Annotated in this window: 56 protein-coding genes and 1 pseudogene (1 of these 57 running past the window's edge); 12 read left to right on the top strand and 45 right to left on the bottom strand. The window is 56.7% G+C overall.

Annotated elements, in window-relative coordinates; all coding sequences use genetic code 11:
* The 26 genes from tolQ to sdhC all read right to left on the bottom strand — a co-directional run.
* On the bottom strand, positions 1–491 hold the 5' portion of the coding sequence (tolQ, locus tag BEI65_RS22375; protein WP_006324117.1) for a Tol-Pal system protein TolQ. Its footprint begins 193 nt before the window's first position; only the first 491 of its 684 coding nucleotides appear in the window; its start codon is at positions 489–491; its stop codon lies beyond the left edge, outside the window.
* On the bottom strand, positions 488–892 hold the full coding sequence (gene ybgC / locus BEI65_RS22370; protein ID WP_085115628.1) for a tol-pal system-associated acyl-CoA thioesterase: 405 nt from the start codon (positions 890–892) through the stop codon (positions 488–490). The genes tolQ and ybgC overlap by 4 nt, the downstream gene beginning before the upstream one ends.
* 130 nt (positions 893–1,022) lie before the next feature.
* Positions 1,023–1,319: a cyd operon protein YbgE gene (gene ybgE, locus BEI65_RS22365; RefSeq protein WP_012005709.1), complete on the bottom strand. Its 297-nt coding sequence runs from the start codon at positions 1,317–1,319 to the stop codon at positions 1,023–1,025.
* Complete coding sequence (cydX, locus tag BEI65_RS22360) at positions 1,319–1,432, bottom strand: cytochrome bd-I oxidase subunit CydX (protein WP_012005708.1); 114 nt, start codon at positions 1,430–1,432, stop codon at positions 1,319–1,321. The genes ybgE and cydX overlap by 1 nt, the downstream gene beginning before the upstream one ends.
* A gap of 17 nt (positions 1,433–1,449) precedes the next feature.
* The gene (gene cydB / locus BEI65_RS22355) at positions 1,450–2,589 is read right to left on the bottom strand and encodes a cytochrome d ubiquinol oxidase subunit II (protein WP_085115627.1); all 1,140 of its coding nucleotides are present in this window, start codon (positions 2,587–2,589) and stop codon (positions 1,450–1,452) included.
* Positions 2,590–2,603: 14 nt separating this feature from the next.
* Complete coding sequence (cydA, locus tag BEI65_RS22350; RefSeq protein WP_099065143.1) at positions 2,604–4,172, bottom strand: cytochrome ubiquinol oxidase subunit I; 1,569 nt, start codon at positions 4,170–4,172, stop codon at positions 2,604–2,606.
* Between the two features lie 666 nt (positions 4,173–4,838).
* Entirely contained in the window at positions 4,839–5,984 is a 1,146-nt protein-coding gene (locus BEI65_RS22345; protein ID WP_099065142.1) for an FKBP-type peptidyl-prolyl cis-trans isomerase N-terminal domain-containing protein, read from the bottom strand.
* Entirely contained in the window at positions 5,981–6,418 is a 438-nt protein-coding gene (locus BEI65_RS22340) for a hypothetical protein (RefSeq protein ID WP_232519143.1), read from the bottom strand. The genes BEI65_RS22345 and BEI65_RS22340 overlap by 4 nt, the downstream gene beginning before the upstream one ends.
* The gene (locus BEI65_RS22335) at positions 6,418–6,951 is read right to left on the bottom strand and encodes a helix-turn-helix transcriptional regulator (RefSeq protein ID WP_099065141.1); all 534 of its coding nucleotides are present in this window, start codon (positions 6,949–6,951) and stop codon (positions 6,418–6,420) included. Before BEI65_RS22335 ends, BEI65_RS22340 begins: the two co-directional genes overlap by 1 nt.
* A 19-nt stretch (positions 6,952–6,970) precedes the next feature.
* Positions 6,971–7,831 carry a hypothetical protein gene (locus tag BEI65_RS26905; RefSeq protein WP_157765476.1) on the bottom strand — a complete coding sequence of 287 codons (861 nt, stop codon included), beginning with the start codon at positions 7,829–7,831 and terminating at the stop codon, positions 6,971–6,973.
* Positions 7,832–7,871: 40 nt separating this feature from the next.
* Positions 7,872–8,399, bottom strand: coding sequence for a fimbrial protein (locus tag BEI65_RS22325; RefSeq protein ID WP_099065139.1), 528 nt, complete (start codon positions 8,397–8,399; stop codon positions 7,872–7,874).
* A gap of 10 nt (positions 8,400–8,409) precedes the next feature.
* A complete protein-coding gene (locus BEI65_RS22320) occupies positions 8,410–8,898 on the bottom strand; it encodes a fimbrial protein (RefSeq protein WP_099065138.1) in 489 nt (162 codons plus the stop codon).
* 11 nt (positions 8,899–8,909) lie between these two features.
* The gene (locus BEI65_RS22315; RefSeq protein WP_157765475.1) at positions 8,910–9,383 is read right to left on the bottom strand and encodes a fimbrial protein; all 474 of its coding nucleotides are present in this window, start codon (positions 9,381–9,383) and stop codon (positions 8,910–8,912) included.
* A gap of 8 nt (positions 9,384–9,391) precedes the next feature.
* The gene (locus tag BEI65_RS22310) at positions 9,392–9,988 is read right to left on the bottom strand and encodes a fimbrial protein (RefSeq protein WP_157765474.1); all 597 of its coding nucleotides are present in this window, start codon (positions 9,986–9,988) and stop codon (positions 9,392–9,394) included.
* 26 nt (positions 9,989–10,014) lie between these two features.
* Positions 10,015–10,743 carry a fimbria/pilus periplasmic chaperone gene (locus BEI65_RS22305; RefSeq protein ID WP_369804780.1) on the bottom strand — a complete coding sequence of 243 codons (729 nt, stop codon included), beginning with the start codon at positions 10,741–10,743 and terminating at the stop codon, positions 10,015–10,017.
* A gap of 43 nt (positions 10,744–10,786) precedes the next feature.
* The gene (locus tag BEI65_RS22300) at positions 10,787–13,327 is read right to left on the bottom strand and encodes an outer membrane usher protein (RefSeq protein ID WP_099065135.1); all 2,541 of its coding nucleotides are present in this window, start codon (positions 13,325–13,327) and stop codon (positions 10,787–10,789) included.
* Between the two features lie 95 nt (positions 13,328–13,422).
* Positions 13,423–13,962, bottom strand: a complete 540-nt coding sequence (locus BEI65_RS22295) for a fimbrial protein (RefSeq protein ID WP_157765473.1) — start codon at positions 13,960–13,962, stop codon at positions 13,423–13,425.
* A gap of 89 nt (positions 13,963–14,051) precedes the next feature.
* Positions 14,052–14,603: a fimbrial protein gene (locus tag BEI65_RS22290; protein ID WP_099065134.1), complete on the bottom strand. Its 552-nt coding sequence runs from the start codon at positions 14,601–14,603 to the stop codon at positions 14,052–14,054.
* A gap of 682 nt (positions 14,604–15,285) precedes the next feature.
* On the bottom strand, positions 15,286–16,158 hold the full coding sequence (sucD, locus tag BEI65_RS22285; protein ID WP_012005705.1) for a succinate--CoA ligase subunit alpha: 873 nt from the start codon (positions 16,156–16,158) through the stop codon (positions 15,286–15,288).
* A complete protein-coding gene (gene sucC / locus BEI65_RS22280) occupies positions 16,158–17,324 on the bottom strand; it encodes an ADP-forming succinate--CoA ligase subunit beta (protein ID WP_012005704.1) in 1,167 nt (388 codons plus the stop codon). The genes sucD and sucC overlap by 1 nt, the downstream gene beginning before the upstream one ends.
* Before the next feature lie 117 nt (positions 17,325–17,441).
* Entirely contained in the window at positions 17,442–18,662 is a 1,221-nt protein-coding gene (gene odhB, locus BEI65_RS22275) for a 2-oxoglutarate dehydrogenase complex dihydrolipoyllysine-residue succinyltransferase (RefSeq protein ID WP_099065133.1), read from the bottom strand.
* A gap of 11 nt (positions 18,663–18,673) precedes the next feature.
* Positions 18,674–21,487 (bottom strand): 2-oxoglutarate dehydrogenase E1 component, encoded by a 2,814-nt coding sequence (gene sucA, locus BEI65_RS22270; protein ID WP_085115613.1) that lies wholly within the window; start codon positions 21,485–21,487, stop codon positions 18,674–18,676.
* Positions 21,488–21,763: 276 nt separating this feature from the next.
* The gene (locus tag BEI65_RS22265) at positions 21,764–22,480 is read right to left on the bottom strand and encodes a succinate dehydrogenase iron-sulfur subunit (RefSeq protein ID WP_012005701.1); all 717 of its coding nucleotides are present in this window, start codon (positions 22,478–22,480) and stop codon (positions 21,764–21,766) included.
* Positions 22,481–22,496: 16 nt separating this feature from the next.
* On the bottom strand, positions 22,497–24,263 hold the full coding sequence (gene sdhA, locus BEI65_RS22260; RefSeq protein ID WP_085115612.1) for a succinate dehydrogenase flavoprotein subunit: 1,767 nt from the start codon (positions 24,261–24,263) through the stop codon (positions 22,497–22,499).
* A 1-nt stretch (position 24,264) separates the two neighbouring features.
* The gene (sdhD, locus tag BEI65_RS22255) at positions 24,265–24,612 is read right to left on the bottom strand and encodes a succinate dehydrogenase membrane anchor subunit (protein ID WP_012005699.1); all 348 of its coding nucleotides are present in this window, start codon (positions 24,610–24,612) and stop codon (positions 24,265–24,267) included.
* The gene (sdhC, locus tag BEI65_RS22250) at positions 24,606–24,995 is read right to left on the bottom strand and encodes a succinate dehydrogenase cytochrome b556 subunit (RefSeq protein ID WP_004949747.1); all 390 of its coding nucleotides are present in this window, start codon (positions 24,993–24,995) and stop codon (positions 24,606–24,608) included. The genes sdhD and sdhC overlap by 7 nt, the downstream gene beginning before the upstream one ends.
* Positions 24,996–25,728: 733 nt before the next feature.
* Between sdhC and BEI65_RS22245 the strand changes: the two genes are divergently transcribed.
* Positions 25,729–27,021, top strand: coding sequence for a citrate synthase (locus tag BEI65_RS22245; RefSeq protein WP_085115611.1), 1,293 nt, complete (start codon positions 25,729–25,731; stop codon positions 27,019–27,021).
* A gap of 105 nt (positions 27,022–27,126) precedes the next feature.
* Here BEI65_RS22245 and nei read toward each other — a convergent pair whose 3' ends face one another.
* The 11 genes from nei to BEI65_RS22190 all read right to left on the bottom strand — a co-directional run bounded on the left by nei (position 27,127) and on the right by BEI65_RS22190 (position 37,079).
* The gene (gene nei / locus BEI65_RS22240) at positions 27,127–27,918 is read right to left on the bottom strand and encodes an endonuclease VIII (protein ID WP_099065132.1); all 792 of its coding nucleotides are present in this window, start codon (positions 27,916–27,918) and stop codon (positions 27,127–27,129) included.
* Between the two features lie 57 nt (positions 27,919–27,975).
* Complete coding sequence (pcp, locus tag BEI65_RS22235; protein WP_099065131.1) at positions 27,976–28,620, bottom strand: pyroglutamyl-peptidase I; 645 nt, start codon at positions 28,618–28,620, stop codon at positions 27,976–27,978.
* A 9-nt stretch (positions 28,621–28,629) separates the two neighbouring features.
* Positions 28,630–29,649 carry a DUF979 domain-containing protein gene (locus BEI65_RS22230; RefSeq protein ID WP_099065130.1) on the bottom strand — a complete coding sequence of 340 codons (1,020 nt, stop codon included), beginning with the start codon at positions 29,647–29,649 and terminating at the stop codon, positions 28,630–28,632.
* Positions 29,646–30,377, bottom strand: coding sequence for a DUF969 domain-containing protein (locus BEI65_RS22225; RefSeq protein WP_099065129.1), 732 nt, complete (start codon positions 30,375–30,377; stop codon positions 29,646–29,648). Before BEI65_RS22225 ends, BEI65_RS22230 begins: the two co-directional genes overlap by 4 nt.
* 65 nt (positions 30,378–30,442) lie before the next feature.
* Positions 30,443–31,180 (bottom strand): 5-oxoprolinase subunit PxpA, encoded by a 738-nt coding sequence (gene pxpA / locus BEI65_RS22220; RefSeq protein ID WP_099065128.1) that lies wholly within the window; start codon positions 31,178–31,180, stop codon positions 30,443–30,445.
* Positions 31,170–32,102: a 5-oxoprolinase subunit PxpC gene (pxpC, locus tag BEI65_RS22215; protein ID WP_085115606.1), complete on the bottom strand. Its 933-nt coding sequence runs from the start codon at positions 32,100–32,102 to the stop codon at positions 31,170–31,172. The genes pxpA and pxpC overlap by 11 nt, the downstream gene beginning before the upstream one ends.
* Complete coding sequence (gene pxpB, locus BEI65_RS22210) at positions 32,096–32,752, bottom strand: 5-oxoprolinase subunit PxpB (protein WP_099065127.1); 657 nt, start codon at positions 32,750–32,752, stop codon at positions 32,096–32,098. The genes pxpC and pxpB overlap by 7 nt, the downstream gene beginning before the upstream one ends.
* Positions 32,753–32,915: 163 nt before the next feature.
* The gene (locus BEI65_RS22205; protein ID WP_099065126.1) at positions 32,916–33,659 is read right to left on the bottom strand and encodes a type 2 GTP cyclohydrolase I; all 744 of its coding nucleotides are present in this window, start codon (positions 33,657–33,659) and stop codon (positions 32,916–32,918) included.
* Between the two features lie 17 nt (positions 33,660–33,676).
* Complete coding sequence (locus BEI65_RS22200) at positions 33,677–34,657, bottom strand: MBL fold metallo-hydrolase (RefSeq protein ID WP_099065125.1); 981 nt, start codon at positions 34,655–34,657, stop codon at positions 33,677–33,679.
* Positions 34,658–34,679: 22 nt separating this feature from the next.
* Positions 34,680–36,110, bottom strand: coding sequence for a deoxyribodipyrimidine photo-lyase (phrB, locus tag BEI65_RS22195; RefSeq protein ID WP_099065124.1), 1,431 nt, complete (start codon positions 36,108–36,110; stop codon positions 34,680–34,682).
* Positions 36,111–36,125: 15 nt separating this feature from the next.
* Positions 36,126–37,079 (bottom strand): 2-thiouracil desulfurase family protein, encoded by a 954-nt coding sequence (locus tag BEI65_RS22190; protein WP_099065123.1) that lies wholly within the window; start codon positions 37,077–37,079, stop codon positions 36,126–36,128.
* 277 nt (positions 37,080–37,356) lie between these two features.
* On the opposite strand from BEI65_RS22190, the gene BEI65_RS22185 reads away from it, so the two are divergent.
* A complete protein-coding gene (locus tag BEI65_RS22185) occupies positions 37,357–38,277 on the top strand; it encodes a LysR family transcriptional regulator (RefSeq protein ID WP_099065122.1) in 921 nt (306 codons plus the stop codon).
* 62 nt (positions 38,278–38,339) lie between these two features.
* Here the strand turns inward: BEI65_RS22185 and BEI65_RS22180 are convergent, their stop codons facing one another.
* The 4 genes and pseudogenes from BEI65_RS22180 to BEI65_RS22160 form a co-directional block, all read right to left on the bottom strand.
* Entirely contained in the window at positions 38,340–39,179 is an 840-nt protein-coding gene (locus BEI65_RS22180) for a pirin family protein (protein ID WP_099065121.1), read from the bottom strand.
* 292 nt (positions 39,180–39,471) lie between these two features.
* Positions 39,472–40,971: an aldehyde dehydrogenase family protein gene (locus BEI65_RS22170; RefSeq protein ID WP_099065119.1), complete on the bottom strand. Its 1,500-nt coding sequence runs from the start codon at positions 40,969–40,971 to the stop codon at positions 39,472–39,474.
* 597 nt (positions 40,972–41,568) lie between these two features.
* A pseudogene (locus BEI65_RS22165) lies at positions 41,569–41,706 on the bottom strand (integrase); the annotation flags it as partial.
* Positions 41,707–41,875: 169 nt separating this feature from the next.
* On the bottom strand, positions 41,876–42,082 hold the full coding sequence (locus BEI65_RS22160) for a YbfA family protein (RefSeq protein WP_012005686.1): 207 nt from the start codon (positions 42,080–42,082) through the stop codon (positions 41,876–41,878).
* 445 nt (positions 42,083–42,527) lie between these two features.
* Here BEI65_RS22160 and BEI65_RS26900 point away from each other — a divergent pair, with 445 nt between their 5' ends.
* The 6 genes from BEI65_RS26900 (at position 42,528) to kdpE (ending at position 50,599) form a co-directional block, all read left to right on the top strand.
* Entirely contained in the window at positions 42,528–42,617 is a 90-nt protein-coding gene (locus BEI65_RS26900; protein WP_004949718.1) for a K(+)-transporting ATPase subunit F, read from the top strand.
* Entirely contained in the window at positions 42,617–44,305 is a 1,689-nt protein-coding gene (kdpA, locus tag BEI65_RS22150) for a potassium-transporting ATPase subunit KdpA (protein WP_099065117.1), read from the top strand. Before BEI65_RS26900 ends, kdpA begins: the two co-directional genes overlap by 1 nt.
* 155 nt (positions 44,306–44,460) lie before the next feature.
* Positions 44,461–46,530, top strand: a complete 2,070-nt coding sequence (kdpB, locus tag BEI65_RS22145; protein ID WP_099065116.1) for a potassium-transporting ATPase subunit KdpB — start codon at positions 44,461–44,463, stop codon at positions 46,528–46,530.
* 19 nt (positions 46,531–46,549) lie between these two features.
* Positions 46,550–47,119, top strand: coding sequence for a potassium-transporting ATPase subunit KdpC (kdpC, locus tag BEI65_RS22140; protein WP_099065115.1), 570 nt, complete (start codon positions 46,550–46,552; stop codon positions 47,117–47,119).
* A 78-nt stretch (positions 47,120–47,197) separates the two neighbouring features.
* A complete protein-coding gene (gene kdpD / locus BEI65_RS22135; protein WP_099065114.1) occupies positions 47,198–49,891 on the top strand; it encodes a two-component system sensor histidine kinase KdpD in 2,694 nt (897 codons plus the stop codon).
* 18 nt (positions 49,892–49,909) lie between these two features.
* On the top strand, positions 49,910–50,599 hold the full coding sequence (gene kdpE / locus BEI65_RS22130; protein WP_020825653.1) for a two-component system response regulator KdpE: 690 nt from the start codon (positions 49,910–49,912) through the stop codon (positions 50,597–50,599).
* A 69-nt stretch (positions 50,600–50,668) separates the two neighbouring features.
* Here the strand turns inward: kdpE and BEI65_RS22125 are convergent, their stop codons facing one another.
* From BEI65_RS22125 to seqA, 4 genes are all read right to left on the bottom strand, one after another.
* A complete protein-coding gene (locus BEI65_RS22125) occupies positions 50,669–50,968 on the bottom strand; it encodes a DUF3861 domain-containing protein (RefSeq protein WP_099065235.1) in 300 nt (99 codons plus the stop codon).
* Positions 50,968–51,624, bottom strand: a complete 657-nt coding sequence (locus tag BEI65_RS22120; RefSeq protein WP_099065113.1) for a PadR family transcriptional regulator — start codon at positions 51,622–51,624, stop codon at positions 50,968–50,970. The genes BEI65_RS22125 and BEI65_RS22120 overlap by 1 nt, the downstream gene beginning before the upstream one ends.
* 185 nt (positions 51,625–51,809) lie before the next feature.
* Entirely contained in the window at positions 51,810–53,453 is a 1,644-nt protein-coding gene (gene pgm / locus BEI65_RS22115) for a phosphoglucomutase (alpha-D-glucose-1,6-bisphosphate-dependent) (RefSeq protein WP_099065234.1), read from the bottom strand.
* Positions 53,454–53,530: 77 nt separating this feature from the next.
* Positions 53,531–54,070: a replication initiation negative regulator SeqA gene (gene seqA / locus BEI65_RS22110; RefSeq protein ID WP_099065112.1), complete on the bottom strand. Its 540-nt coding sequence runs from the start codon at positions 54,068–54,070 to the stop codon at positions 53,531–53,533.
* Between the two features lie 241 nt (positions 54,071–54,311).
* Here seqA and ybfF point away from each other — a divergent pair, with 241 nt between their 5' ends.
* From ybfF to fur, 4 genes are all read left to right on the top strand, one after another.
* Positions 54,312–55,085, top strand: a complete 774-nt coding sequence (gene ybfF / locus BEI65_RS22105; RefSeq protein ID WP_099065111.1) for an esterase — start codon at positions 54,312–54,314, stop codon at positions 55,083–55,085.
* A gap of 291 nt (positions 55,086–55,376) precedes the next feature.
* Positions 55,377–55,664, top strand: a complete 288-nt coding sequence (gene ybfE, locus BEI65_RS22100; RefSeq protein ID WP_012005675.1) for a LexA regulated protein — start codon at positions 55,377–55,379, stop codon at positions 55,662–55,664.
* A 229-nt stretch (positions 55,665–55,893) separates the two neighbouring features.
* Positions 55,894–56,433: a flavodoxin FldA gene (gene fldA, locus BEI65_RS22095; protein WP_012005674.1), complete on the top strand. Its 540-nt coding sequence runs from the start codon at positions 55,894–55,896 to the stop codon at positions 56,431–56,433.
* A gap of 320 nt (positions 56,434–56,753) precedes the next feature.
* Positions 56,754–57,200 (top strand): ferric iron uptake transcriptional regulator, encoded by a 447-nt coding sequence (gene fur, locus BEI65_RS22090; protein WP_085115541.1) that lies wholly within the window; start codon positions 56,754–56,756, stop codon positions 57,198–57,200.
* The last annotated feature ends 51 nt before the right edge of the window (positions 57,201–57,251 follow it).

Here is a 57,251-nt window from a genome sequence, read left to right as displayed (position 1 = left end):
AGCGTGGCCTGTTTCACCGCACCCAGTGCGATAAAGGCATGCATAATCCCCCACACGGTGCCGAACAGACCGATATACGGACTGATCGAACCCACGGTGCCGAGGAAAGGAATGTGGTTTTCCAGCGTTTCCAGCTCGCGGTTCATCGAGATACGCATAGCACGCGAAGCGCCTTCGATCACCGATTCAGGCGCATGGTTGTTAGCGCGGTGCAAACGAGCGAACTCTTTGAAACCAGAGTGGAAAATTTGTTCGGAGCCGGTCAGGCTATCGCGGCGCGCCTGGCTTTCCTGATACAAACGGGAAAGCTCAATACCAGACCAGAATTTGTCTTCAAAGGCCTCGGCGTCACGCGTGGCCGCATTAAGGATGCGGGTACGCTGAATGATGATCGCCCAGGAAGCCACTGAGAAGCATATCAAAATCAACATGATAAGCTTAACCAGCAGGCTGGCCTTCAAGAATAAATCTAGGATGTTCATCTCATTCACTGCTTAAACTCCGCGACAATAGACTTAGGAAGCGCTATCGGCTTCATTTGGTGTGGATCAATGCATGCAATCAACACATCGGCCTGACTCAAAAGAGTTCCGTCAGAATTGACAATACGTTGAGCAAACGTAAGAGAAGCCCCGCGCATGGAGGTGATTTCACTCTGTACTTCCAGCAGATCGTCAAGGCGAGCTGGAACCAGGTAATCCACCGTCATACGCCGGACAGCGAAGGCGACATTTTCACTGAGCAGCTGCTGTTGATGAAAGTTATGTTGACGCAGCATCTCGGTGCGCGCTCTTTCAAAAAAAGCCACATAGCGGGCGTGATAGACCACCCCACCGGCATCGGTATCTTCGTAGTAAACGCGAACCGGCCATCGAAACAACGTATTACTCACTCTACTTCCAAGCCAATGGATTTAACGGTGCTACTATACGCAAGACAGATCGGGTTGGGAATGGGTTACAACAGGGGAACGAAAATAATTATGGGCCGCGATGGCCCATAACTTGGGGATATAACGGAGATTATAAAGAAACGTAAAGTAATCCTGCGGCCAGGATCACAATTGCCGGAAGTGGCGCAAAAAAAGCTCGCCACAGGGTGCGTTGCGGTCGGAACCCGACGCCATGAACCACCCCGGCACACACTGCCCAAATAAGCAGCAGACCTTCCCATATCTCCAGCGAGCTGGTCTTCGCCGCAAAGCGGGTCGGATCCCAGAAAATACAGCCCGCCAAAATCAACGCCAGCACCAGTGAAAGGGCCCGGACCGGGCCCTTGTCAGTGATAGCGTACAGCTTGTCAGTCAGTGACAAACTCATCACTTATCGTCTTGCTGTGCTTTTGAATCTTCGTGGTGCTCAAGCGCCAGCGCCGTGATGATGCCGAAGGCACAGGCAAGAAGCGTTCCGAGAATCCAGGCAAAATACCACATGGTTTAGCTCCCTATCCTTAATACAGCGAATGCTTGTTGTTCTCGATGAAGTTCTTATCGAGACGGCCGAACATTTTGTAGTACGACCAACTGGTGTACGCCAGAACGATAGGCACAAAGATCGCCGCGACAACGGTCATCACTTGCAGCGTCAACAGGCTGGAGGTGGCATCCCACATGGTCAGGCTGATGTTAGGCACGGTGCTTGACGGCATCACGAACGGGAACATGGTCACCCCGGCGGTCAGGATCACGCAGGCAATGGTCAGCGACGAGGTCACGAACGCCAGCGCGTCTTTCGACATGCGCGAGAACAGCACCGTGAACAGCGGCAGCACCACGCCCAATGCAGGCAGTGCCCACAGCAGCGGATACTTGTTGAAGTTGATCAACCAGGCACCGGCCTGATGAGCCACTTCTTTACGCATCGGGTTAGATTCCGCCATGGTGTTCAGCGTCGAGGTAATTACATAACCGTCGATGCCTTTCACCAGCCAGATACCGCCCAACAGGAAGAACACCGCCATCACCAGCGTGGAGATCTGCGCCGCAGCACGAGCACGCAGGTGGATCTCACCGCTGGTACGCATCTGCAGGTAAGTCGCCCCCTGGGTTACCAGCATGGTCAGACTGACCACGCCCGCCAACAGGCCAAACGGATTCAGCAGTTGGAAGAAGTTGCCGGTGTAGAACAGGCGCATGTATTCATCCATATGGAACGGCACGCCCTGCAACAGGTTGCCGAACGCCACGCCGAATACCACCGCAGGCACGAAGCTGCCGATGAAAATGCCCCAGTCCCACATGTTGCGCCAGCGGCTGCTCTCCAGCTTCGAGCGGTAGTCAAAACCGACCGGGCGGAAGAACAAGGCTGACAGCACCAGGATCATGGCAACATAGAAACCGGAGAACGCCGCCGCATAGACCATCGGCCAGGCGGCGAACAGCGCACCACCGGCGGTGATCAACCACACCTGGTTACCGTCCCAGTGCGGCGCGATGGAGTTGATCATCACCCGGCGCTCGGTATCGGTTTTACCGATAATGCGCACCAGGATGCCGACCCCCATGTCGAAACCGTCGGTGACGGCGAAGCCGATCAGCAGTACGCCAATCAGGACCCACCAGATAAATCGCAGTACTTCATAATCAAACATACGTGGACTCCTGTTTAGCGCGCTTCCTGCACGGCGGCAGTCGGTTGTTCAAAGTGGTAGCGGCCAGTTTTCAGGCTGCTTGGACCCAGACGTGCAAATTTGAACATCAGGTACATTTCAGCCACCAGGAACAGGGTGTACAAGCCGCAAATCAGCCCCATCGAGAACAGAATGTCGCCCGCAGTCAGTGAAGAGTTGGCAACCGCAGTCGGCAGCACCTCACCAATCGCCCAGGGTTGACGGCCGTATTCAGCCACAAACCAGCCGGCTTCGATCGCGATCCATGGCAACGGCAGGCCATACAGCGCCGCGCGGTGCAGCCATTTTCTCTGGCCGACACGGTTGCGGATCACGCTCCAGAACGACAGACCGATGATCAACAGCATCAGCACGCCACAGGCCACCATGATACGGAAGGCGAAGTACAGCGGTGCTACACGTGGGATCGAGTCTTTGGTGGCCTGCTGGATCTGCGTTTCCGTCGCGTCGGTGACGTTCTGGGTATAACGCTTCAGCAGTAAGCCGTAGCCCAGGTCCTGCTTGGCTTTATTGAACTCGGTGCGTACCGTCGGGTCGGTATTGCCGCTACGCAGTTCTTCCAGCAGCCCATAGGCTTTCATCCCGTTGCGGATACGCACTTCATGCTGCGCCATCAGATCTTTCAGGCCGGTGACCTGGGTATCTGTTGAGCGGGTGGCAATCAGGCCGAGCGCATAAGGGATTTGGATTGAGTAGGAGTTTTCCATTTTATCCTGGTTCGGAATGCCGAACAGGGTAAAGGAAGCCGGTGCCGGTTGAGTGTCCCACTCGGCTTCGATGGCAGCCAGTTTGGTTTTCTGCACGTCGCCCATTTCGTAGCCGGATTCATCACCCAGAACGATAACGGACAGCACGGCAGCCATACCGAAGCTGGCGGCAATGGCGAAGGAGCGTTTGGCGAAAGCCAGATCACGGCCTTTCAACAGGTAGTAAGAGCTGATACCCAGAACGAACATCGCGCCACAGGTGTAACCGGCTGCCACGGTGTGAACAAACTTCACCTGCGCAACAGGATTGAGCACCAGTTCGGAGAAGCTGAGCATCTCCATACGCATGGTTTCGAAGTTAAAGTCCGAGGCGATTGGGTTCTGCATCCAACCGTTGGCGACCAGGATCCACAGCGCGGAGAAGTTTGAGCCCAGTGCCACCAGCCAGGTAACGGCCATGTGCTGCACCTTGCCCAGACGATCCCAGCCGAAGAAGAACAGGCCGACCAGCGTCGATTCAAGGAAGAACGCCATCAGACCTTCGATGGCCAGCGGGGCCCCGAAAATATCACCGACGTAGTGGGAGAAATAAGACCAGTTAGTCCCGAACTGGAACTCCATGGTCAACCCGGTGGCCACACCCAGAGCAAAGTTAATTGCAAATAACTTGCCCCAGAATTTGGTCATATCTTTATAGATTTGTTTGCCTGACAGTACATATACCGTTTCCATAATTGCCAGCAAGAACGCCATACCCAGCGTTAATGGGACAAATAAGAAGTGGTACATCGCCGTTAAAGCAAACTGTAAGCGCGACAGTTCGACAATATCAAACATCTTGACTCCTTGCTCCTCGCAGGAAGACTCCGACATGCGGTATCGATATGACCTCGGGTGAAGCTACCGGTAACGCCCCGCAGTGAATGCCCTTAAACACAACAAAAATTTGATCCAGCTTCTCCGCTTTCAACCATGCATTCGACGCGGGCCATACTGGCCAGTGCACTAAACACACCACTGAAAACCGACAACGGGTAACAAATGCAACAAGATCAACCATCCATATTCAGCATGGATGATACTCGACCAATCCCACACAATAAATAGGTTTTTACGTGATGTGGGTTAGACTTTGGGTTACAGGTCAAATTTTCCCCCAAAGAGGTATTCAGGCGTAATTTGATCTGAAACAATTTAAGCCTATCTGGATTTTATTTCCAGATTCAGCTCACAATTTCTCATAATTATCTTGTGGTTATGTTACGCAATGGTTTCGTAGTCTCTTTAGGTAATTTTTGTGTTAAATAGATGTGATATTTAATGGTTGTTTGTATTTAAATCGAAGTTGGTGTGTGACTAATGTTAGCTTTTATTAACCTGATTACAGGACAAGCTTAGCTTATTTTTTTACGCTAATAATTGTTGGCGATAAAAAAGAAAATTTATTGGTGAAGGCGGCGATCTTATACGTCTGCCACGCAGGGCCGATCCGCCGCCTGGGTGTTAACTGGCAGCCCTGACGTCGGCCACCCGCAGGGTGTAAATCATCGTGGCACCCGGCGGCACCTTCGGCGCATAGCCCTTGTCGCCATAGGCCATCTCCGGCGGTACCACCAGCATGATGGTGCCGTGGTTTTTCAGCAGGTCGATGGCTTCGCGGAACAGCGGTGGATAGGCCGCCAGAGGCTGCGATAACTGCGCACCGCTAACCTCCATGTCCTGGATCACCGTGCCGTCGGTCAGCGTTTCTTTCACCACCACCGTGACTATCGCGTCCGGCGCGATTGGGCCGCTACCGGCGGCTTCAATACGGTACCAAAAGCCGGATTCCGCCTGAACCGCGCCTTTTTGCTGCCGGAACGCCGCCATAAACTGCTGCCCACGCTGGGCCTGCGTCTTGACGGTGCGCTGCCGCGCCTGATTAACCTGCTGCTCCGAGGCCTGCAACGCCTGTTCCAGCGCCGTTTGCGACAACTGATAATCGCCGCTGAAGGCGTCCACCACCCCCGCCAGCACCTGGGTTTTGTCGGTGTTGGCGCCCCAGTTCTGGCGCTCCGCCTGCAGCAGCAAGATATCTTTCCCCAACGCCACACCAGCCGCATAGGATTGACTGGCCTGCGGGCTGTTCAGTTCCAGCGGCTGAGCCAGAGGCCCGACGCGTGCCAGCAGGGCGTCGTATTGCTGTTGCAACCCTTGTTGCTGCTGTTGAAATTGCAGTTCCGTCGGCGTGCCATGCCAGGCCCGGCTCAACCCTTGCGTCAGTTGCAGCAACGGGGTCAGATCCGGTGTTGCCTGGGCGGCCCGTTGCTGCTCGGCCTGCAGCGTCGCAACCTGCTGACGTAATTGGCTGAGCTGTGTCTGCTGTTGCTGCGACTGGGCCTCTTTTTCCTGCAGGCGCTGCTGTTGCTGTTTAAGACTGAGCGCCTGCGCCTGCCGGGCCTGCTCTTCATCCGCCTTTTTCTTTTTTTCGCTGGCGCGCTGCTGCGGGCTGACCGGCGGCGGCGCAGCCTGATAACGTTCGGCAAACTGCAACAATGCCGGAATGCCACCGCTCTGAGTGGCGGTGGTTTCTTGCCCCTGAGCGGACGGCAGGCTGCCGTACAGCAAAGCCAGCAGCACCGCTGCGCTCAGCGGGTGCCGCCGCTTCATTTACCCTGCTCCCCGGTGTCCATTAACCCGCTCAGCACATCCTGAGAAATCGCTGCACACAGGCGGCCAACCTTATAGCGATAGAGCGAGTCCAACGTATCCTGCGTCTCGGTATTCACCGAGGTACGAATACCGCCGTACTGTGCTGCCCCGGCCATTAGCCGATCAAACTCCGCCTTGCGTTGTTGATAGCGCGTGGGGCTGGCGACCTGCAGTGCCGCCAGTTCCCGCTGGCACTGGGCCAGGCGTTCGGCCTCACTGGCGCTTTGCGCGGCCGCCGGTGCTTGCGTAGTGCTTTTCACCGTCGTTGGCGTGATTGGTTTATGGCCGTTTTTGCCCTGCGGCACCACGCAGCCGCTTAACAGCGCCCCGAGCGCCAGGATTTTCCCCGCCCGTAACCCTTGTTTGATCGCGCTGTTCCACATCCCATTCATTACTTGATTCCTCCATTTAACAACCAGTGCAACAACTGCGTGTTGCGCGTTATATTTAATTTTTTCATCGCGTTGCGCTTGTGGGCGCTCACCGTTTTGGCATGCAGATGCAACTGGTGAGCTATCGCCACCGAGCTCAAGCCCCGGCCGAGCAAGCGCAAAACCCGGTGTTCCTGCGGGCTAAGCCGACGCAGGCCAGCCACCGGACAACGCCAGGCCAGGGTTCGCCGCTGCAACAGCGCATCCACCCGCGCCAGCAGTGACGCCACCGTTTCGTACGGGTCCAGCCACAGCAAGGTGCGGCAATCGGGTGGCGTAATTGGCCCGGAGTCATTTAACACCGGGTGGTGGCCGACGGGCGCAGTAATACCGGGTGCCAGTAGCACCAGATGGGTGGTATAGGGGTTTTTCGCGGCCTCGGCCGCCGTTTGCAGGCGGATACCCTGCGCCGCCAGATGTTCGCTTAGCGCCAGCCGCACCCCGGCGGCATAAAAAGCGTCGGGGCAGTTTAGGGTCAGGATCAATCGTTCCATGATTGTCGTCCGGGTTGGGTTAGTAATAACCGATGATCAGCACGCCACTGCCTTCAAAGGCTCCGGCCGCAGGGGTACCTTTAGCTTTTAGCGTAGAAGTTATGGTGGTGGTGACGGTGCCATCCTTCACAGCAATATCGCTGCCGGTGGCCAGGTCCTTACCACCTATGCTGATGGCTGCGGTTAAGTCGCCTTTACGGCCCAGATCGATCACGCTGTCATTGAGTTGTATTGTGGCGGTAGCCGCCTGATTGCAGGTAATAGAGAGGGTAGTGCTGGCGGTGGCACCATTGAGTTTGCTGCTATCTAACGTGCCGTAATCAATGGTAACTTTACCGCTGGTGGTGCAAACCAAATCAGGTGGGGGCACCTTGCCACAACTAGCTCCAATAATAGGGATAGCTCCCCCAAATATTCCTATGTCATTTTCAATAACAAACCCAACACAATTTTGATCATAGGCACCCGCCAGACCTGATGGCCCTGCCTGCCATGACCCAGACGTTCCATGCTTGCTAACCCATTCTTGTTGAGCCTGAGTAGCTGTCATGCCACTAAGTATTGTTGCAGTTTTAACATCACAAAGTGTAAGCGGAATTCTTTTTGATGGGTCAATCCTTCGGACACAAATTAAAACCCTGCATTTGCGCAGACTACAAACTGATACATTCCCATTTTCAGATGGCCATTCCCACTGACCAGTTCCATTCCAGTTCATAAAACTTGGATAACCACTTGGGGTTCTCCAACTCCTGTCGACTGAAACATAGGCTGCGGCATTAGCAGGCAATACACCAAACCCGCTGACCAAAAGCGTCACCAGGCACAGCCCTCCCAATAAGAAAGCCTGCACCATTTTTGGGGTTCGCAATAATTTCATTAGCAATTTCCAACTGTAAAATATGTTATTGCGCTGGCCGCTACGGATAATCCAGCGTAAAGGTGGCCGCGGTGCTAAAGCTGCCCAGCGTCAGGCTTTTATCGGTTATCGCCTGTGGCTCTGCACGTACATAGGCCTGCAGGTCAATTACCGTACTGCCGGCCTTGAGCGGGTACTTTTCGCTGGCCTTGTCCAACGCCAGCGCCACGCCCGCCGGGGTTTCCAGCCCAATCGCCACCCCGCCCGCCAGGCTGGCAGCGTCCAGCGCCAGCAACCCCGGAAGTTTGGTGCTCTCGGTGCCGCTAAAGGTGACGCGCGCATCTTTGGCGATCGCCGGGTCGCAACCGGTCAGCCGCAGCTGGAAAGCCTTGCCTTGGGTTCTGCCCGTACTGTACAGGTCTTTGTTGGTCACCTCGCCAAAATCCAGCAGCACCTGATCGTCACCGGCGGCCACCACGCAGGGCTCTGCCACCAGCGTGCCATGGAGCTTCATGTCGGTCGCCGCCTGCACGCCACTGGCCAGCCCGCAGGCCAACAGCCCGGCCAGCACCCTCCTTCGCTTGCTCATCACGCTCCCCTTATTGATAGTCCGCCAGCAGCGTCGCGGTGGCGTTGAACGCCCCCTCCTTCAGCTTCACCCCCGGTTTTTTCACCGGCACCGCCTGCAATATTGGCAGCTTATTGATATCCACCCCCGTCAGCCGTTGATTGATCGGCCAGGCCTTACTTCCTTGCAGCATCCGGATACCCAGATCGGTGACGTCAGTCTGCAGCGCGGCGGTATCGAACCCGCTGACGGTACCGGTCACGGTCAACCCCAGGCCCCAGCTCCCCGCCCCCGGCAGGCAGGTCACCTGGTAGCTGATGGTTTGCAGGTAATTGGTGCCGTCGACCTTGTTAACCCCCACTGCGCTACCAAAATCGATGTCGATCTCTTTGCCACCGCTGACGGTGCAGGCCGGCGGCTCCACCAGCGTACCGTGCATTTTCATATTGGCGGCCAGCGCCGCACCGGCCACCAGCCAACACATCAGCACCACCACCAACATCACAGTCCATGTTTTCATCGGTTTTCCCGTTATTGCACATCCACCATCAAGGTGGCGGTCGCGTTAAAATCCCCGGTGGCCAGCGTAGCGCCGGCCTTTTTCACCGGCACCATCTCCAGCACTGGCAGCGTTGGGTAGGTAAAGTTGAACCAGCCGTTAATCGCCTGTTTTTTGCCCCCCTTAATCAACGCAAGCCCCAGGTCGGTTTTATCGGTGGCCAATGCCGTGCCGTCAAACCCGGCGGCGGTGCCTTTAATCTGCATTTTCAGCGCATTGCTGCTGTTGCCGCTGCAACTGACGGTATAGGCCACTTTGGTTTTGTACTGGCTGCCGTTGATCAGCGTGGTTTTCAGGGTGCTGCCAAAATCGACGTCGATCTCTTTACCGCCGTTGATCACACAGCTCATGGTCTGGATCACCCCTTTGACGGTGATCGGCTCATTGGCCCAGCCCGGCGGTGCGGTCAGCAGCAGCAATGCGGCTACCGTTTTTATCCTTCTCATGGCGGCCCTCATTCATAGCTCAGGCGGAAATTCACCGTGGCGCGATAGGCACCGGCCTGCAGCGGCGCGCGGGTGCGTTCTGCGGCCACATACCACACCAGCACCTCATCGCCCGGGCTGACAAACTGCGGCGTGCCCCGGCTGCCCAGGCGCACATCCCGCTGTTGGCTGTCCACCAGCCGCAGCCCGATGCCGCTGACACCCTGCACCTTAACCAGTTGCGGATTATCCGCATCGGCCGGTGCCAGAAAGCTCATGGTCATCACCGGCTGCTGCCGACCCCAGCTCAGGTTGCCGGTGCGCTCATCGCGGCTGGCCCCGCTACCGCGCAGGCAGTCACGCAACCGCAGCGTGACTGCCGTCGCCGCGGCACGCGCCCCCACCTGGGCCAGTTGCGCCAACGGGGTTACTCCCAGCAGCACCGTTTGGTCGGCAGAGTCCATCGCCAGGCGGCAGGCCCCCTCGCTCAACACGCCACTGATATTCAGCACGCCGTTGGCCCCTTCCACCTGCCAGTTATTGGGCACCTGCCAGTTGTCGTCCGCCGCCCACAACGGGGCGGATAACAACCCCGCCAGTACCACGGCTATTCCGGTTATTTTCATCCTGCCTCCCTGCCTGATGGCCTGTTTTAGACGCCAGAGTCGGTCGATGCCACCTGGCACGCACTGCCGTTACAGCGGAATACCAACTGCGGGCGGCCGCCGTAATCATTGATATAGGTCAGCACCGGGCTGGCCCCCAACGCGCCGGCGCTGACCGTCAGCGTCGCCTGCCCCTTCGGCGGTACCATCAGTGGCTCAAACCCGGCCACGCCGCTGCCTTTTACGCTGCTGCCGGCGTCCACCAGTGTGATGTAATAAGGCGTCGGGTTATTGACCTGATAGCGATCCCCCTGGCGGGTCAAGGTCAGCTTTTCCTGCCACGGGTTAGCCAACGCCGCCTTGTCCGCCACTATCGCCTGCGGGCGGTAAAACAGTTTGATGCGCGTTTGCAGCGCAATTTGCAGCGTGTTGGGTTTGTTGCTGCGCGGCGGGATCTCGCGCAGATTGAAGTAGTACAGCGTCTCGCGATCCTGCGCCAACAGCTGAGCGGCGGGCAGCACCTGCACCTTGACCTGGCTCTCTTTGCCCGGCTCTACCCGCTGTACCGGCGGCAGCACCGCCAGCGGGCTGCTGATTTTGTTGCCCTGCGCATCCTCGATCCACCCTTGCGCCAGATAGGGCAACTGAGTGTTTTGGTTTTTAACGTTCAGGCTGACCGATTTGTCGCCGGCGTTAACGATCACCCGGGTGCGGTCCAGCGAAATGGCGGCGCCGGCCTGGCTGCTGACCCACGCGCTGAGCAGCGTGGCGACCATAAAAGCCCTGTGTTTAACGTGTTTGTTCATAGCTCACTCATGGTTAGGATGAAGAAGAAGATGAAGTGTCGGCAACGTTCAGCGCCCGGCAGGGCAACAGCAGCGCCGACTCGCCCAGCGCCGGCAGTTGCTCCGGCAGCGTAATTTCACAGCGGGCCGCGCCGTCCCAATGCACGGTCATGGTGTCGCCGTGTTGAATACCGCTGAGATAGACGCTGCCGTCATCGCTGATGATGCCGGTGTCCTGCTTGCGGGCATTGAGCACGGTCGCGCCAAACGGCGGCGTCGAGCCGTCCGCCAGGCGCACCACCGCCATGGCTTTTTCACCGGCCACCACCTCGAAGCGCCGGTAGCCGATAGCACCCTCGGTCAGGGTGGCTTGCGCTACCGAGCGGGACGCCTCTACGTTGTCGCCCAGTTGCTGTAGATCGATACTGGCGCGGTTGCGGTAGTAACTGCTTACGTCTGGCACCACCGCTTTGCCCCAGGCATTGGTACGGGTAGTCGGCCCCTGGCCGCGTACCGGCACATCCGGTACGCCCTGGGTGTCGAGCATCAGACGAGTGCCACCGGGCATGTTCATCCGGTGCAGCGCCGCGCCCTGTAGCGTGGCGGTTATGCCCCCACGCGCCGTCATCCCCAGCGCGGTATAGCGGTCGGCCTGGTAACTGACATTGCTGCTCAGTTCGGCGTTATCGCCGCTATGGGTAAGGTAACCGCTGGCGGTGGCACCGCGCCGGGCCGCGCCCAGACGCATCTGGTAGCTGTTGTGGTCATCGATACGGTCGTAATAACCCAAATCCTGGCTGTTGTTGTCGCGGTTAACGGCGGCGTTATAACTGACGGTGCCACGATCCCCCCACGGCAATGACAGTGACAGCGACAGGCCGTTGTCGATGGTCTGGTTGTACTGATTGCGGTAGGCCGACAGCGACAGGCTGACGTTTTTAATCTGGCCGACGTCGAAATAGCGCGACAACGCCAGGCTGTAACGATCGTTGGCCGGGCGCTCCCAATAGCTTTGGTGGTTGTAGTTCAGGTAGGCGCTCAGCCCCAAATCGCGGAACTGTTTGTTGAACACCACGGTGTACATCTCTTTGCTGCCGTATTGACGGGCGCCGTACAAACGGCTGACCAGATAATCCGCCATGGTCATGTAGTCGCGCTCGGAAAAGCGGTAAGCGGCGAAGGTCACCTGACTGTCGTATTCTTCAAAGTTTTTGGCGTAGCTCAGGCGATATGACGTCCCGCTCAGGGTGCCCCGTTGCTGCTGCGGTAATTCGGCCCGCGAACCGGTGACGTCGAACGACAGTGCCCCCAACGCCATCAGGTCACGACCCATGCCCAGTGACAGCGCGTTGTATTCGCGCCCGCCAATCCCACCGCCGTACAGTGACCAACCGTTGCTGACCCCCCAGGAAAACTCCCCGGTGGCAAATGCCGGCCCATCACGACGGTGTTCCACCTCGGACGGTTGCCCCATCGCCAGCTTGTAGCGCAGCGAACCAGGCCGGCTCAGGTAAGGGATGCTGGCGGTATTCAGGCTAAATTGCTGTACCGAACCGTCCTGTTCTTCCACCCGTACATCCAGGGTGCCGCTGACTGCATCATTCAAATCCTGAATACGGAACGGCCCGGCAGCCACCTGGGTTTCATACAGCACCCGCCCCTGTTGGCTGATCACCACCCGGGCATTGGTTTTGGCTACCCCGACCACTTCCGGCGCGTAACCGCGCAGATTCGGTGGCAGCATCGCGTCGTCCGACACCAGGCTGACGCCGGCAAAACGCACGCTGTCGAAAATCGTCGAGTTCAGGTAGTCCTCACCCAGCGTCAATTTGGCACGCAGCGCCGGCAACGCCCGGTAGGCGTAATAACGGCTCCAGTCCAACCGCTGTTCGTGCTGACTATTCTTCGCCGTGGAAGAGCTGGCCTGCGCCTGCCAGTCGGCGCGCAGCCGCCAGGCCCCCAGGTTGCCGCCTGCGGTGCCATTGCCACTCAGGGTTGAATCTGTACCGCGGCTCTGCTGGCGGTTGACCTGACCATTGAGGTTATAGTCCAGCAGCACCCCGGGAATGCCTTCGTCCCAGCGCGAAGGCGGATCCCAACTGTCGTCGCTGTACTCCAGATAGGCCTGCGGAATGGAGAGATAGAGTGACGAGGTACCCAGTTCACCGCGGACCGTCATGCCCTTCAGGCTGCTGAAATCCAGACAATCATCACGCCAGCGCAGCCCACTCAGCACCGCGTCTTTCAGGCCGAGCTGCTTCACCAATGCCGGTGACAGGCAGGCCACGCTGCCTTTGGGATCGTCCGGCGGGGCGGAAAAGACCACCGACTGTTCCGGCAGTTCCTGCTGGTTGATATGCATCGTCAGGGTGTAGCGGCCCGGCATGATGAAACCACTGCGGGCAAACTGGCTGAGATCGATATTGGCGCGATCTTTCACGTCCAGTACATCGGTGTTAAACACAATGTCGTCCGCCGCCAACGCCAGAGAGACCGACGCCCCCAGCGCAAGGGCAATAGCGACCCCCAACTTCGACAGGGGAGTCATGCGATAACCTGAATCTTTACCAGCCATAACCCAAAATCCTTTTTCCATTGCCGGTCAATCTGCACCGGCGCAAACCTGAACGCCTCATGCGTTCATTTATCCCTTCGGGTCAATGCAACCCGTCAGTAGTAATCCAACTTGAAACGTACTGCGGCGCGGTAGTCTCCCGGCTGTAAACGCTCAGCGTTACCGACCAGACGCAGGGTATAAGGCAGCACCAGGGTGCCGGGTTTTACCGCCTGTAGCGGTAGCGCGACGCCTGGCAACGCAATACGGCCATCACCATCGGCAATTTGCAATGCCAGGCCGTGAGCGGCACCGGCAATGCGGAACCTTGCGCCGTCCGCCGGGCCGTCGAAGGTCACCTGGAAAGTTTGCCAATCCGGCAAACGGGGATCGGGGCGCGACAGCGTGCAGTTCACCAGACGAATAGTAAAAGGTTGAGCCGGGCCCTGACCTTCACGTATCAGTTGGCCAATGGGTAAAGTGGACAAAGCAATAACTTGCGCCCGGCTGCCGAGATCAATGGCGCAGGCGGTATCGATAATCGCGCCGGTCATACTGACGCTGCCGTGACCGGCAGAGGCGGTCGGTGCTGCCTGAACGGCAGGCACTCCGGCATACATGGCCAGTAGCATCAGATAAAAAAGAGGACGAGCCATCTCCCAGCTCCTTAAGCCATGACAATCCATTGTCAGGAAATATGCGGGGCGAGCCCCGCATATGAGATAGCCGCGCTTGCGGCGTGGGGTTATTGGTAAGCCAGGGTGAAATCGACGATAGAGCTGAACTCACCCGGGACAATCACCGCCGGGGTCGCAGTGCCACCGCTGGTGACTGGTGGGACATCAGGATCGCCCTGCAGGAAGGCGGCGAAGGCCAGCGTGTTGGCACCCTTCTGGATTTTTTGCGCCTGGGTAGCATCACCCAGTTTGATCACCCGGCTGGAACCATCGGTAATGGCGATGCTGGCACCTTTGGCGGTGCCGGTGATACCGAGCAGATCGGCGTTACCGGCGGAAGCGGCACCGGTAAAAGTAGCGGTGACGTTTTTCAACGTAGTGACATCGCAATTTTCCAGTTTGATATCGAAGTTTTTCGGGGTGGATTTACCCTGGCTTTTCAGCGCGACATTGGAGATTTGGCCCAGATTGACGGTTTGGTCCGCCGTTTCCGGGGTGATAGAGCAAGGCGCATCAATAATCGAGCCTTTGAAGGAGATAGTACCCGCCTGTGCAACAGAGACCGTACCCATGGCCAATCCCAGGCCCATCATCAAAGTGACCAACTGCTTAATTTTCATCTAACTTTTCCTTTTATGGTTATGCGACGGCGTCGCATAGGTTCCAATCACACGTTGATTTATGTTCATCCATTTACGCCTGGCCGGTGGTTGTACAGCGCCGTGGTAACACGGTAAAAACGCAACATTTTGGGCCAAACTGTTGTATTAAGTGAATAATGCTAGAAAGAATAAAAAATCAGGTTTAAAAACCTAAGAATTTAGGAAGGAAATTAATTTTAAGAACTTATCACTACTTAAAAATCAGTACGGGGATTTAATGAATAAGAAGGAAGGCTGATGGATATAAGAAAACTATGAGTTGAAAAATAGGTGCTCGGCGCTTAACAAAATTTTAATTCATTGAATAAAAACAATAAAAATAATTTTTAGGAATATTCTCTTTCTCGTATTGACACCTTTTTACAGCGTAATTTAGGATATGTTCCAGTTTGGCCCAAAGTGTTACATTTTTATCCTGAATCCTCCCTTTATTATTCCCCCCTGAAATTGCCATGTTTATTGATATTATTCACGGCCCTATATCGCTCCGCGTGAATAGGTTTGGCCTGTCGTCAGGAATAACCCGGTTAATTCATTCAGAATATCGATATATATAAGAAGTGGTATTTAGCAGGCAAAAAAAACAGGGCCAGACAAATTGCCTGGCCCTGCTTCTAAAAGGGTTACTGCCGGTAATAAATTAGCGATTCAGAACCGCTTTTACTGCCTCGCCGATGTCAGCCAGGCTGCGTACGGTTTTAACCCCTGCCGCTTCCAGCGCCGCAAACTTCTCGTCTGCCGTGCCTTTACCGCCGGCAATGATGGCGCCGGCATGGCCCATACGTTTGCCTTTAGGCGCGGTAACACCCGCGATATAGCCAACCACTGGCTTGGTCACGTGTTCTTTGATGTAAGCTGCGGCTTCTTCTTCCGCGCTACCGCCGATCTCACCGATCATCACGATCGCTTCAGTCTGCGGGTCTTCCTGGAACAGCTTCAGGATATCGATAAAGTTGGAGCCCGGGATCGGGTCGCCACCGATGCCCACACAGGTAGACTGGCCCAGACCGGTATCGGTGGTTTGTTTCACCGCTTCGTAGGTCAGGGTACCAGAGCGGGAAACGATACCCACTTTGCCCGGCAGGTGAATGTGGCCAGGCATGATACCGATTTTGCACTCGCCCGGGGTGATAACACCTGGGCAGTTCGGGCCAATCATGCGCACGCCGGCTTCATCCAGCTTCACTTTCACGGTCAGCATATCCAGTGTAGGGATGCCTTCGGTGATGGTGATGATCAGTTTGATGCCTGCATCGATAGCTTCCAGGATGGAGTCTTTGCAGAACGGTGCCGGTACATAGATGACGGACGCGGTTGCACCAGTCGCTTCTACCGCTTCACGCACGGTGTTGAACACGGGCAGGCCCAGGTGCTCAGTACCGCCTTTGCCCGGCGTTACGCCACCGACCATTTTGGTGCCGTAAGCGATGGCTTGCTCGGAGTGGAAAGTCCCCTGGCTACCGGTGAAACCCTGACAAATTACTTTGGTGTTCTTATCGATTAAAATGGACATTATTTGCTCCCCACTGCCGCAACAACTTGCTGAGCCGCATCAGTCAGGCTGGTCGCAGCAATGATATTCAGACCGCTGTCCGCCAGTTTCTTGGCGCCCAGCTCGGCGTTATTCCCTTCCAGACGCACCACCACCGGGACGTTAACGCCCACTTCGGCTACTGCGCCAATGATACCGTCAGCGATCAGGTCGCAACGCACGATACCACCGAAAATGTTAACCAGAACCGCTTTCACCTTGTCGTCAGACAGGATGATTTTGAAGGCTTCGGTCACGCGCTCTTTGGTTGCACCACCGCCCACATCGAGGAAGTTGGCTGGCTCGCCGCCGTGCAGTTTAACGATGTCCATGGTACCCATCGCCAGGCCTGCGCCGTTAACCATGCAACCGATGTTGCCGTCGAGAGCAACGTAGTTCAGCTCCCACTGTGCCGCACGAGATTCACGCTCATCTTCCTGAGAAAGGTCACGCATTTCACGCAGCTCAGGCTGGCGGAACAGGGCGTTGCCGTCAGCGCCCAGTTTGCCGTCCAGACAGATCAGATCGCCCTGCTTGGTCACCACCAGCGGGTTGATCTCAACCATTGCCAGGTCACGTTCCAGGAACAAGGTCGCCAGGCCCATGAAGATTTTGGCGAACTGGCCAACCTGCTTGCCGGTCAGACCCAGTTTGAAGGCCAGCTCACGACCCTGGTAAGGCTGTGGGCCTGCCAGTGGATCGATGGTCATTTTGTGGATCAGTTCCGGGGTTTCTTCCGCAACTTTCTCGATCTCAACACCACCCTCGGTGGATGCCATGAACACCACGCGACGGCTTGCACGGTCAACTACCGCGCCCAGATACAGTTCTTTATCAATGTCGGTCGCCGCTTCTACCAGGATCTGGTGAACCGGTTGGCCCAGCGCGTCAGTCTGGTAGGTCACCAGACGCTTGCCCAGCCAGGCTTCAGCGAAAGCACGGATGTCTTCCTTGCTGTTAACCACTTTAACGCCGCCAGCTTTACCGCGACCGCCAGCATGAACCTGACATTTTACCACCCACGGGCCGGAGCCGATTTTGGATGCGGCTTCTTCTGCTTCACGCGGTGTGGTACAGGCGTAACCGGTTGGTGCCGGCATGCCATACCGAGCAAACAGCTGTTTTGCCTGATATTCGTGTAAATTCATGATGTTCTATCCATTCAGTTCTGAAGGTTTTAGCCGAGCCATTTTGGCGGAAAACCGCATGACTTTAGTCGGCCACATAGCACAGAGTGTGGGCGCGGCGTACCGCGCCCATCAGGGTTATACGTTCAGCAGCAGACGAGTTGGATCTTCCAACATATCTTTTACCGTCACCAGGTAACTGACGGATTCTTTACCGTCGATCAGGCGGTGATCGTAAGACAGAGCCAGATACATCATCGGCAAGATCACAACCTGGCCTTTCACCGCCATTGGGCGATCTTTAATGGCGTGCATGCCCAGGATGGCGCTTTGCGGTGGGTTGATGATCGGGGTAGACATCAGTGAACCAAATACGCCGCCGTTGGTAATGGTGAAGTTACCGCCGGTCAGCTCTTCCACAGTCAATTTGCCGTCACGGCCTTTGACTGCCAGCTCTTTGATTTTCTTCTCGATATCTGCCATGCCCATGCTGTCTACATCACGCAGGACCGGGGTTACCAGGCCACGTGGAGTAGAAACCGCAATGCTGATATCGAAGTAGTTGTGGTACACCACGTCGGTGCCGTCGATAGACGCGTTCACTTCCGGGAAGCGTTTCAGCGCTTCAACTACCGCTTTGATGTAGAAGGACATAAAGCCCAGACGAACACCGTGGCGTTTTTCGAAGGCTTCACCGTACTGCTTGCGCAGGTCCATGATCGGCTGCATGTTGATTTCGTTGAAGGTGGTCAGCATCGCAGTGCTGTTCTTCGCTTCCAACAGGCGCTCGGCTACGCGCTTGCGCAGGCGGGTCATAGGGACGCGTTTTTCACTGCGACCGCCCAGAGCGGGCTGCGGTGCGGCTTCAACGGCGGCGGCGGCAGGCTTGTCGGCTTTTTTGCCGTTAGCCAGGTGCGCTTCCACGTCTTCGCGAGTGATACGACCACCCACACCGCTGCCTTTAATGGCGGCAGCATCGAGATCGTGTTCGGCAATCAGGCGGCGGATCGCCGGGCTGAGTGCGTCGTTGCTCTCTTCTTCCAGGCTGGCGGTAGCACGCTGGGCCGGAGTGGATTCTTTAGCCTGACTTTTCTCTTGAGTCGGCTTGCCGGAGCTGTCGCCCGGACGAATACGGCCGAGGAGCTGGCGAGAAAGCACGGTTGCGCCCTCTTCTTCCAGGATCGCATCAAGAATGCCTGCTTCGCTGGCCGGGACTTCCAGCACAACTTTGTCAGTTTCGATTTCAACCAGAACTTCGTCACGCTGGACGCTGTCACCTGGTTTCTTGTGCCAGGTGGCTACGGTCGCATCGGCAACCGATTCAGGAAGGTCAGGAACCAGAATATCTACGCTACTCATTTAGCTTTCCCTTAATCTTTAACAATATTCAGCGCGTCATTAACCAGAGCCTGTTGCTGCTTCTGGTGTACGGACATATAACCGACTGCCGGTGAGGCAGAGGCTGGACGTCCGGCGTAACGTAAAGAAGCCCCGAACGGCACCACTTCACGGAAGTTGTGTTGGCTGCAGTACCAGGCACCCTGGTTCAGCGGCTCTTCCTGACACCAGACGAAATCATGCACGTGAGCATACTTCTCCAGCACCGCCTGAAGGGCCTGATGCGGGAACGGGTACAGCTGCTCAATACGGATGATGGCCACGTCTTTCTGGTCGTTCTTGCGGCGTTGTTCCAGCAGATCGAAATAGACCTTACCGGAGCACATCACCACGCGTTTAACCGCTTTCGGATCCAGATCGTCGATCTCACCAATCGCCGGCATAAAGGTGCCGTTAGCCAGTTCGTCGAGCGAAGAGGTCGCCAGCGGATGACGCAGCAGAGATTTCGGTGACATCACCACCAACGGACGGCGCATACCGCGCAGCGCCTGACGACGCAGCATGTGGTAAACCTGTGCCGGGGTAGACGGGATGCACACCTGCATATTCTGCTCAGCACACAGCTGCAGGTAACGTTCCAGACGCGCAGAGGAGTGCTCTGGGCCCTGACCTTCGTAACCGTGCGGCAGCAGCATCACCAGGCCACACATACGGCCCCATTTCTGCTCGCCGGAGCTGATGAACTGGTCGATCACCACCTGAGCGCCGTTAGCGAAGTCACCGAACTGCGCTTCCCAGATGGTCAGGGTGCGAGGTTCTGCGGTGGCGTAGCCATATTCGAACGCCAGTACGGCTTCTTCAGACAGCACGGAGTCCCAAACTTTGAACTCGCCCTGCCCGCTGTGGACATTGGCCAAGGGTACGTAGACCGAACCGTTTTTCTGGTTGTGCACCACCGCATGACGGTGGAAGAAGGTGCCGCGACCGGCATCTTCACCGGACAGACGAATCGGAATGCCTTCATCAACCAGAGTGGCGTAAGCCAGCGTTTCCGCTGCGCCCCAGTCAAATGCTTTGTTGCCTGCAGCCATCTCTGCGCGGTCACCGTAGATTTTCGCTACGCGTGACTGCATTTCGATCGCTTCCGGCGCAGTGCTGATGCGACGAGCCAGTTCCTGCAGGCGCTTCATCTCAACCTTGCTTGGGTACTCTTCGTCCCACTCGTGGTTAAGGTACGGCGACCAGGTAAAGGTATGCAGGTTCATCGGACGCCATTCTTCAACCACGCATTCACCGCGGTCGAGCGCATCACGGTACAGGTTGACCATTTCCGTGGCATCTTCCAGGCTGGCGACCTTTTGTTCGGTCAGAACGTCAGCATAAAGCTTGCGCGGCGTCGGGTGTTTTTTGATCTTCTGGTACATCACCGGCTGGGTTGCACTTGGCTCATCGGCCTCGTTATGCCCATGGCGACGGTAGCAGACCAGATCGATCATCACGTCACGTTTGAAGGTGTTACGGAAATCCAACGCCAGACGGGTCACAAAGGCCACCGCTTCCGGATCGTCAGCATTGACGTGGAAGATCGGCGACTGCACCATCTTGGCGATGTCAGTACAGTATTCGGTAGAACGCGCATCCAACGGGTTGGAGGTGGTGAAACCAACCTGGTTGTTGATCACGATACGTACCGTGCCGCCCACTTCGTAACCGCGAGCCTGCGACATGTTCAGGGTTTCCTGAACCACGCCCTGGCCGGTAATGGCGGCGTCACCGTGGATGGTGATTGGCAGTACCATGTTGCTGCGCGCTTCGTCCAGACGATCGCGACGGGCACGTACAGAACCCATAACCACCGGGCTGACGATCTCCAGGTGCGACGGGTTAAACGCCAGCGCCAGGTGAACCATGCCGCCTTCGGTTTCTACGTCGGAGGAGAAGCCCTGGTGATATTTCACGTCACCGGTGCCGAGGTGTTCTTTATGCTTGCCGGCAAACTCGTCGAACAGGTCGGCAGGTTTTTTACCCAGCACGTTGATCAACACGTTCAGACGGCCGCGGTGGGCCATGCCCAACACCACTTCACGCGTGCCGTTCTTACCGGCGTGGCGCACCATCTCTTTCAGCATTGGCACCAACGCATCGCCGCCTTCCAGCGAGAAGCGTTTCGCCCCTGGGAATTTAGCGCCAAGGTAGCGTTCCAGGCCTTCCGCTGCGGTCAGCTCGTTCAGGAAACGGCGTTTCTCGTCATTGGTAAAGCTGGCGTGCCCCACCACCGATTCGATACGCTGCTGGATCCAGCGTTTCTCTTCGGTATTGGTGATATGCATGTATTCCGCGCCGATCGAGCCGCAGTAGGTCTGCTTCAGCGCCGCGTACAGGTCGCCCAGCTTCATGGTTTCTTTGCCGATGGCGAAAGAACCCACGTTGAAGGTTTCCTGGAAGTCGGCGTCGGTCAGGTTGTGGTAGGCAGGTTCAAGGTCAGGAACTTGCTCCCGCTGCCACAGACCGAGCGGATCGAGGTTGGCATGCTGATGTCCGCGGAAACGGAAGGCGTTAATCAGCTGCAGTACCTTGACCTGTTTGGCGTCAGTGTCTGGATCGTTGATGGTGGTGTTGTAACGCGCAGAGTCTTTCGCCAGGCGGCGGAAGTAGTCACGCGTTTGAGAGTGAAGCTGATCGGGTTTTACACCCGCGGTTGGTAGCTGTTGAAAAATGGAACGCCAGCTATCTTCAACGGAGCCCGGATCGGTTAAGAAGTCTTCATAGAGCTGTTCTATGTAAGACTGGTTCGCGCCCGCCAGATAGGAGGAATCCAGCCAGGCCTTCATTGCGCCGTTCTGCATCATGATCCCTTAAGCTTTGAAGCTTTAGTTTTCGCCGTGGTTAACATAATTACCGTGATGGATACGGTTTGCCGTAGAAACGGTTCACTCGACGTACTTTTAGCCAAAAGAAAGGCTCGGTACGTTCTGCTATGGACCTTGCGGTCCCTTACAAGGAACCTCTAAAAACCGGCGGGCGAACCAGGCTGCTTAGCGCCGCAGCCGCGGGTCAGTTTTTAGAGGTTCCCTCCTTTGTGATGTGCGCCGGAAACTGCCCGGCGCAGCATCTCATTCCACTTATGCCCCGCGTTGCAGCAGCATAGACTTGATATGACCGATTGCACGCGTCGGATTCAAGCCCTTAGGACATACACTGACACAATTCATAATGCTATGGCAGCGGAAAACACTGAAAGCGTCGTCCAGATCGTCTAAACGTTCTTCCGTTTCCGTGTCACGGCTGTCAATCAGGAAGCGGTACGCCGCCAACAGGCCAGCCGGGCCGATGAACTTGTCAGGGTTCCACCAGAATGACGGGCAAGAGGTGGAACAACAAGCGCATAAAATGCACTCGTACAGACCATCCAGCTTGGCACGCTCTTCCGGCGATTGCAGGTGCTCACGCGCCGGCGGGTTCTTGCCGTCGTTCTGCAGGAATGGCTTGATCTTTTCATACTGGGTATAGAACTGACCCATATCAACCACCAGATCGCGCACCACCGGCAAGCCCGGCAACGGACGGATCACAATCTTTTTGTTGCCTTTGGTCAGCGACGACACCGGAGTGATGCAGGCCAGGCCATTTTTACCGTTCATGTTGATCCCATCGGAACCACATACGCCTTCACGGCAAGAACGACGGAACGACAGGCTTGGATCTTTTTCTTTCAGCTGGATCAACGCATCCAGCAACATCATGTCGCGACCTTCTTCCGCTTCCAGGCTGTAATCCTGCATGTGCGGAGCGTCGTCAACATCCGGATTGTAGCGATAAATTGAAAATTCGAGTTTCATCAATCGATCTCCGCAATTAGTAAGAACGCACTTTCGGCGGGAATGCCGGGCGCAGCTTCGGTTGCATGTTCACTTCACGACGCGTCATGCTTTCCGATTGCGGCTGATACAGCGAGTGACACAGCCAGTTGGCATCATCACGTTCCGGGAAGTCGAAGCGGCTGTGTGCGCCACGGCTCTCGGTACGGTAGTTTGCCGACACGGCGGTGGAAAACGCGGTCTCCATCAGGTTATCCAACTCCAGGCATTCGATGCGCTGGGTATTGAATTCGCTGGAGGTATCGTCCAGACGTGCATTCTTCAGACGTTCACGGATCTCTTTCAGCTCTTCCAGCCCTTTCGCCATTGCATCACCTTCACGGAATACCGAGAAGTTGTGCTGCATACAGGCTTGCAGTGCCTTGCGGATTTCAACCGGATCTTCACCTGAACGGGTGTTGTTCCAGCGGTTCAGACGATCCAGCGACGCTTCTACATCGGATTCGCTGGCATCACGGCTTTCGCCCTGTTCCGCCAGAGATTCGTGCAGATGCATACCGGCAGCACGGCCAAACACCACCAGGTCCAGCAACGAGTTGCCGCCCAGACGGTTGGCGCCGTGTACCGATACGCAGGCAATTTCGCCTACGGCAAACAGCCCCGGGATCACTACGTCTTCGCCTTTCTCGTTCACCGTCAACGCCTGGCCGGTCACTTTGGTCGGAATACCGCCCATCATGTAGTGGCAGGTTGGGATAACCGGGATAGGTTCTTTGACTGGATCGACGTGTGCGAAAGTGCGCGACAGTTCCAGAATGCCCGGCAGGCGGGATTCCAGCACTTCTTTACCCAGGTGATCCAGCTTCAGCTTGACGTGTGGGCCCCACGGACCGTCACAGCCGCGGCCTTCGCGGATTTCAATCATGATCGAACGGGCGACCACATCACGGCCCGCCAGGTCTTTGGCGTTTGGCGCATAGCGCTCCATGAAACGCTCGCCGTGTTTGTTCAGCAGGTAACCGCCTTCACCACGACAGCCTTCGGTCACCAGTACCCCGGCACCGGCAATACCGGTCGGGTGGAACTGCCACATTTCCATGTCCTGCACCGGCACGCCGGCGCGCAGCGCCATGCCGACACCGTCACCGGTGTTGATATGGGCGTTGGTGGTGGACTGATAAATACGGCCTGCACCGCCGGTCGCCAGCACGGTGGCTTTGGCTTTGAAGTAAACCACTTCACCGGTTTCGATGCAGATAGCCGTGGTGCCGACCACCGCGCCATCCTGGTTTTTCACCAGATCCAGCGCATACCACTCGGAGAAGATGGTGGTGTGGTTTTTCAGGTTCTGTTGATACAGGGTATGCAACAGGGCGTGACCGGTACGGTCAGCCGCCGCCGCGGTACGTGCCGCCTGCTCGCCACCGAAGTTCAGTGACTGGCCGCCGAATGGGCGCTGATAGATGCGGCCTTCTTCGGTACGGGAGAACGGCAGACCCATGTGCTCCAGCTCCAGAACCGCTTCCGGGCCGGTTTTACACATATACTCAATGGCGTCCTGGTCACCGATATAATCGGAACCTTTCACCGTGTCATACATATGCCATTCCCAGTTATCTTCGTGGTTATTACCCAGGGCTACGGTAATGCCGCCCTGCGCAGACACGGTATGGGAACGGGTCGGGAATACTTTGGACAACAGGGCACAGGTAGAGCCCGTTTGAGAAATTTGCAGTGCCGCGCGCATACCTGCGCCGCCTGCACCGATAACTACAGCATCAAACTCTCTGACCGGCAGTTTCATCTTACGCACCCCACACTACGATTGTTCCGTACAGTAAATAGACCAGCAACACGACAACGATCGCCAGTTGCAACACCAGACGTACCGCTACCGGCTTGACGTAATCCGTCAGCACCTGCCACAAACCAATCCAGGCATGAGCCAGAATCGACAGCAGCGTCAGCAGCGTGAACACTTTCGTAATAGAGGTGGCGAAGAAGCCACGCCAGATTTCGTAGGTGAGATCCGGAGCCGTGACGAAGAAGCCCAGGATATACAGAACATACAGGGTGATGACGATAGCGGAAGCACGCAGTAACAACCAATCGTGTACGCCGTTGCGTCCTAATGCAGAAACATTGTTTACCATACGAGGACTCCAGCCAGAACTGACAGCACGACGGTCAGACCGATCGCCACCTGGGCAGAACGGGTACCGGCGGCTAAACTCTCTTCGATATAGCCAAAATCCATTAACAAATGGCGAATGCCACCGCAAATGTGATAGGCCAGCGCAGTGAGGATGCCCCAGAATATGAATTTGACAACGAAGCTATTCATGATGGCAGCAGCCTGCATGAAACCCTCTTGGGAAGAGAGTGACAGGCCCAGCAGCCAGAGGAGGATACCCACGGCAACGAAGGTAATTACGCCAGAGACTCGGTGTAAGATGGACGCTATCGCAGTTACGGGAAACTGAATCGTTTGCAGATCCAGGTTGACAGGTCTTTGTTTTTTCACGTTTTTGCCCACACAGCTCTTATTATTTTCCTTCCTCCGGCCTGGGCGGGGATCAGACAGCGTTAAGAGCCAAAACCCTCACACGTCACGCGCTCAAACAACAACATCCTCTGTGCTTAAACGGCGCGTAGTTATAACGCTGGGTGCTCCTACTTCAGGGTATCCCGGAGACCTGGCGGCAGTATAGGAGGATCACATTCTGATTACAATTCCCATACAATCCCTTTGGTAACATTTCCCCCGAACAGTGATTTAGATCACGGATTTCACAATTGGCACAAAATTAATTATCTGATTTGACAAGAGATCAACAATTCCATTACATATAGGGGCACAAACGGCCCTATGATGCGCTATAGGTCAGCAGATACACTTCCCCCGATGTTCAAGATATGCAACAGTGTATTTGAAAGAACCTATCCCAATGGCGGTTTTTGCCGGTCACATTTGCAGCACATTGCCGCAGATAAGCACAAATAAGGCATATAAAACAACCTATTGGGATAGGTTCAACCACCCCCGAACACGTCGTAGGTAAGATTAACAGAACATAACGAATTCCGATGAATCGTTAACAACTGGTCACCCGCCTCGTTCGCCTGGTTAGCACTCTGTACCCTACCCGCGCATTTGCGCAGTCGCTCACAGAGTTAGCGTCCGCTCCATTTTTTGCGGGCAACCTGAGGAGAATTAAGGTATTTCAGTTGTTAGAGGTTTTTAAAATAAGGCGCAAAGGAGACTGTAAATGACTGATAAGAAAGCGACGCTAACCATTAATGATGGTGAAGCTCCAATCGAACTGGGCGTATTGACCCCGACACTGGGCCCCGATGTCCTTGATGTCCGCGCCCTGGGCTCCAAAGGTTATTTCACGTTTGATCCCGGCTTTACCTCTACCGCTTCCTGCGAATCCAAAATCACCTTCATTGACGGTGACAAAGGCGTACTGCTGCACCGCGGCTTCCCGATCGAACAGTTGGCGAAAGAGTCTTCCTATCTGGAAGTGTGCTACATCCTGCTGTACGGCGAGACCCCGACCGCAGAAGAGTTTGAAACCTTCAAAACTACCGTGACCCGTCACACCATGATCCACGACCAGATCACCCATCTGTTCCGTGGCTTCCGTCGTGACTCACACCCAATGGCCGTACTGTGCGGTGTGACCGGCGCCCTGGCGGCGTTCTACCACGATGCATTGGACGTCAACAACGAGCGTCACCGCGAGATCACCGCGTTCCGCCTGCTGTCCAAAATGCCTACCGTGGCGGCCATGTGTTACAAATATTCGCTGGGTCAGCCGTTCGTTTATCCGCGTAACGACCTGTCCTACGCCGGTAACTTCCTGCATATGATGTTCGCCACCCCGTGTGAAGAATACGTGGTGAACCCAGTGCTGGAACGCGCAATGGATCGCATCCTGATCCTGCACGCAGACCACGAGCAAAATGCTTCCACTTCTACCGTACGTACCGCAGGCTCTTCAGGCGCTAACCCGTTTGCCTGTATCGCTGCCGGTATCGCTTCTCTGTGGGGCCCGGCACACGGCGGCGCCAACGAAGCCGCACTGAAGATGCTGGAAGAGATCAAGACCGTTGAGCACATCCCTGAGTTCATCAAGCGCGCCAAAGACAAGAACGACTCGTTCCGTCTGATGGGCTTCGGCCACCGCGTGTACAAGAACTATGACCCACGCGCCACCGTGATGCGTGAAACCTGTCACGAAGTGCTGAAAGAACTGAACAAGAAAGATGACAACCTGTTGGAAGTGGCGATGGAGCTGGAACACATCGCGCTGAACGACCCGTATTTCATCGAGAAGAAACTGTACCCGAACGTCGACTTCTACTCAGGCATCATCCTGAAGGCGATGGGTATTCCTTCTTCCATGTTCACCGTTATCTTTGCCATCGCCCGTACCATCGGCTGGATTGCGCACTGGAACGAAATGCATGACGAAGGCATCAAGATTGCCCGTCCGCGTCAGTTGTACACCGGCTATGCCGAGCGTGACTTCAAGTCCCAACTGAAAAACCAATAACGCCGCTTTACCCTACATAAAGCAGCAAAACGCCGTCCCCCTGGACGGCGTTTTTTTTGCCCTATCCCCAGGAAGAGGGGCGGGGTGAGGGAAACATTGAATAACCTATTTCTGACAACCCGGGCACCAATAAAAGGGTCGTGAAGACAGCGTCGTGCGCTCGATCATCACACCACATCGCTCGCAGGGTTCACCACTGCGATGGAACACCTTAAAACTGAACAATGCGCCGTGATGGCGGTTTTCATCCACCTGCCCGCGCGTTTGGTAAGACAAACGAGGCACCGCCAGCAGCGCCTCCGCCAGTCGCTGCAAAGCATCAGGCTCCAGATCCTGTGGCTTGTGCTGGGGTGCCAGCTCTGCCTGCCAGAGAATTTCAGCCCGCAGATAATTGCCCAGCCCGGCAAGGAACGCCTGATCGAGCAACATGCCGCCCAATTGCCGACGACGAAACGCCGGCGATAACAGCCGCTGTTCTACCGCCGTCGTCGTTAACGTCATATCCAGCACGTCGGGACCGATACGCTGTAGGAACGGGTGCTGTTCAATTTCTTCACGCGGCCCGACGGTAATCTCCGAGGCGCTGTACAGCAAAATCGCCCGCTCCGCCGTTTCCAGTCGCACGCGCAGATCCCGCTTGGTTTCCGGCGTCTCCCCCGCTTTTACCACCTTCCACACGCCATACAATTGGTTATGGCTATACAGCGTCAGTCCGTTGGAAAAGTGGGTCAATAGTGCCTTACCGCGCGGCTCAATAGCGATAATACGCTCACCGATTAACCGGTCGCGATAGTGTTTAAGCTGGGGAAAGGCAAAACCGACTTCGGTCAGTGGCTGGTCGATCACCGCCGCCGCCAGTGCATCCGCCGCCCGGCGAATTTCCGGTCCTTCCGGCATATGAAAACTCCTGAGTGGACCCCGGTGCAGCAAAGTGCACCGGGGGTATAACTGCGGTTAATGTGTCGCACCGCCGACAACCTTCAGATCGTGTTCAACCTGCAGCGCAATGGAAATCGCCAGCTCCAATGCAAACAACACCGTGGTCGCCGCCATGCTTGGCGCGCCCGGGTGAGCGGCAGCCTGTTCCGGCAGATAAGGGATATGAATAAACCCGCCCTTGATTGCCTGCTGGTCGCTTAAACGGTGCAACAAACCGTACATCACGTGGTTGCAGACATAGGTGCCGGCCGTTTGCGATACCGAGGCGGGGATGCCCGCTTCACGCATCGAGCCCACCATCGCCTTGATCGGCAGCGTGCTGAAATAGGCTGCCGGTCCGCTTTCAACAATAGGTTCGTCGATCGGCTGTTGCCCTTGATTATCGGGAATTCGTGCATCATCGACGTTGATCGCCACCCGTTCGAGGGTGATATCGGTACGCCCACCGGCCTGGCCGATAGCCAGCACCATCACCGGCTGCACTTCATCAATCGCCGTATTCAGTGCTTCCAGCGCTTCGCCAAACACACAAGGCAACTGGCGAGCAATGATGCGCGCACCGGCCAGCTCCATATCATTGAGTTGCTTGACCACTTCCCACGAAGGATTAACGCGTTCGCCGCCAAAGGGCTCAAAGCCCGTGATCAATACCTTTTGCATGCGTTCTCCTTACAGGAACATCAGGAAATAAAGCAGGAATACGTTGACCAACAGTAACAGCACCCCGGTCGGGATCTGTGCCTTGATCACCGCATTCTTGTCCGGCAATTCCAGCAACGCCGCCGGTACAATATTAAAGTTAGCAGCCATTGGCGTCATCAGCGTGCCGCAATAACCGGAAAACATGCCGATAGCCGCCATCACTGCCGGGTTTCCGCCGTGCTGCAACACCAGGATCGGGATGCCGATACCGGCGGTGACAATCGGGAAAGCCGCAAAGGCGTTGCCCATAATCATGGTCAACAGCGCCATGCCGATGGCATAAACCGCCACTGCGATAAAGCGGTTATCGACGGCCAGATACTCCTGGGTCAGATGAGAAATTGCCGTACCGACACCAGCAGTAGTAAACAGCAGGCCCAGCGTGGCGAGGATTTGCGGCAAAATAAACGCCCAGCCGATGGAGTCCAGCAGGCGACGCGCTTCCTGGATCGGCTGCAACGCTTTTTCATGGGTCATTTTTACTGCGATAACCAGGCCAAGCAAACAACCGGCGGTCATCGAGAACAGAGTAATCAAGGTGGCATGGTTGCCGCTGCCGAAGACCGCAGTTTGCAGCGCCGGAATATTATTGAACAACAGCACGCCCACCACCGTCACCACCGGAATTGCCAGCGCCGGGATAAACAGCCGGTTGCCCAGACGTTTGGCGCTCTCTTCGCGCTGCTGCGGGGTACGTTGGTGATAGCTGCCCAAACGCACACCGCCGAAACCGGCGATCAACGCCATGATCACCACTACCACGCCGACAATGATGTGCAGCATGCGTTTCTCGTTGCTGCCTTCACCCAGCACGTCGCCCAACAGGCTATAGGTCCAGTCGCCGACCAGGAACACCAGGCCGTACAGTGCCCAGAACAGGCCAGTGGTGACGCGGCGCGGGTTGGCACGATCGCGGAATGACATCACCGCCACGATCAGCAGTACTACGCCGGCCAGCCAGTAGAGATATTGTTGTTGGAAAGTCATTGGGCATCTCCTTTGGCCTGCAGCGCCGCCTGGTTGAGCTGCGACAGTTCAGCGCTGAGCTGTTTATCCATCCGGTAAAGCCGGAACGCATGGATCAGGAAGGCAAAGATGGCGGTAGGAATGCCCCATAAGGCGATATGCAACGGCTCGGTCTGGATGCCGCCGGATTCCAGCATAAAGTTGTGCATGAAGATGATTGCGCCGAAGGCGACAAAGATATCTTCACCAAAGAACAAGCCAACGTTATCCGTAGCGGCAGACATGGCACGCAGACGGTGACGCGTACGCTCCGGCAGCTCGCCGTAACGGTTTTCCGCCGCCCCTTCAGCCATCGGCGCCAGCAGTGGGCGCACCATTTGCGGGTGACCGCCCAGGCTGGTCAACCCCATGGCGGCGGTAATTTCACGCACGAACAGATAGACGATCAGCAAACGTCCGGCGGTGGCACTTTTGATCTTGGCGATCCACGCCTGTGCACGTTCTTTCAACCCGTGACGTTCCAGCAGGCCGATCACCGCCAATGGCAGCAACAGGATCAGCGGCAGGTTACGGGTATTGAGGAAACCTTCGCCCAGTTTTTCCAGGATCACATCCAGCGGCATCAGTGCCGCCAGCCCGGTGATAATGCCGGCGGCAATCACCACCAGCACTGGGTTAAAGCGTAAAACAAATCCAACCACGATGGCAGCTATACCAATCAGTGGCCATAAGTTAACGGCCTGTTCCATAGTATTCCCTCGGTAATTTCTAATAGTTTGTGTTGTGTGTTTGTGTTGTACGTATTTAATTATTTTTATTCTGCGCTAACGCTGATGCCTTCCAGGGCAAAACGTTCGCGCAGCGTGCGCGCATATTCCAGCGCGTGTTCACCGTCGCCGTGCAGGCAGACGGTTTCAGCCTGAACGGCGGCCCAGGTGCCGTCCAGAGTGCGAACCCGATGGTGGCGTACCATTTCCAGCGTTTGTGCCAGCGCCAGTTCATCGCTGTTAATCAGTGCCCCTGGCTGACCACGAGGGACCAAGGTGCCGTTGGCCTGGTAACCACGATCGGCGAACACTTCCTGCCGCGTTACCAGCCCCTGTTTTTCACCGGCGCGGATCAACTCGCTACCCGCCAGCCCCACCAGCCGCAAGGTCGGATCGACCGCTTTAACCGCCCGGGCGATGGCTTCCGCCAGTTCCGGTTCTACCGCCGCCTGGTTGTACAGCATGCCGTGCGGTTTGACGTGAACCATCACCCCGCCTTCAGCACGGGCGATCGCCGCCAGCGCGCCAAGCTGATACACCACCTGCGCGTAAACCGTTTCCGCCGGCAGTTGCATACGGGTGCGGCCAAAGTTCTCGCGATCGGGAAAACTCGGGTGCGCGCCAATGGCTACACCGTATTCCAGCGCCCAACGCACCGATTGACGCATGGTTTGCGCATCACCGGCGTGAAAACCGCAGGCGATATTGGCCGAGCTGACCAGTTGCAGCAGCGCCTGATCGTTGGCGCAGCCCTCGCCGAGATCGGCGTTCAAATCAACGATCATTTAACCCCCAGGCAATCTGTTGAATAAAGTGCTCCTGTTCGACCCTGGCGCGTTGTGCCTCGGCCAAAGTACAGGGAACAAAGTGGATGGCCTCACCCAGACGGATCTGCGCCAGATGGTAAAGATCGGCTTCGATCACGCAGGCAATACGCGGGTAACCACCGGTCGTCTGCGCATCCGCCATCAGCACGATTGGCTGGCCATTGTGCGGTACCTGTACCACCCCCGGTAACAGGCCGTGCGACAGCATTTCGCGGTCAGTGGTGCGGCTCAGCGCATGGCTGCCGTGCAGACGATAACCCATGCGGTTACTCTGCGGGCTCAGTTGCCAGGCGGTGCGCCAGAAAGCCTCTTTAGCCTCTTCGCTGAATTCATCATATTCCGGCCCCGGTAACGCCCGGATACGGTTGTTGAACAGCGGTTGCTTCACGCCGGTGCTCTGCAGTGGCAATGAATGGCCTTGCCCCAGCGGCAGGCTGTCGCCATCGCGCAGGTTGCGCCCTTCCAGCCCACCAAAGGCGGCTTTGTTATCGGTGCTGCGCGAACCGAGCATTTCCGGTACCGCGATGCCCCCGCCGATCGCCAGATAGGTGCGCATACCGCGTTTTGGCGTTTTCAGTATCAGCTGTTGGCCCGAATTAACCGGATAACGCCAGCCGGTCCACAGCGGTTTGCCGTCCAATTGCGCATCGCAACCGGCCCCGGTCAGAGCGATCCAACCTGGCTGAGTAAATTCGGCGCTAAATTGCCCAAGGGTGATTTCCAGCCCGGCAGCATGGGCGTCATTGCCCACCAGCAGGTTGGCGATCCTCAGCGCAGGTTCGTCGAGCGCCCCGCCCTGACTAACGCCCAGACGACGGAAACCGTTACGGCCCAGATCCTGCACCGTGGTGTAAATACCCGCACGCAAGATCTTCAGCATACCCCCTCCTTCTGCGGCACAAACCGCACGCTATCGCCGGGGCGCAGCAAGGTTGGCGGCATTTCATAAGGATTAAACAGTGCCAGCGGAGTACGGCCAATCAACTGCCAGCCACCGGGGGTGTTCAATGGATAAATCCCGGTTTGGCTGCCACCGATGCCGACGGAGCCTGCCGCCACGGACAGGCGCGGTTCGGCGCGGCGCGGCGTCGCCAACTTTTCCGGCATGCCGCCCATGTAGGAGAAACCAGGCTGAAAGCCAAGGAAATAGACCACGTATGCCGCTGAGGAATGGCATTCCACCACCTGCTGCGGCGTCATGCCGGTGTGGCGGGCCACTTCATCCAGGTCGGGGCCATCCTGACCGCCATAGATCACCGGAATATCCACCTGACGCGATTCTGGCATCAGACTTTCCTTGCTGTCCCACCCCTGTTGCAACAGCGCCAGCATCGCTTGCGCGTCGGCCTGCGGCGTATTCAGCAGCAGCGTAAGATTGTTCATGCCCGGTATCACTTCACGCACATCGGGATGATGATTCAGTTTTTCGGCCAGCGCCCAGATCCGCTGCTGACTTGGCAGCGTCACCGGTGGCGACAGTTCAAGCACTACCGCTCTTTCACCTAATAAGTAACATCGTGCTCGTTGCACCCTTTTCCCCTTATCCCCGTCATCTTTTATTATTTTCAAAACCCATCTGTTATGCGTGACAGCGCGCTGGCTGTCAATAGAACAACCTTTGATAAAATAAGGGATTAGGCTATTAAAAGGATTCAGCCACGGTAAAAACCGGGCTGGATCCTGGGGAGGAAAATCAGGCGGGATTGGGGATATCGATAAAGGTCACATCAAAGCCATGATGATGGGCCAGCCATTCACCGAGCGCTTTGACGCCACCGCGCTCGGTGGCGTGGTGACCGGCGGCGAAGAAGTGAATGCCCATTTCCCGCGCGCTGTGAATAGTTTGCTCAGAGACCTCACCGCTGATAAAGGCATCTACGCCAAAGCGTGCGGCGCTGTCGATAAAGCCCTGACCACCGCCGGTGCACCAGGCCACACGGCGGATATGCGCCGGGGCGTTATCGCCACAGTGCAGCACCGCACGGCCCAGACGGCTCTCGATGCGCTGTTGCAGTTCAACACCGGTCAGCGGCTGCTCGAATTCACCGTGCGGCACCAACGGCTCCACTTCGCCAACCATCCGAATGCCCAGCAGATGCGCCAACTGTGCGTTGTTACCCAGCACCGGATGCGCATCCAGCGGCAGGTGATAAGCGTACAGGTTGATGTCATTGCTCAGCAGCGTTTTCAGCCGGTTACGCTTCATACCACGCACCGAGGGCGCTTCGTTTTTCCAGAAATAACCGTGATGCACCACAATGGCGTCCGCCTGGTGCTCCACTGCGGCATCCAGCAGTGCCTGACAGGCGGTCACACCGGTGACGATACGCTGCACATGCGGCCGCCCTTCCACCTGCAGGCCATTCGGACCGTAATCCTGAAAGGCCGCGGTGTTCAGCTCGTTATTGATCAACTGTTCCAGATCTAGGTTACGCATAGAATTCTCTCTTCAATTCAAAATGTCTGCCGGTCGCCCTGTTCCATCAGGATAAATTTTACGCCCAGGTTGTTACCCTGATCCAACTGCTGTTTGATGGTCGCACGCACGTCTTCCCCCTGCTTCAGGCTGGGCTTGATATGGCTGATCACCACCGGGAAATCTTTCAGCGAGCCTTCACCCCCGCTGTACTGGGTCAGACTTTTCAGCTCCTTCAACAACCAGGCCGGCGTCAGGTGGCCATACAGGTTTTTATCTTCCACCTCATTGGGATAGGAGGTTTCGATAATCATCCCTTTCAGTTTTTTCTGTTCGATAAGCGGCCCCAGCACGCGCCAGGCACTATCCAGATTGCGTGATTGCTCGAGGGCATCCGCCCCGGTGTCACCGAAATAGGCGAAAGAACCGCTGCGATCGGACACCAACAGCATTGAGGAAGGGTAGCGATCATGACTGAGCGGATACATCACGCCACTCAGGCCAGTGACGCCCAGGGTCACGCGTTGCTGCGGCCGTACCGTTTGCAGCCGGTAGGTCCCCAAGCGTGAACCATTGCCGGAGTCGGTAAAGTTAGGCCAGGCCTTCCAGTTAAAGTAATGATTGCGCAGGGTCAGAATGGTATCGGCCTGGGCATAGATATTCTTTTTAGTGTCTTCCGGCGCGCCAATAATCAGCCCTGCCACGTGGTCAAGATGGCCGTGGCTGATAAAGTAGGCGCCGATCAACTGGCGAAATATGTAGCCCTGCTGGGTATAAGGCGCGGCCAACTCAGGGGTAACCTGCGGGAAACTGCCTTTCTCCAGCCCTTTGGCAATGCCCGGCAGCAGTGAACCGGCATCCAGCGCCAGATACTGCGGCTGGCTGTCGTTGCGGATCAGGTAGGAGGTCAGATTGCCGTCGCTGACGCCGCCGTCCACGCCCAGCGCCACCACGTCAAAGCCGGCCAGCGCCAGGGCTGAATAGCCACTCAGACACAGGGCCAGCACCTTTTTCATCATTATTTCGCTCCTTGCTGTTGCCTTAATATTCCCCGCGCTTCGCCGCTTCAAAGGCAGCCAGCGTCTCCAGCCGCGCCTGCTTGTGGTCGACAATCGGCAGCGGATAATCCAGCACACGCTGCTGTTGTTCCGCCCAGCGATGGGGTTGATGGATAGCATTGTCCGGTACATCCGCCAGCTCGGGCAACCATTTACGGATAAAAGTGCCTTGCGGATCAAAACGTTCGCCCTGAGTGGTCGGGTTAAAGATGCGGAAATACGGCGCGGCGTCGGTGCCGGTTGAGGCCGCCCACTGCCAACCGCCGTTATTGGCCGCCAGATCGCCGTCCAACAGTTGGGACATGAAATAGCGTTCACCGGCACGCCAGTCGATCAGCAGGTCTTTCACCAGAAAGCTGGCGCTGATCATGCGTAACCTGTTGTGCATCCAGCCGGTGGTATTCAACTGGCGCATGGCAGCATCGACAATCGGGTAGCCAGTGGCACCCTGCTGCCAGGCCTGCAACAGGGCTTGGTTATCCCGCCAGCGTACCCTATCCGTCCAATCGATAAAGGGACGGTGCTTGCATAACGCAGGATAGGCCACCATCAGATGCCGATAAAACTCGCGCCAAATCAGCTCATTCAGCCAGCCAAAGGCACCGCTGTCGTGATTTTCCAGCAGTTGTGGACATTCAGCGCGCAGGCGGTTGAAACACTGTCGTGGCGACAACGCGCCGATCGCCAGATAGGGCGACAGGCTGCTGGTACCGGCAATAGCAGGCCGATCCCGCTGTTCAAGGTAATCCTGCACCTGCTCACGGCAAAAGGTACGCAGCCGCTGCAGCGCCGCCTCTTCCCCGGCGGGAAAATCCCCCGAGGGCTCGGCCGGTGGATAGTTAAATGCTTCAGGGGAAACGGATACCGACAATGCACCGCCTGCCCGGGGTTTCGGGGCCGGTAAGGAACGAACGTCGGATTCGGTCAGCCGCTGGATAAAGGCTTTACGGAATGGCGTATAGATTTTGTACATTTCGCCACCGCCGGTTTTCACGCTGCCCGGCGGCAACAGCAGGCTGTCATCAAAGCTCTGGCAAATCACCTGCCCGGACAAACGCTGCTCCAGCCGTTGATCGCGTTGGCGTTCGTTGATTTCGTACTGGCGATTGTAAAACAGCGTATCCACCCGCTCCTGCGCGCAATACGCCGTCAGCCAGTCAACCGAGGCGGCAAAATCATCACATTGGTGGTAGCTAAGCGGAATGCCCCGTTCGGCAAGGGCCTGCTGCATCTGCAGCAAATTGGCATGGATAAATTCGGCCTGACGCGGCGCCATCTCGTGCTGCCGCCATTGTTGCGGAGTAGCAATAAATACCGCCAGCACGCGGGCGTCGGGATCGCTGCAGGCGGCATGCAGCGCTTTGTTATCGGTCATACGCAGATCATTGCGCAACCAGACCAGATGCGTGGTCATAAAACTCCTTGTCAGTTAGTGGCCATAACGCAGGCGCAACGCCTCGGGATAGGGTTCGAAATAGCGTTGATCGGCCAGATAGCGATCGGGGTATTCGGCCATGTAATGTTTGAGCAGCGTGATCGGTGCCAGCAGCGGCTGCACGCCCTGCCGATAACGGTCGATCAACTGTGCCAGTTCCTGGCGCTGCGCCGAACTCAGGTGGCTGCGGAAATACCCCTGCACGTGCATCAACACATTGGTGTGATTGCGGCGCGTCGCCTTGTGCGCCAGCAGTTTCATCAGCCGGCTGCGGTATTCAATCGCGAACGCCTCCAGCGAGGTCCATTTATCCACGTCTGCCACAAAACGCCCGAGCTCACGGTATTCCGGCTGCGAATGCGCCAATAGCGACAGCTTATAGCGGCTGTGGAAGGCGATCAGCCCGCCTCGGGTCAGCCCCTTGCGCCACAGCATGTTCAGCTCATACAGCGCGTAAACTCGTTCGACAAAGTTTTCCCGCAGCGTTGCGTCATTCAGCCGTCCGTCCTCTTCCACCGGCAGCCAGGGCATTTGGCGTTGCAACTCGGCGGTGAACAGCCCGACGCCGCTTTTACGTGCGCCCTCACCGTTTTCATCATACAGCCGCACCCGCTCCATCCCGCAGCTTGGCGAATTGGCACAAACAATGTAGCCGCACAGGTGCTGCAAAGCGGCAATTCGCTGGGCGGAAAACTGCTGCATCTTGTCTGTCACATCGATGCTGTCGTCGTTGCTGTAGCGCAGCGCCACATGATGTGGTTTTTTGATCAACCGCAGCGCCGGACGCGGCGTCGACAGGCCGATCGCCATTTCCGGGCAAATCGCCTCAAACTTTACATAGGGCGCCAGTTGTTCCACTGCGAAGGCCAGCCGTTTGTGTCCGCCGTCAAAACGCACCGTCTCGCCCAACAGGCAGGCGCTGATCCCGATAGGAATTTTGTCACTCATTGATGGGCTCCCGCAGTATTGGATGATGTTAAAAGTGTAGAGGAATTTGCGTCAGGAGACGAACGTTACCAGCACCAAGGCCTTTGTGGCTTGATTGACAGCACCTTTAACCATCACCTGCGCAGATGACGGAGATACCGTGAGCGGCTGTATAGCTACGGCCGCAGTGACAGCATTGCAAGCAGGAGCAGACCGCCTTTTTTGATATTAACCTGTTCGCCGCCGGCCGATTAACCTAAGATGGCTTGATTCACTTTCAACAAACCATTGAGCGGATATGGAAACACTCATGAATCTTGAGTCGTTTCTACGAAGTGCAGAATTGGGGAGTTTTACGCTTGCGGCCAGGCAGCTTGGCGTATCCCCAGCCGCAGTGAGTCGAAACGTTGCTCAGCTAGAGCGGAATCTGGGCGTAAAACTGTTTCAGCGCTCCACCCGCCAGCTCACATTGACCGAGGTAGGACGGCGATTTCTGCTGGATACGGAAACTCACGTGCGTGCGCTGAGAACCTCGGTCCTGAATGCTTCAATGCTCATGGTTCAGCCAACCGGATCCGTTAGGATTAGCGTCGCGCCGACCTTTGGTCAGATGTACTTGCTGCCCACCATTTTGGGGTTTCGCACGAAGTACCCCGATATACAGATTGTTTGCGATTTCGACGACCGTAAAATCGACCTCATTGCAGAAGAATATGATCTTGCAATCGGCGGTGGCTTCGGGCTCATGCCGTCGCATGTGTCACAGCAGGTTGGCCCGCTTCATATCGTTGCGGTTTCATCGAAGGAATACCTTGGTCAAGGACCGTTGCCGGGTAAACCGACGGATCTCGCCAATTATGACGGCATTGCCATTCGATCCAAAAGTTCGGGGCGAATACGCCAGTGGGCGATGCGCACTACCGACAGCGAAGAATCATTGACGCACGTCAACCCTTCGCTGGTTGTGAACAGCCCCACCGCGGCGCGCGAAGCGGCGTTGAATCATCTCGGTGTGGCGTTGCTGGCGTTACCCGACGTATTGCCATATCTGGAATCTGGGCAACTGATACGACTCTTGCCCGACTGGTATTCGGACGCAGGTGCAATTTCTCTTTATTACGCAAACCGCACACTCTTACCGCGGGCCACGAGACTGTTAATTGACTATCTCCATCACTCCTTTGTAAAACAGGGAATCGCTAAACGCTTCCAAGCGTGAGGTGCGGTATTCCGTCAACGTGATCAATCAATGCGACGGCGGTGTTTTCAGGGGGCAGAGCGTCAAGTTGAGCTTGTTGGCACGATGCGGCCCGACCTGAGATCGACGAAAGCCTCATCGAGCTCCTGGCGCGTATTCATGACAAAGGGACCACCCATAGCGATAGGCTCGTCGATGATTGGACTGCTGTATAGCAAGAGACGCACGGCTGATGTCGCGGATACTTCCAGTGAAGATCCGGAATGCTCGAGTGATGAGTTCGCCCACGCGACATCGTCAGCGGATACGACTCGGCGGTCGCTCCCCAGCAGCACCTCACCTTCGACGACGTAGACAAAAACACGCTCGCCAACCGGCACTGGAATCTCGAAAGAAGCGCCTACTTCCAGACGAAAATCGATCAAGGTCAACGGCCACGTCGATCCGTAAGGCACGACAATATCCTCAAATTTACCAGAATAGATGCGGGCCTCGACGCCCTGCTTGCGAAAGACTGGAGCCTCCGCCAGCTTCATTTTTACATAACCTGCGGGGGTCCGCTTCAGACGCGCAGGCAAGTTCAGCCAGAGCTGCAGCGAATGGACGCCCGCCGTACCCGGCATCTCGCTATGCAGGATGCCACCACCCGCGGTCATGAACGCGACGTCGCCTGCATCGATTGCGTCGGAATGTCCAGTATGGTCCTTGTGGAGCATCTGCCCTTCCAGGATGAAGGTGACGGTCTCCATGCCCCGGTGAGGGTGCGTCGGGAACCCGCCCGGCGGCGCGAACCAGTCTTCCGCCAACAGAATGAAGGGACTGTGCGCCTCGCTGTTCTGAGGTGACACCAGCAAACGTGCTTTTTGATTTGGCCCGCGGCTCTCGGCCGGACCTGCGCGTTCAACATTGAGGATCTGCAACATGATGGTTTTTCTCCAGATTGGGAGGCTGTTCTTTTTGGGTCAAGCCGCCTCGGCCAGAACTTCGCCGGTCGAGTCACGCGCTGCCAGTCAAGCCTGCTTGACCAGGACTCCGTAGATTTTCACGATCTTTTCGTCTTGCGCCTTGGGAGGGAAGTGTTCCCACTCAATACCGTTGACGTCATGCGTGCTGGAAAACCCCTGTGCGGCCCGTATTCGAATCCCAAACGCACAGGCTCGTTGAGGTCGATAAACCACCCCGACGGTGCCGACAGGGCTTCCATCACCTTGTGCTTCAGCCACCAGGCCGTTTAACCACTCCTGGGTGAAGTGCAATGTGCTTGTATTCAATAAAGTCATCCATGACCGCCATGCCGCGCATGCGACCTTGGCCGCTCTGCTTGAAGCCGCCTTCCTCGAACTGGTCGTACAGCACGGCCCAATCGTTGATCCACACCGTGCCCGATTCGAGTTCGCGTGCGACCCGCAGCGGCAGATCCACGTCACGTGACCAGACGCTCGCAGACAGGCCATACTCGCTGTCGTTGGCCATGGCAATCGCTTCAGCTTCGGTATCGAACACCTGCATCGTCAACACAGGACCGAACACCTCTTTCTGGACGATCTCGAGTGAGGAGTTGGGTGCTTCGAGCAGAGTCGGTCGATAAAAGGCACCGTTTGCCAGCGCTCCTTCGGTAGCCGGACCACCACGAACAATAACCTTGGCGCCTGCGTGAATGGCGTCCTTCACCATGTCATCGACGCGCTCGACGTTGGCCTGGTCGATTAGCGGTCCCATGTCGTTGACCGGATCGATTCCGGGCCCAACCTTGACCGCCTCCAATTGCCCGCTGAGCTGGCTGCGGACCTTATTCGCGATCCCGCGTTGCACCAACAACCGACTCGCGGTCATGCAGAACTGTCCGGAAAACACGGTCAGCGCCTGCACAACCTTCGGAAGCGCGGTATCGAGATCGGCGTCGTCAAACAGAATTATGGGCGTCTTGCCACCCAGCTCCAGTCCCAGCCGTTTCAGGCTCTTTGCCGCAGTGGCCGAGATCGCGCGACCGGTCTTGGTGCTGCCAGTGAAACTGATGACCGGCACATCCGGTGACTCGACGAACTGGTTGCCGACTTCACGGCCACCGGTGCAGATGTTGACGACCCCCCTGGGCAGCCCTTCGGTGCCGGCGATGATCTCAGCCATGAGTGCGTTCACCTGCGCAGTCTGGCGCGGCAAGCTGACCACAGTGGTAGCGCCAGCGGCCAGCGCGGGTGCGAGCGAGCGGATTAACAACGCCGCCGGGGCGTTCCACGGCACGATGATGCCGGCGACGCCGACCGGCTCACGGACGACGAGCGACAAGTGACCGGCCTCGACTTCCGAGTTCCTGCCATGGTCTGTCAATGCCAAGGCAGCATTGAAACGAAGCGTGTGCGGTACGACCTCAATCTCGTAGTTCGCGTGCATGAGCGCCTTGCCATTCTCCAACGTGATCAGGCGAGCCAGTTCCGCGGCGTGCGCCTCGAAACGGTCGGCCATGTCGTTGAGTACCCGGGCACGGAGCCGGCGATTGCGCGCCCAATCTTCCTCGTGGAAAGCACGCTTGGCGGCGTCGATCGCGCGCTGGGCTTCCACGGTGCCACCTTGGGCGTAACTGCCGAGGCTCTCACCGGTGGCGGGGTTGACGCTTTCGCCGTGTTGGGCAGAATCGACCCACTCACCATCGATCCAGTGCAGGGCGATCTTGGGTTTGCGCGCGTTCTCCGCGCCTTTTTTTTGTACTGCGTTCAATGGGTTGATACTCCTACTCAAGTGTGTTGCTGTATGGCCCGTGATGCGGCTTAGATGAAGCACTTTGGGGATGAAGGTTCCGGATTAGTGTCAGACCTCAACCAGGAAAATTGATGGTTTGACAAAGTCATGGCTCGGCACCGATACCCCTTCAGCCAGCGGAAGCGGAACAACGCTCTGCGACACTTCGCTTCCATACTGCGTCATCGACAGACCCTGCAATTGTTATAGCTACCGGTATTGCTGATCAGAACGTCGACACGGCCATGCTTTTGTTCACCTGCCTGAAACAAAATGTCAGCGGTTTTCTCATGGCCAATATCACCCGAAATGAGCGTTAAATTACTGTTATTCGGCAACGACCGAGTTGCCTCTTTCAACTTGTTTTCAATGATGCTTGCCCAAGCGTTGCAAGCAGCAGCAGAGCGTCTTTTTTGATACTAGCCTGTTCGCCGCCGGCTGATTAGCCCAAGACGGCTTGATTCAATTTCAACAAACCATTGAACGGATATGGAGTCGAGCTGACGAAATTCCTTTTCACTCGACGGATGGGTCTCGCTGACCTGATGCGGTCATCGGAGCCAGATCGGCATGGGTCAGGCTGCCCAGTTTCAGGTCGCTGATGAGGTGGGTGAACTTGCCGGCGGGATACATCGGAACGTGGCGGCACGGGTTGGTGCCATCGGGCCGGAAACCCCAGACTTCGGCCAGATTGAACATCTTGCACACACAGGAAGCCGGGGCAAGTTTCGGAAAGTACCGGTATATGTTGAACTCGCCTAAGCTATTGATAAAAAGATTGTATATAACTTAAGCGTAGTCCAGCCAGGTTCGGCGCTGGAGTCAGGTGAAATAAAAAAAACCCTCGCTGAGCAGCGAGGGTTTCAGGGGAAAGCGGGGGCGATCAGTAAAAATCGCAGGCCGCCAGTTCCGCCTGTTGCAGCCAGACCGGTTTATCGCTGGTTTTTGACCAGACGCGGTGCAAATAGCTGTAAAAACGGGCGCGGTCGCTGCGGAACAGCATTACCGGTAAAGCCAACACACCTGCCAGGATCACTGCGCTGCGACGCAGGAGAATCCGATGCAATGAATAAGCTGGGTAGATAGACATGCGAACCTCCTTAAAAACGCCCGGCCGTCGATTTGTCTTGGAAACAGCACTGGCGTAAACCATTAAAACGGGATGATTTGGTAACTGGACAAAATTTTAGCGCAACTGATGAAAGTTTACTACTCATCCGACCACTAAATTGGTCAAAAAATCGCAAATAAATGCACCATTGCGTAATTTTGTTACAAGCAAGTTAATAATTAACTAACCATTGGTTACATTGTGGATATTGACCGCCTGTTTACGCCAATCGCTCTGCCTGGAAAGGCAAAGCGCCGATCCGAACTTGCCGCCCCCCACAACCCCCTCGATGAAAAGCTATTTTTCGCTGTAATTTCAGCCATTTTTATACTTTTTTTACACCGACCGACGCTATTTTTTCATCTTCTTTCTACCGCCCTCCCTACACTCGCTCTATCAAAAACTACACCTCTGGAGGTGTCCTGTGAGTATCAGCGTTATTGGTGGTGCGCTGTTGGTCCTGCTGCTGTTGGGCTATCTGGTTTATGCCCTGTTCAACGCGGAGGACTTCTGATGGCAGCTTCAGCCTTTTTATTGATTGCCAGTTTCATGCTGGTGCTTTTGCTGCTGGCCCGGCCGTTAGGCAGTTTCCTGGCGCGCCTGATCGAAGGTGAACCCTTGCCCGCTCTGCGTCGGGCAGAGGCCGCCGTCTGGCGTTGTGCCGGCACAACCACCGCCGAGATGAACTGGTGGCAGTACGCACTGGCGATCCTGTGGTTCAACCTGCTGGGTCTGGTGCTGCTGTTTGTACTGCTGATGAGCCAAGGCTCACTGCCGCTTAACCCACAGGGTTTCCCTGGCCTGTCCTGGGATCTGGCGTTCAATACCGCCGTCAGCTTTGTCACCAATACCAACTGGCAGGCCTACAGCGGTGAGAGCACCCTCAGCTACCTCAGCCAGATGGCCGGGCTGGCCGTGCAGAACTTCCTGTCTGCGGCTACCGGCATCGCCGTGGCCTTTGCGTTGATCCGCGCCTTCACCCGCCGGTCCAGCGCCACCATCGGTAACGCCTGGATCGACCTGTTCCGCGTGACGCTGTACGTGCTGTTGCCGATCTCACTGCTGATCGCGCTGTTCTTCGTCAGCCAGGGCACGCTGCAAAACTTCCTGCCTTATCTGCATATCAGCACGCTGGAAGGCGCGCAGCAGACGCTGCCGATGGGGCCAGTGGCCTCACAGGAAGCGATCAAGATGCTCGGTACCAACGGCGGCGGCTTCTTCGGCGTCAACTCGGCACACCCGTTCGAAAACCCGACCGTGCTGACCAACTTTGTGCAAATGCTGGCAATCTTCCTGATCCCCTGCGCGCTGTGCTTTGCCTTCGGTCAGGCGGCCGGTGAAAACCGTCAGGGCCATGCGCTGATCTGGGCAATGTCGCTGATCTTCATCGTGGCCGTAGTGGTAGTGATGTTCGCCGAACTGGCGGGTAACCCGCATCTGAGCGAGTTGGGCAGTGCCAGCAACATCAATATGGAAGGCAAAGAATCACGCTTTGGCATTCTCGCCACCAGCATGTTCTCGGTCGTCACCACCGCCGCGTCCTGTGGTGCAGTCAACGCGATGCATGATTCCTTCACCGCGCTGGGCGGCATGGTGCCGATGTGGCTGATGCAGATTGGTGAAGTGGTGTTCGGCGGCGTCGGCTCCGGCCTGTACGGCATGCTGCTGTTCGTGCTGCTGACGGTGTTTATCGCCGGGCTGATGATCGGCCGCACGCCGGAATACCTGGGCAAAAAGATCGACGTCTATGACATGAAAATGACCGCGCTGGCGATCCTGGCCACACCGACCCTGGTGCTGCTGGGGAGCGCATTGGCCATCTCCACCGACGTGGGCCGTGCCGGCATCCTTAACCCGGGTGCTCACGGTTTCAGCGAAGTGCTGTATGCACTTTCCTCCGCCGCCAATAATAACGGCAGCGCCTTTGGTGGGCTGAGCGTCAACACGCCGTTCTACAACCTGCTGCTGGCATTCGCCATGTTCGTCGGTCGTTTCGGGGTGATCCTGCCGGTGCTGGCGATTGCCGGCTCACTGTGCGCCAAGAAGCGTCAGCCTGCGGGCAACGGCACTCTGCCAACCTACGGGCCGCTGTTTATCGGTCTGCTGGTCGGCACCGTGTTACTGGTGGGCGCATTGACCTTCGTACCGGCGCTGGCGCTGGGACCGGTGGCCGAGCATTTGCAGCTTTGGTTGACCAAATAACAGGCGCATTCCCGTCGCCTTTCGAGCCGCAGCGTTGTTACCTGCACTCGCTCACCCCAGTTACTTACTCAAGTAAGCGCCTGGGGATGAGCGAGCTGGCCGCCTAGCTGCAACTCGAAATCCATAGGGAATGAAATAAAGAGAGAGAATAAAAGATGACTCGCAAACAACGCGCCCTGTTTGAACCGGCGCTGGTCCGTACCGCGCTGATCGATGCGCTGAAAAAACTGGATCCACGCACCCAGTGGCGCAACCCGGTGATGTTCGTGGTGTATATCGGCAGCATTCTGACCACGGCCATCTGGCTGGCGATCCTGGCCAAACAGACCGACGGCAGCGCCGCCTTTACCGGCAGCATCGCCATGTGGCTGTGGTTTACCGTGCTGTTCGCCAACTTTGCCGAAGCGCTGGCCGAAGGGCGTAGCAAAGCCCAGGCAGAAAGCCTGCGGGGCACCAAGAAAACCAGTTGGGCGAAGAAACTGGCCGGGCCACGTCGCGATGGCGCCACCGAGAAAGTCTCCGCCGAGAGCCTGCGCAAGGGTGACGTGGTGCTGGTGGAAGCCGGCGATACCATTCCGTGCGACGGCGAAGTGCTGGAAGGCGGTGCATCGGTGGATGAAAGCGCCATTACCGGCGAATCGGCACCGGTGATCCGTGAATCCGGCGGCGACTTCTCATCCGTCACCGGCGGCACCCGCGTGCTGTCCGACTGGCTGGTGGTGCAGTGCAGCGTCAATCCGGGCGAAACCTTCCTTGATCGGATGATTGCCATGGTGGAAGGCGCCAAGCGTCGCAAAACCCCGAACGAAGTGGCGCTGACCATTCTGCTGGTGGCGCTGACCCTGGTGTTCGTGCTGGCAACCGCCACGCTGTTCCCGTTCTCGCAATACAGCGTGGACGCCGCCAATGGCGGGTCGGTAGTTAGCATCACCGTGCTGGTGGCCTTGCTGGTCTGCCTGATCCCCACCACCATCGGTGGCCTGCTGTCCGCCATCGGCGTGGCCGGGATGAGCCGGATGCTGGGCGCCAACGTGATTGCCACCAGTGGCCGTGCGGTGGAAGCCGCCGGTGACGTTGACGTGCTGCTGCTGGATAAAACCGGCACCATCACGCTGGGTAACCGTCAGGCCTCCGAGTTTCTGCCTGCGCCGGGCGTTAAAGAACAGGAACTGGCCGACGCCGCACAGTTGTCTTCCCTGGCGGATGAAACGCCGGAAGGCCGTAGCATCGTGGTTCTGGCCAAACAGCGCTTTAACCTGCGCGAACGTGACCTGCAGGCGCTGAACGCCACCTTCGTGCCCTTCTCCGCCCAGACGCGCATGAGCGGCGTCAACGTGCAGGACCGCATGATCCGCAAAGGGGCGGTGGATGCCATTCGTCGCCACGTGGAGTCCAATCAGGGTCACTTCCCGCAGGCGGTGGATGACCTGGTGGCCAGCGTGGCACGTACCGGCGGCACGCCGCTGGTGGTAGCCGAAGGACCACGCGTGTTGGGGGTGGTGGCGCTGAAGGATATCGTCAAAGGCGGCATCAAAGAACGCTTTGTCGAACTGCGCAAGATGGGCATCAAAACGGTGATGATCACCGGTGATAACCCGCTGACCGCTGCCGCCATTGCCGCCGAAGCCGGCGTCGATGACTTCCTGTCGGAAGCGACGCCGGAAGCCAAGCTGGCGTTGATCCGTCAATATCAGGCGGAAGGCCGCCTGGTGGCGATGACCGGCGACGGCACCAACGACGCCCCGGCACTGGCGCAGGCCGATGTGGCGGTGGCGATGAACTCGGGTACCCAGGCCGCCAAAGAGGCGGGCAACATGGTCGATCTGGATTCCAACCCAACCAAGCTGATTGAAGTGGTGCATATCGGTAAACAAATGCTGATGACCCGCGGTTCACTGACCACCTTCAGTATCGCCAACGACGTGGCGAAGTATTTTGCCATTATCCCGGCGGCGTTCGCGGCGACCTATCCGCAGTTGAACGCGCTGAACGTGATGCATCTGCACTCCCCCGCTTCCGCCATTATGTCGGCGGTTATTTTTAACGCCCTGGTGATCGTGTTCCTGATCCCGCTGGCGCTAAAAGGGGTGAGCTACAAGCCAATGAGCGCCGCTGCGCTGCTGCGTCGTAACCTGTGGCTTTATGGCGTGGGCGGTCTGCTGGTCCCGTTTGTCGGTATCAAGCTGATCGACCTGATCCTGGTCGCCTTGCATATCGCCGGTTAATCATTAAGAGGAAATGAAAATGTCTTATTTACGACCTTCGCTGGTGATGTTGATCCTGCTGACGTTGATTACCGGTATCGCCTATCCGCTATTGACCACCGGGCTGTCGCAACTGCTGTTTTCCGGTGCGGCCAACGGGTCGCTGCTGTACCAGGGCGACAAAGTGGTGGGGTCGGCGTTAATCGGCCAAAACTTCACCAAGCCCGAGTATTTCTGGGGCCGCCCTTCTGCCACCGGTGATTCAGCCTATAATGCCATGGCGTCTGCCGGCAGCAACCTGGCCGCCACCAACCCGGCGCTGAACAAAGCCATTGCCGAACGCGCAGCGCAACTGCGTCAGGCTAATCCGGCGATGAAAGGCCCGATCCCGGTCGATATGCTGACCGCTTCCGGCAGCGGCCTGGATCCGCAGATCTCCCCCGCGGCGGCACAGTATCAACTGGCGCGGGTTGCGGCGGCGCGTCAACTGGCACCGGAGCAGGTCGCCAAACTGATCGATGAAAGTACCGATCAGGCCACCCCCAACTTTATGGGTGAGTCGGTGGTCAACGTGCTGAAATTGAATCTGGCACTCGACGCATTGAAATAGTGCCTCGCGTGCTGCTAAAAAATAGTTCTCGGGTTCGGCGTGCCGGACCCGCTTTACGTTGCTGCAAAAGGAACTCCGATGGTGGATGAGGAACAACAGCGCCCTGACCCTGACAGCCTGCTGGCGCTGGCCAATGAAAAACCCCGTGGTCGCCTGAAGGTGTTCTTCGGCGCCTGCGCCGGGGTGGGTAAAACCTATGCCATGCTGCAGGAGGCGCAGCGGCTGCGTGCCCAGGGGCTGGACTTGCTGGTCGGCGTGGTGGAAACCCATGGCCGCAGCGAAACCGCAGCACTGCTGAACGGGTTGGATCTGCTGGCGAAAAAGCGTATTCAGTATCGTGGCCGACAGATTCAGGAGTTTGATCTCGACGCCGCGCTGGCACGCCACCCGGCAATGATCCTGATGGATGAACTGGCGCACAGTAACGCCCACGGCTCGCGTCATCCGAAGCGCTGGCAGGATGTCGAAGAGTTGCTGGACGCCGGTATCGACGTGCTGACCACCGTCAACGTGCAGCACCTGGAAAGCCTGAACGACGTGGTCGGCGGCGTGACCGGGGTGCGGGTGCGTGAAACGGTTCCCGATCACGTATTCGACGAGGCCACTGAAGTGGTGCTGGTCGATCTGCCACCGGACGATCTGCGCCAGCGGCTGAATGAAGGCAAGGTGTATATCCCCGGCCAGGCCGAACGCGCCATTGAGCACTTTTTCCGCAAGGGCAATTTAATCGCCCTGCGCGAATTGGCGCTGCGCCGCACCGCCGATCGGGTCGATGACCAGATGCGTGCCTTCCGCGATACCCAGGGCCGTGAGCGCGTATGGCACACCCGTGACAGTATCCTGCTGTGCGTCGGCCATAACAACGGCAACGAAAAGCTGGTACGCATCGCCGCCCGGCTAGCCGCCCGACTGGGCTGTCACTGGCACGCAGTGTATGTGGAAACACCCAAGTTGCACCGCCTACCGGAGAGCCAACGCCGGGCGATCCTGCGGGCACTGCGGCTGGCGCAAGAATTGGGCGCTGAAACCGCGACCCTGTCCGAACCTTATGAAGAACGCGCAGTGCTGCGTTACGCCCGCGAGCACAACCTGGGCAAAATCATCATTGGCCGCCGCAGCGAACAACGCTGGAAGCTGCGCGGCAGTTTTGCCGATCGTCTCGGTCGACTGGGACCCGATCTTGATCTGGTGATCGTCGCGCTGGAAAATGACAGCCTGCCGTCACCGGGTAAAGAGCATGACAGCCGAAGCTTTAACGAGAAGTGGCGTATCCAACTGCGCGGCTGCGCGGTCGCCGTCGCACTGTGCGCCCTGATCACCCTGCTCTCCCGCTGGCTGCTGCCGGGCTTCGACCAGGCCAACCTGGTGATGGTCTACTTGCTTGGCGTTGCCATTGTCGCACTGTTCTTTGGCCGCTGGCCGTCGGTGCTGGCGGCGGTGATTAACGTCGCCAGCTTTGACCTGTTTTTCGTTCAGCCTCAATGGTCGTTTGCCGTCAGCGATATGCAGTATCTGCTGACCTTTGGCGTGATGCTGATTGTAGGTATCACCATCGGTAACCTGACCGCCGGCGTGCGTTATCAGGCGCGGGTGGCGCGTTATCGCGAGCAACGGGCTCGCCATCTGTATGAAATTTCCCGTGGGCTGAGCCAGGCACTGACCACCGAAGACATCGCCAAAACCAGCCGCCACTTCCTTTCCAGCAGTTTCCAGGCAAAAACCGTGCTGCTGCTGCCACAGGAAGAGGGCAAACTGCAGCAAATGGTCGGCGAAACCGGCGGATTGCTGTCGGTGGATGAGGCCATTGCCCGCTGGAGCTTTGACAAGGGTATGCCGGCCGGAGCCGGTACCGACACTCTGCCTGGCGTGCCCTATCAGCTGTTACCGCTAGCCACGTCGAAGCAAACCTTCGGCCTGTTGGCCATTGAGCCCAGCAACCTGCGCCAGCTGATGGTGCCGGAGCAACAGCGGCTGCTACAGACCTTTGCGGTATTGATTGCCAGTGCACTGGAACGCCTGCATTTGGCGCGCAGCGCCGAGGAAGCCAAGCTGGACGCCGAGCGCGAACAACTGCGCAACTCGTTACTGGCAGCACTGTCCCACGATTTACGCACCCCGCTGACGGTGCTGTTCGGTCAGGCAGAGATTCTGACGCTCGATCTGGCGGCAGAAGGCTCCAACCATGCGCCCCAGGCCAGTCAGATCCGCCAGCAGGTGCTGAGCACCACCCGGCTGGTGAATAACCTGCTGGATATGGCGCGTATTCAATCCGGCGGCTTTAACCTGCGTAAAGAGTGGCAGTCGCTGGAAGAGATCGTCGGCGCATCACTGCACATGCTGGAGCCGCTGATGACCCAGCATCAGATCAAAGTGGAGCTGCCACCGGAGCTGGTCTTGGTCAACTGTGATGGCAGCCTGCTGGAACGGGTATTCACTAACCTGTTGGAAAATGCCAATAAATATGCCGGTTACGATGCTACTATCAGTATTCGTGCCCATACGCTGCCAGACTGGCTGGAAGTCGAGGTCTGGGACGATGGACCGGGCATTCCCGAAGGGAAAATGCAGCTTATTTTCGATAAGTTTTCCCGCGGTAATAAAGAATCGGCGATCCCCGGCGTGGGTTTGGGGTTAGCGATTTGCCGTGCCATTATTGAAGTGCACGGTGGCCGTATCTGGGCAGAAAACGGAGCCAATGGCGGTGCCAGCTTCCGCTTTGTTCTGCCGCTGGAGAAACCGCCTGAGATAGACAGCGAAGCCTTTGATCTGTAATTAATTACCGGGAGCCTTGTGAGCAGCACGCCAACCAATATTCTGATTGTCGAAGATGAGAAAGAGATCCGGCGTTTCGTCCGCACCGCACTGGAAAGTGAAGGCCTGCGGGTGTTTGAAAGCGAAACGTTGCAACGCGGGCTGATTGAAGCCGGCACGCGCAAGCCGGATCTGATTATTCTCGATTTGGGGTTGCCGGACGGCGACGGGCTGAACTATATCCGCGATTTGCGGCAGTGGAGCGCCATTCCCGTGATCGTGCTGTCGGCACGCAATGCGGAGGAAGACAAAATCGCCGCGCTCGACGCCGGGGCAGACGACTACCTCAGCAAACCGTTTGGTATCGGCGAACTGCTGGCCCGCGTGCGGGTCGCTTTGCGTCGTCATTCCGGTAGCCTGCAAGAAAGCCCGTTGGTCAGCTTCTCCGAAATCACCGTCGATCTGATCAACCGCCGGGTACTGCGTCAGGGTGAAGATCTGCACCTGACGCCGATAGAGTTCCGTCTGCTGGCCGAACTGCTGGCCAACTCCGGCAAGGTGATCACCCAGCGTCAGCTACTGAGCCACGTCTGGGGACCGAACTATGTCGAGCATAGCCATTATCTGCGGATATATATGGGGCATCTGCGACAGAAACTGGAGGCCGACCCGGCCCGGCCGAAACACTTGCTGACCGAGACCGGCGTCGGTTACCGCTTTATGCCTTAAGGTTAACGGGCGCAGCATACGGTTAACCTGACGCGGTGTTCGATTAAACGGGCGCAGCATGCGGCGCCCCTACTGTTGCGGGCCTTTCTTCAATCCCATCATAAATTCCTTGAACGCTTCGCGCAGCGGTGCAAATACCGGATGCTTGCGGTTTTCGATCATCACTTCGGAAAACAGCTTCAGGCCAACCGCAAAGGCCGCACTGTTGTTCTCGCCAAAGTTCAGATCTTCACGTGCTTTGATGCGCTCAACGATGCCAAGAATGTCGTCGTGGTTTTCTACTTCAAAACTCAGTGGCGCTTTGTCTACGGGTTCGCCTTTGCGATCGCTCAGGGCTTCAACGGTAATGCGAAAACGGTGGCCTGGCATCATTCACTCTCCTGTGCCGTCGGGGCAATGTTCATTTCGCTTTCAATCGCCGCCACGGCGGTCAGCAGCGCCGCATTAATGTTCTCAACCTGCTGCGATGAAAGATCCGCACGCATCACGTTGCCACGCAGCAAACTGCGCAGGCGGTTCATGGCTTCGGAGATGCCTTCAGCCAGATTACCGTGATGATGATGTCCGCGACCGACACCCGCCAAACGGGCCAGGATCACGTCGACAGCGGCCTGGTGGTTTTGCAGTTCACTCTGACCCAGTTCGGTGATCTGATAACTTTTGCGGCCGTTACTGCTGGTGATCGGCTCGAGGAAATCCTGCTCTTCCAGCAGCGTCAGGGTCGGATAAATCACCCCAGGGCTTGGCACATACAGGCCGGAAGACGCCTCATCAATCGCCTTGATCAGTTCATAACCGTGGCTCGGTTTACGTGCCACCAGCGCCAGCAACACCAGCCGCAGGTCGCCATGTTCAAACATTCGGTGACGGCCACCACGGCCCCCGCGCCCGCCCCGGCCATGCTCTTCGCCGTGATCGCCGCCAAAGTGATGACGCCCGCCGCGACGGCGATGATGATGGCCGTGCCCTTCTTCGCTATCAGGGTGGCAACCGTGACGACGGTGTAAATCTAAACGGTGAAACATAGGGTATACCTCTCAATGGATAATCAGTTGACGAGGTGATTTAGATATATCTAAGTCACTTCGATATATCTAATCTAGATCGATATATCTAAATGCGCAAGAGGGGTTGATTAAAAAGATATATCTAAATTGCAGGCATAAAAAAAGCGCTATAAAAACAGCGCTTTTTATCAGGCAGGGAAAGATTACTTGGCGGAGGCCAGCACTGCGCTGACGATTTCTACCGCTTCATGCTCGATCTTTTCGCGGTGCTCAGCACCCAGGAAGCTCTCACAATAAATCTTGTAAGCCTCTTCAGTACCGGATGGACGCGCGGCAAACCAACCGTTGTCAGTCATCACTTTCAGACCGCCAATCGGTGCACCGTTGCCCGGAGCTGCCGTCAGTCGTGCGGTGATCGGATCACCCGCCAAAGTGTCGGCCTTGACCATTTCCGGCGACAGCTTGGACAATGCCGCTTTCTGCGCTGAAGTTGCCGGCGCCTGAATACGGTTGTAGCTAGGCGCGCCAAAGCGTTTGGCCAGATCTTCGTAGTGATTCTGTGGGTTTTCGCCGGTCACCGCGGTGATTTCCGCCGCCAGCAGGCACATGATCATGCCATCTTTGTCAGTCGACCAAGGGGTGCCGTTGAAACGCAGGAAGGATGCCCCGGCGCTTTCTTCGCCACCAAAGCCCAGGCTGCCGTCGAACAGACCATCAACAAACCATTTGAAGCCCACCGGCACTTCCACCAGCTTACGGCCCAGATCGGTGACCACACGGTCAATCATCGCGCTGGAAACCAGCGTTTTACCCACCGCCACATCAGCGCCCCACTGCGGACGATGCTGGAACAGGTAGTTAATAGACACTGCCAGATAGTGGTTCGGGTTCATCAGGCCCTTCGGCGTAACAATGCCGTGGCGGTCGTAATCCGGGTCATTGGCAAACGCCAGGTCGAACTTGTCGCGCAACGCCAGCAAACCGCCCATCGCCGGAACTGACGAGCAGTCCATGCGGATCACGCCATCGTGGTCCAGGTGCATAAAGCGGAAGGTCTGATCGATAGAGTCGTTCACCAGCGTCAGATCCAGCTTGTAATGCTCGGCAATACGCTGCCAGTAAGCAATGCCGGAACCGCCAAGTGGGTCAACGCCCAGCTTCAGGCCGGCGCGCTGGATAGCAGGCATATCGACGATATCCACCAACCCTTCGACATAGGGTTGCACCAGATCTTGTGCGTGCACGCGACCGCTGTTCCAGGCCTTATCCAGTGACTGACGCTGTATGCCTTTCAACTGCAATGACAGCAGTTCATTGGCGCGCTTTTCGATCACTGAAGTCAGATTGGTGTCGGCCGGACCGCCGTTGGTCGGGTTATATTTAATGCCGCCGTCTTCCGGTGGGTTGTGGGACGGGGTGATAACGATACCGTCGGCCAGTGCCCCACCGTTGCGGTTGTGGCACAAAATGGCATGGGAGACCGCAGGGGTTGGCGTGAAGCCGTTATTTTCCTGCACGATCACATCGACGCCGTTGGCGGTCAACACTTCCAGCACGGAAATAAAGGCCGGCTCGGACAGCGCATGGGTGTCTTTACCCACGTAGCATGGGCCGGTCACCCCTTGCTGATGACGGACTTCGGCAATCGCCTGCGCGATAGCGAGAATATGGTTTTCATTAAAGCTATGGCGCAGAGCACTGCCGCGATGGCCTGAAGTTCCGAACTTCACCGCGTGTGCCGCATTGCCCGCTTCAGGTTGCAGTACATAGTACTGCGACGTCAGCTGAGCTACGTTGATCAAATCGCTTTGCTGAGCCGGCTGCCCGGCACGTGGATTATTCGCCATCGACATATCTCCCTAATCCCTGTCCTGCGGCCTGGCAATATGTCGCTCACGGCCACCATGACGGGCTGTTCGCTAAATTAGATAGTGCCGCAAACTTTTTCTGTCAGTTCCGCGGGGAACTGCATAGCCTGCATGATATGTTCCACCATGCTGCGTTTACGACCGGTATTGGTATTGGTGATCACCCAGTAAGGCGTGCCCGGAACGTGCTTTGGTTTGGTGTGCGTTCCGTTCGCCAGCAGGGTTTGCTGATCTCCGGCAAAATAAGTGCGGGTACGGCCATGCAACGCCTCGGTAGCAGCGGAGAAACCAGCCGCATCCAGGGTATACAGGGTGGAAAGTACCAGCATAAAACGATGTACCGCTCTGCTCTGATCGGCATACTCGTCCGACAACAACAGCTCACGTACGGCACGCACGCGATCGCGCGGACGCGACACGGCGACAATCTTATCCTGCTCGGCGCTCTGAGCACTGCTGGCCGGCACAGCACGTAACGGCTGACCTGCGGTAAACTTCAACATGCGGCGCAAAATATCGGACGCGCTCTCACCAATATGTTGCGTATGGCTGGCAATATAACGGTAGAGCTCTTCGTCGACTTCAATAGTTTTCATCTTTATCCAGTACTGTTTTTTTCTACTTAGAACCTGAAGCCAGATCCGGCATTCAAGTCATGGGATTATAAGGTTAAAAGCGCAGGTGCGAACATAACAATGTGCCTCAACACTGCAAAAGCAGACAATTACCTAAAGCCTGCTTGGCATCGGCCCTGCCAACCCAGCACCTTACCATGAAAAATCCGCGTTATTCATCGTGAGTTTCAATCATGATACCCTAATCTGAATCTCTCTCAGTATGAACTTTGCCATGAAATTACATTATCAACTGCTGGCTACCGAGTCCGACGCGCTGCCGGTGATCCTGATCCACGGACTGTTCGGCAATCTGGACAATCTCGGTGTGCTGGCGCGCGATCTCAACCAACAACACAGCGTGATTAAGGTCGATCTGCGTAACCACGGCCTGTCGCCCCGCTCAGCGGTGATGACCTACCCGGAGATGGCGAAGGATCTGCTGGCATTGCTGGATGATTTGCAGCTGGACAAGGTGATTGTGATCGGCCACTCGATGGGTGGCAAAGCGGCGATGGCGCTAACGGCAATCGCACCTGAACGCGTGGAGAAACTGATCATTATTGATGTGGCGCCGGTGGATTATCAGACCCGCCGCCACGACGAAATATTTGTCGCCTTACAGGCCGTAAGCGCGGCCGGTATCACCCAACGCCAGCAGGCGGCGGAATTGATGCGCGACTATCTGCAAGAGGAAGGGGTGATCCAGTTCCTGCTGAAATCCTTCCACCAGGGCGAATGGCGCTTTAACCTGCCGGTATTGATCGAGCAATACGAAAATATCACTGGCTGGCAGGAAATTCCCGCCTGGCCGCATCCTACATTATTCATCCGTGGCGGGCTGTCGCCCTACGTGCAAGACAGCTACCGCGCAGATATTGCCCGCCAGTTCCCGCAGGCTCGCGCGCATGTGGTCGCCGGTACCGGACACTGGGTGCATGCGGAAAAACCAGAGGCGGTGCTGCGTGCTATTCACCGTTTTCTCGGTGAAGCCTGAGCCGAACGCGCCCTTATAACAGTGCAGACTCCGCCGAAAATAGCCATCTGGTGAAAAAACGCGCTAAAGATAACGGCTTAGCGCGTTTTGAGTTCAGTTAAGCATTGTCGTTGCTCCACCTGCTGGGGTAATATGGCGCGCTATAATTTTGCCGCCGTGCCGGGCGTGTTCATTAACGCCAGGCTGGGGGTAAATTTGGGTTAGGGTTTATTGGCCCGAAGTGTGTTAACCGAACCATCCAGAAGCGTCTACGCGCTTTTAGATGCAAACTCCCTTGCAGTACCGCTACCTATGGCAAAAGAACAAACGGATCGCACGACGCTGGATCTGTTCGCAGATGAACGCCGTCCGGGGCGCCCGAAAACCAACCCGCTATCCCGAGATGAACAGCTTAGAATCAATAAGCGTAATCAGCTTCGACGCGATAAAGTCCGTGGCTTACGGCGTGTAGAACTGAAGATCAACGCGGATGCGGTGGACGCCCTGAACAAACTGGCGGAACAGCGGAATATCAGCCGCAGCGAGCTTATTGAGCAAATGCTGTTGGCACAACTGGCGGACGACCAGCCAGAACATTGATCATTGCAGCCGCACATGCGGCGCGGCGTTAAGGATGACGCCCGATCAACATCGTTTTATTCCACCCGGCATCGCATAAACGCGATAAAACCCCGGGGTAAATTTCTGGCATGATACGCAATTACCGGTGAGGGATATCCCTTGTCATGGCATCATTTTAATCGGTGTTATCGTGGTCAGCGCTAACATCGTGTAATGCAATTAATTGAATTTAAAGGTTATACGCGATATGGCTAATGTAGGCATTTTCTTTGGCAGCGACACTGGCAATACCGAAAACATTGCCAAGATGATCCAGAAAATTCTTAAGCAACAGTTTGGCGACGATGTGTGCGAAATTCACGACATCGCCAAAAGCAGCAAAGAAGACCTGGAAGGTTTCGATATCCTGTTGCTCGGCATCCCAACCTGGTACTACGGCGAAGCCCAGTGTGACTGGGATGATTTCTTCCCGACGCTGGAAGACATCGACTTCAACGGCAAGCTGGTAGCGCTGTTCGGCTGTGGCGATCAGGAAGACTATGCAGAATATTTCTGTGATGCGATGGGTACCATCCGCGACATCATTGAACCGCGTGGTGCCGCCATTGTCGGCCACTGGCCAACCAAAGGCTACCATTTCGAAGCCTCTAAAGGGTTGGCAAGCGACAGCCATTTCATCGGCCTGGCGATTGACGAAGATCGTCAACCGGAGCTGACCAACGAACGTGTTGAAGGCTGGGTAAAACAAATCGTCGAAGAGCTGAGCCTGGCCGAAATTGTCGGGTAACGCCAAAGGTTGAACAAAAGCCCTGCAGAGTGCATAGTGTTGCCGGCAGGGCCATCATTGGCAGTACTGATTACTGCAATCGAAGATACAAATTTGTAACTTCCCACATCGTCAAGGTAGACTGAGTTATCGGTTTATCCCGCCCATCAAGACGTTGCGTGTGTGACATGCAATAGTGCAATTATATCTTTGTTAACAACCGGCGGTTTCTATTTAGGTCAACCGGTTCTATAATGAGACGCAATTAACTCTTTGTGCCGACCGATGCCACAGGCGAGAACGCCTCAACTTGATTAGCATAGTAACAGGACTGAATCCGCATGACTGACAACAACACCGCATTGAAGAAGGCCGGCTTAAAAGTCACGCTTCCGCGACTCAAAATCCTGGAAGTACTGCAAAATCCGGAATGCCATCACGTCAGTGCGGAAGATCTGTACAAAAAACTGATAGATATGGGCGAAGAAATTGGCCTGGCTACAGTTTACCGCGTACTGAACCAATTTGATGATGCCGGTATCGTGACCCGTCACAACTTCGAAGGCGGCAAGTCCGTGTTCGAACTGACCCAGCAGCATCACCACGATCACCTGATTTGCCTGGACTGCGGCAAAGTGATCGAATTCAGCGATGAATCTATCGAAGCGCGTCAGCGTGATATCGCCAAACAACACGGCATCAAGCTCAGCAATCACAGTCTGTACCTGTACGGCCACTGTGCAATTGGTGACTGCCGCGAAGACGACACTCTGCACGACAAAAAATAATGCCCTTAACCGGCATCAAGAACCGCCTTAACGGCTAACACCGTTCACTTA

Source organism: Serratia sp. BW106 (genome assembly GCF_002607755.1).
Classification (GTDB): domain Bacteria; phylum Pseudomonadota; class Gammaproteobacteria; order Enterobacterales; family Enterobacteriaceae; genus Serratia; species Serratia proteamaculans.
This window is presented reverse-complemented; position numbering and strand designations above follow the sequence as displayed.

What these genes read in the sequence shown, in the direction of transcription:
- ybgE (WP_012005709.1), bottom strand. Translation starts at nt 1,319, where the DNA reads ATGAGTTTGTCACTGACTGACAAGCTGTACGCTATCACTGACAAGGGC.
- cydX (WP_012005708.1), bottom strand. Translation starts at nt 1,432, where the DNA reads ATGTGGTATTTTGCCTGGATTCTCGGAACGCTTCTTGCCTGTGCCTTC.
- cydB (WP_085115627.1), bottom strand. Translation starts at nt 2,589, where the DNA reads ATGTTTGATTATGAAGTACTGCGATTTATCTGGTGGGTCCTGATTGGC.
- cydA (WP_099065143.1), bottom strand. Translation starts at nt 4,172, where the DNA reads ATGTTTGATATTGTCGAACTGTCGCGCTTACAGTTTGCTTTAACGGCG.
- BEI65_RS22345 (WP_099065142.1), bottom strand. Translation starts at nt 5,984, where the DNA reads ATGAAGCGGCGGCACCCGCTGAGCGCAGCGGTGCTGCTGGCTTTGCTG.
- BEI65_RS22340 (WP_232519143.1), bottom strand. Translation starts at nt 6,418, where the DNA reads ATGAATGGGATGTGGAACAGCGCGATCAAACAAGGGTTACGGGCGGGG.
- BEI65_RS22335 (WP_099065141.1), bottom strand. Translation starts at nt 6,951, where the DNA reads ATGGAACGATTGATCCTGACCCTAAACTGCCCCGACGCTTTTTATGCC.
- BEI65_RS26905 (WP_157765476.1), bottom strand. Translation starts at nt 7,831, where the DNA reads ATGAAATTATTGCGAACCCCAAAAATGGTGCAGGCTTTCTTATTGGGA.
- BEI65_RS22325 (WP_099065139.1), bottom strand. Translation starts at nt 8,399, where the DNA reads ATGAGCAAGCGAAGGAGGGTGCTGGCCGGGCTGTTGGCCTGCGGGCTG.
- BEI65_RS22320 (WP_099065138.1), bottom strand. Translation starts at nt 8,898, where the DNA reads ATGAAAACATGGACTGTGATGTTGGTGGTGGTGCTGATGTGTTGGCTG.
- BEI65_RS22315 (WP_157765475.1), bottom strand. Translation starts at nt 9,383, where the DNA reads ATGAGAAGGATAAAAACGGTAGCCGCATTGCTGCTGCTGACCGCACCG.
- BEI65_RS22310 (WP_157765474.1), bottom strand. Translation starts at nt 9,988, where the DNA reads ATGAAAATAACCGGAATAGCCGTGGTACTGGCGGGGTTGTTATCCGCC.
- BEI65_RS22305 (WP_369804780.1), bottom strand. Translation starts at nt 10,743, where the DNA reads ATGGTCGCCACGCTGCTCAGCGCGTGGGTCAGCAGCCAGGCCGGCGCC.
- BEI65_RS22300 (WP_099065135.1), bottom strand. Translation starts at nt 13,327, where the DNA reads ATGGCTGGTAAAGATTCAGGTTATCGCATGACTCCCCTGTCGAAGTTG.
- BEI65_RS22295 (WP_157765473.1), bottom strand. Translation starts at nt 13,962, where the DNA reads ATGGCTCGTCCTCTTTTTTATCTGATGCTACTGGCCATGTATGCCGGA.
- BEI65_RS22290 (WP_099065134.1), bottom strand. Translation starts at nt 14,603, where the DNA reads ATGAAAATTAAGCAGTTGGTCACTTTGATGATGGGCCTGGGATTGGCC.
- sucD (WP_012005705.1), bottom strand. Translation starts at nt 16,158, where the DNA reads ATGTCCATTTTAATCGATAAGAACACCAAAGTAATTTGTCAGGGTTTC.
- sucC (WP_012005704.1), bottom strand. Translation starts at nt 17,324, where the DNA reads ATGAATTTACACGAATATCAGGCAAAACAGCTGTTTGCTCGGTATGGC.
- odhB (WP_099065133.1), bottom strand. Translation starts at nt 18,662, where the DNA reads ATGAGTAGCGTAGATATTCTGGTTCCTGACCTTCCTGAATCGGTTGCC.
- sucA (WP_085115613.1), bottom strand. Translation starts at nt 21,487, where the DNA reads ATGCAGAACGGCGCAATGAAGGCCTGGCTGGATTCCTCCTATCTGGCG.
- BEI65_RS22265 (WP_012005701.1), bottom strand. Translation starts at nt 22,480, where the DNA reads ATGAAACTCGAATTTTCAATTTATCGCTACAATCCGGATGTTGACGAC.
- sdhA (WP_085115612.1), bottom strand. Translation starts at nt 24,263, where the DNA reads ATGAAACTGCCGGTCAGAGAGTTTGATGCTGTAGTTATCGGTGCAGGC.
- sdhD (WP_012005699.1), bottom strand. Translation starts at nt 24,612, where the DNA reads ATGGTAAACAATGTTTCTGCATTAGGACGCAACGGCGTACACGATTGG.
- BEI65_RS22245 (WP_085115611.1), top strand. Translation starts at nt 25,729, where the DNA reads ATGACTGATAAGAAAGCGACGCTAACCATTAATGATGGTGAAGCTCCA.
- nei (WP_099065132.1), bottom strand. Translation starts at nt 27,918, where the DNA reads ATGCCGGAAGGACCGGAAATTCGCCGGGCGGCGGATGCACTGGCGGCG.
- pcp (WP_099065131.1), bottom strand. Translation starts at nt 28,620, where the DNA reads ATGCAAAAGGTATTGATCACGGGCTTTGAGCCCTTTGGCGGCGAACGC.
- BEI65_RS22230 (WP_099065130.1), bottom strand. Translation starts at nt 29,649, where the DNA reads ATGACTTTCCAACAACAATATCTCTACTGGCTGGCCGGCGTAGTACTG.
- BEI65_RS22225 (WP_099065129.1), bottom strand. Translation starts at nt 30,377, where the DNA reads ATGGAACAGGCCGTTAACTTATGGCCACTGATTGGTATAGCTGCCATC.
- pxpA (WP_099065128.1), bottom strand. Translation starts at nt 31,180, where the DNA reads ATGATCGTTGATTTGAACGCCGATCTCGGCGAGGGCTGCGCCAACGAT.
- pxpC (WP_085115606.1), bottom strand. Translation starts at nt 32,102, where the DNA reads ATGCTGAAGATCTTGCGTGCGGGTATTTACACCACGGTGCAGGATCTG.
- BEI65_RS22205 (WP_099065126.1), bottom strand. Translation starts at nt 33,659, where the DNA reads ATGCGTAACCTAGATCTGGAACAGTTGATCAATAACGAGCTGAACACC.
- BEI65_RS22200 (WP_099065125.1), bottom strand. Translation starts at nt 34,657, where the DNA reads ATGATGAAAAAGGTGCTGGCCCTGTGTCTGAGTGGCTATTCAGCCCTG.
- phrB (WP_099065124.1), bottom strand. Translation starts at nt 36,110, where the DNA reads ATGACCACGCATCTGGTCTGGTTGCGCAATGATCTGCGTATGACCGAT.
- BEI65_RS22190 (WP_099065123.1), bottom strand. Translation starts at nt 37,079, where the DNA reads ATGAGTGACAAAATTCCTATCGGGATCAGCGCCTGCCTGTTGGGCGAG.
- BEI65_RS22185 (WP_099065122.1), top strand. Translation starts at nt 37,357, where the DNA reads ATGGAAACACTCATGAATCTTGAGTCGTTTCTACGAAGTGCAGAATTG.
- BEI65_RS22180 (WP_099065121.1), bottom strand. Translation starts at nt 39,179, where the DNA reads ATGTTGCAGATCCTCAATGTTGAACGCGCAGGTCCGGCCGAGAGCCGC.
- BEI65_RS22160 (WP_012005686.1), bottom strand. Translation starts at nt 42,082, where the DNA reads ATGTCTATCTACCCAGCTTATTCATTGCATCGGATTCTCCTGCGTCGC.
- kdpA (WP_099065117.1), top strand. Translation starts at nt 42,617, where the DNA reads ATGGCAGCTTCAGCCTTTTTATTGATTGCCAGTTTCATGCTGGTGCTT.
- kdpB (WP_099065116.1), top strand. Translation starts at nt 44,461, where the DNA reads ATGACTCGCAAACAACGCGCCCTGTTTGAACCGGCGCTGGTCCGTACC.
- kdpC (WP_099065115.1), top strand. Translation starts at nt 46,550, where the DNA reads ATGTCTTATTTACGACCTTCGCTGGTGATGTTGATCCTGCTGACGTTG.
- kdpD (WP_099065114.1), top strand. Translation starts at nt 47,198, where the DNA reads ATGGTGGATGAGGAACAACAGCGCCCTGACCCTGACAGCCTGCTGGCG.
- BEI65_RS22125 (WP_099065235.1), bottom strand. Translation starts at nt 50,968, where the DNA reads ATGCCAGGCCACCGTTTTCGCATTACCGTTGAAGCCCTGAGCGATCGC.
- BEI65_RS22120 (WP_099065113.1), bottom strand. Translation starts at nt 51,624, where the DNA reads ATGTTTCACCGTTTAGATTTACACCGTCGTCACGGTTGCCACCCTGAT.
- pgm (WP_099065234.1), bottom strand. Translation starts at nt 53,453, where the DNA reads ATGGCGAATAATCCACGTGCCGGGCAGCCGGCTCAGCAAAGCGATTTG.
- seqA (WP_099065112.1), bottom strand. Translation starts at nt 54,070, where the DNA reads ATGAAAACTATTGAAGTCGACGAAGAGCTCTACCGTTATATTGCCAGC.
- ybfF (WP_099065111.1), top strand. Translation starts at nt 54,312, where the DNA reads ATGAACTTTGCCATGAAATTACATTATCAACTGCTGGCTACCGAGTCC.
- ybfE (WP_012005675.1), top strand. Translation starts at nt 55,377, where the DNA reads ATGGCAAAAGAACAAACGGATCGCACGACGCTGGATCTGTTCGCAGAT.
- fldA (WP_012005674.1), top strand. Translation starts at nt 55,894, where the DNA reads ATGGCTAATGTAGGCATTTTCTTTGGCAGCGACACTGGCAATACCGAA.
- fur (WP_085115541.1), top strand. Translation starts at nt 56,754, where the DNA reads ATGACTGACAACAACACCGCATTGAAGAAGGCCGGCTTAAAAGTCACG.